The following is a 55,961-nucleotide window of genomic DNA, read 5'->3' on the forward strand; positions in this document are numbered from 1 at the left end:
GGGTGTCCAGATCGGCGTCCACGAGGACCTCCGGGTTCGGCGTTTGGTTTGATACCGCCGATTGTGGGCGCCCTTGCCCTTCAAAGCATCACACCACGCCGCACACCTTGGAATTACACATCTAGGGGCGACGTAGGCTGATCATCACCACGAACCCCGAGTTCTCCCGCTGGGGCACCGCGTGGGGCGACGACAACTTGGCCACCGCCCCATTCACCACGGCAGGCGCCTGCAATCCCGTGGCGAGTCCTACCGGGGCAACCACTCCCTCATGAATCGGACTCTGCCCACGACCGCAACAGCTCTCATTCTGTCCGCGCAGAAACCGGGCGCCCTACCCGCCCTGCACGACGGCGGCCGTCGCCTCGGCGATGGCGCGCTCCTCGTCCGTGGGCACCACGAGCACCGGAAATGCCGAGCCGGGGGCGCTGACCACCCGGGGCGAGCCGGAGCGCACCAGGTTCGCCTCGGCGTCGAGCACAAGTCCCAGGGCCCCGAGCCGGCCCACCACCTGCGCCCGGAACGCTGAGGAGTTTTCCCCGATCCCGGCCGTGAAGATGAGCGCCTGCGCGCCGCCCACCGCCACATGGTAGCCGCCAATGTACTTCGCCAGCCGGTGCGCCGTGACGTCCAGGGCGGTCTGCGCCCGCCTGTCCCCCGATTCTGCGGAGTCCACTATGGCGCGCATGTCATTGTTGCCGGCAAGCGCCTTGAGCCCGGATTCGCGGTTGAGCATGGTGTCGATCTCGTCGGCGGACAGGCCCTGGCGCTGAAGGTAGATGAGGATGGAGGGGTCCAGGTCGCCGCTGCGGGTGCCCATGACCAGGCCCTCCAGCGGGGTGAAGCCCATCGACGTGTCCACACTGGCACCGCCCTGGATGGCGGTCAGCGACACGCCGTTCCCCAGGTGGGCCACCACCGCGTTGAACTCCGCCAGCGGGATGCCCAGCAGCTCCGCCGCCCGTCCGGTGACGAATTCGTGCGAGGTCCCGTGGAAGCCGTAGCGGCGGATCCCGTACTGGCGGTACAGGGAATCCGGCACGGCGTAGCGCCAGGCGTGTTCGGGCAGCGTGCGGTGGAAGGCGGTGTCGAACACGGCCACCTGCGGCATCCCGGGCCACTTGGCGGTGATGGCCCGGATGCCCAGCACGTTCGCGGGGTTGTGCAGCGGTGCCAGCGGGTTCAGCCGTTCGATGGCCCGGGTGATCTCATTGTTGACCAGCACCGGTTCGCCAAAGCGTTCCCCGCCGTGGACCACACGGTGTCCGACGGCGTCCAGCGGCTTTTCCGCCAGCACGCCTTCCAGCTCGGCCGCCACCTGGTCCATGGCGACGCCGTGGTTGGCCGGGCCGCCGGCGCCCTCGCCGATGCGCTCAATCAGCCCGCCCGCCTGGACTTCGCCGGTGGTGGTGTCCCGCACCTGGTATTTCAGGGAGGAGGAGCCGGAGTTGATGACAAGAACGCGCATTAGGATTCCTTCGTTTCACTGCTCGGGGCCCGGCCGGCCGGGCTTGCCGGGGCCTTGGTTTCGCCAGGCTCAACCACCGGCGCCCCTTGGGCCTGGATGGCGGTGATGGCCACGGTGTTGACGATGTCCTCCACGGTGCAGCCGCGGGAGAGGTCGTTGATCGGCTTGTTCAGGCCCTGCAACACGGGCCCGACGGCCACGGCGCCGGAGGACTGCTGCACCGCCTTGTAGGTGTTGTTGCCGGTGTTCAGGTCCGGGAAGACGAACACCGTCGCCTGCCCGGCCACCTCGGAGGCGGGCAGTTTGGACGCGGCAATCGAGGCGTCCACGGCGGCGTCGTACTGAATGGGGCCCTCGATGGCCAGGTCCGGGCGGGCGGCCCGGGCCAGCGCCGTGGCCCGGCGCACCTGATCCACGGCCGAGCCGGAACCGGAGCCTCCCGTGGAGTAGGAGAGCATGGCGATGCGCGGCTCCACGCCAAACTGCAAGGCGGTCTCCGCGGACGCGACGGCGATGTCCGCCAGTTGTTCTTCGTTGGGTTCGGGGTTCACGGCGCAGTCGCCATAGACCAGGACCCGGTCCGCCAGCAGCATCAGGAACACGGAGGAGACGATGCTGACGCCGGGGCGGGTCTTGACGAATTCGAGGGCGGGGCGGATGGTGTTGGCGGTGGTGTGGGCGGCCCCGGAGACCATGCCGTCCACGTGGCCCAGCTGGACCATCATGGTGCCAAAGTAGGACCCGTCCGCCATGACCTCCCGCGCCCTCGCCAGGTCCACGCCCTTGTGGGCGCGCAGCCGCTGGTACTCCACCGCGAAGCTTTCGCGCAGTGGCGAGGACTCCGGGTCAATGATCTCCACTCCTTCCAGGTCCACCCCGTGGGCGGCGGCCAGCTCCCGGACGGCCTGCGGCCTGCCCAGCAGCACCAGCCCGCACACGTCGCGCCGTTGCAGGATCTCGGCCGCCTGCAGCAACCGGGGGTCGTTGCCTTCCGGCAGAACGATCCGCTTGCGGTCGCTGCGGGCCCGTTCGACGAGCTCATGCAGGAAGCGCAGCGGCGTCATGGTGGCCGGGCGGGGCAGGGACACCCGTTCGAGCAGTTCCGCCTCGTCCACGCTGCGCGACCAGGCCCCCATCGCCGCCGCCACTTTCCTCCGCTGGCCCGAATGGATCTCGCTGCGCACCTCGCTGACGGCGCGCGCGGAACTGTAGGTGTCGTCGTCGTACGTAAAGACCGGGAAGGGCGCGTGCGCCAAGATGGGGAGCACATTGGGGTCCGGGGCCAGCCCGCCGGTGAGGATCATGCCGCCGGGGACGGGGAATTCGGGCGAGAAAGCGGAGGCCAGGGAGGCAACCATGACGTCGGCGCGGTCGCCGGGGACGATCACCAGGTCGTTCGCTTCGAGCAGGTGGAGGAAGTTTCCCACGGTCATGGCGGCGACCTTGATGGCGCGGACGTCGCGGTCCATCTCGGGGCTGCCGGCGATTTGGCGCAGCTGCAGGGCCGCGGCCACCTCGCCGACCGTGGGCAGGGAGATTTCGGGGATTTCCGGGATGACGTAGACGGGACGGCTGCTGGCGCCGGGACGGACGGCCGCCTTGATGGCCGCCGCTTCGCCCGGTTCGGCACGGTTGACCATCATGGCCAGCAGGGAGCAGTTTGCCGCCACGAGTTCCTTGCGGGCCACGTCCACGGCGTCGGCCGTTTCCTCCACCGTCAGGCCGCGGGCGCCAACGACGGCGAGCACGGGCAGGCCCAGGTTGTTGGACAGGCGGGCGTTGAGGTCGAATTCAACGGCCGCGTCCTGGCCGGTGAGGTCCGTTCCCTCCACAATGACCACGTCGCACTTCTTGGCGATGTCGCTGTAGATTTCCACGCAGCGCGCATCGATTTCGGCGCGCTCGCCGGCCGCCAGGAGTGCCCGCGCCTCGGCGCCGCTCATGCCGCTGCGGCACACCCCGGCGTCGAGCCTGTAAATGCGCCTGAGCATGGCCACCGTGGGATCGGGTTCGGCACCGGCGGTGATGGGCCGGAAAAAGCCGATCCTGTCGGCATGCCGGTGCAGGGCGTCGGCAAGGCCCAGTGAGACAAGCGTCTTGCCGGAGCCGGGGGTCGTGGCGCTGATGTAAATACCGCGGGTCATGGTCAGGGCCGCCTTTCGTCCGTGTTCTCCCATCCAAGCACGGCGCGGCCCCGACGGGGGGACAAAGCAGTGCGGATCACCCCTGTTCTGGAAAATGATGTTGAAGCCGTCACAGACATGGCCCCGGGGACCGCGGCTGCGGCTCCCAATGCCGGGCCGCTGCACTTGGGCTCCGGGCGGGCCGTCCGCGCGTACACCCGGACGCATAGGGTTGGGGCATGGACATCTTGTTTGGCCAGGTCACGGACCCCTCGCAGGCCTTTTCCCTGGCGTTCCGGCTCCTGGGGACCCTGATCATGTGCACCGGCCTTGCCCTGCTGGTGCGGCGGGTTGAGGTCGGCTGGTGGCTGGCCGTGGGATCGTTTGCGCTGGAAATTCCGGCAGCGTTCTTCACGATTTCCCTGGGCCTGCCGCTTTCGTCCGGCAGCCTGCTGCCCTATGTGGCCGCTTCCTGGATCGCACCGCTGGTGGGCGTTGGCGCCGCGCTGTACGGGTTGGCCTGGTTTCGCAAGGCGCCCCTGTCCGGGCCGCTGGTGCGGGACCTCGCCCTGCGCCGGTTCCGCCCGGCCGACCTGGCGGCACCCGTGCTGGTGGCGGTGGTTTTTGCCGCCGCCTCCCTGCTGCCAGCGCTGGCCCTTTACGGGAGCCTGGCCGGCCCCGGCGGCCTCTCCCGCTTCCCCACTGCCACCGTCCTCGCCTCAGGCTTCCTCACCGGGCTGCTGCCCGCAGGACTCGTGGGGCTTGCCGCCCGCTCCCGCTGGTCGTGGCTCCCGATTGCCGCCTCCTCCGTGGCGTCCCTTGGCGGTACAGCCCTGTCCGCGCAGGGCTCGGTGCTGATCTTCCTGTTCATGGCACAGGCGGCAGTAGCGCTGTTCGGTTTCGTCGCGTGGGGCCGGCTGCGCAGCGAAGCCCTGGTGCCGCCGGGCTCCTGAGCGCCATGGCCGCCCCGCGCTTTCGGCAACCACCGCCCGGCAGCACAATTTTCGTTGACACCCCGCGCCGGCGCGTGGTCAACTGGCAGTGTTCCGCAAACTTGCCGGTATTCGACCCTAAGGAGGACCCCATGAATGTTCGTGCAGCCGTTCGCGCCCAAAACATCAGCTTGTCCTTCCACAGGAGTCGATTCACCCATGAAGTTTTCTGCTGACCAACAGCACCTCGAAACACCCTCTTTTTCACCCATCAAGCTCCGCCGCCGTACGCCCCCGCGCGACAGCTTTGACCCGGATCCCCGCCCAGCCGATTGGAACATGCTGGACGATTCCCTGGCCGAAAACCAGCGGTGGTCCACCTGGCCCGAGCTCGAAAGGCTCATGCGCGGGCCCGCACCCTATCCGGACTTTGTCATCGAGGACGCCGCGGCCGTTGACACCGACCTCGGCGTGCTGAAGACGGGCAAGGAGGCGGACGTTTTCCTCGTGGAACGCGCCACCGGGTCCCGCAGCGCACTGCTCGCCGCCAAGCGCTACCGGTCCGCGGACCAACGCCTGTTCCACCGCTCGGAGGCCTACACCGAGGGGCGTTCCGTGCGGCGATCCCGCGACGCCCGCGCCATCAAGGGCGGGAGCACGTACGGCCGGGCCGTGGAAGCCGCACGCTGGGCCGACGCCGAATGGACGTACCTGCGCCTGGCACACGAATCCGGCATTCGCGTTCCCTACCCGGTCCAGATCTTCGGGACAGAGATCATGATGGAGTTCATTGGGGATCCCGCCCACCCCGGGGCGGCCGCGCCGCGCCTGCAGTCCACCCACCCGGGGCCCGTGCAGCTGCGCGGGTACTGGGAACAGGTGGTGGAGGCCATGCTTGGCTTCGCGCGGATGGGCTTTGCCCACGGCGACCTCTCCCCCTACAACGTGCTGGCCGCCGGTGACCGCCTGGTGGTCATCGACCTGCCGCAGCTGGTGGACCTGGCCGGAAACCTGCAGGCCACGGAGCTGCTGGCCCGCGACTGCCGGAACATGTGCACCTGGTTCGCCTCCCGCGGACTGGAGGCCGACGACGGCGCCCTCCTGGGCGAGCTCCTCGCCGCCGCCTGGTGAGACGGGGCGGCCCTCGTTCCACTGCGGCCCCGTCCAGGCGCCGGGGCGGACACCCCTCAGCCGGGCGGATTCGATGAGTTCCGCCTCGTCCGCCGCGCCGGGCCCGGAGGCAAGCTGGCGCCCGGCCCACGGCGCCTCGGCGGCGATGATGTCGCCGAACGTCTCCGCGAGCGGGCGCCGCACCAGGCCCCACTCCAGCGCCCGGGCATCGGAGCGCTGCGCAAAACCAGCGTAGCCCCCGTCCAACGGCAACACGAGCGGCAGGGACCGCGGCCCGCTCCAGGGCCCTACGCCGTCGTCGTCCATGGCGGACAGCGGGTAGGGGGCAAGCTGAGGGTTGGTGGTGGCGGCCTCGCGGGCCGAAATGGGCGCGGCGGCCAGCGGCACGGCGGCCCCCACCGCATTGACGGCACCCGTGCGGCCGGCCAGCCCGGCCTGCGGGATAAAGGCGGCGAGGTCGCGGACGTCGATGAGTTGCACGTACTGCCGGTGGCCGCCGCCGTCCTGCCAGGGTGCCGGCACCGGTTCCCGCCGGTCCGCCACGCGCAGCGGCCAGTACGTGCTGCGGCCGGTGGGACCTCCGAGGCCGCCGATCAGCCCGGACCGGACCACCAGCGCCCCGTCCCCGCGGGTCGCCCTGGTCAGCCGTTCGCACCCCGACTTGGCCTCCCCGTACAGCTCCGGACCGTCGGCCTGCGTGGACTCCAGCGGCCGGAGCAGCACGGCGTCCTCGCGGGCGCCCGGGACGGAGTGGTCGGCGTAGACGGAGCACGAGGACACCAGGACCCACCGCCGGGCCCGGGGCGAGGGGGCCTCCACGGCGGTCCGGGCATGGGCGGGGTCATGGGCAGTCCCACCACCAGGTCCCAGTGCTCCGTGGCGGGCCGGGCGTAGGCGCCGGGCCCGCCACGGTCCACCACGACGGCGGCCGCGCCTGCCGGTGACCCGCCGGATTCCCCGCGGGCCAGGCAGGTGGCGCGGTGCCCGGCGGCCAGGGCCCGTTCCGCGATGGTCCGGCCCAGCCACGCGGCGCCGCCGAGGGTCAGGATGTTGGCCATGGGTTCCACCCAACCCTGCCTGGCGCCGGGCGGGCAAATGGTTTCACGCCCAGCGGATGGACACGGGCACCCAGCCTGGTGGCATAGGCTTCCACGGTGAACATTGACCAACCGCTCAACGCCGCCGCCGACTGGTGGCACGCCGTGCTGGCCGGATTTGTCCGCAGCTCCGCGCCCGCCGTGCCCGTTTCCGTGCTGGCGGCAATTGTGGCGGCCGCCGTCGTGCTGAGCATCCCGCGCGCGTCGTGGCGCTGGTTCGGGCTGTATGTGACGTTTGTGCACGAGCTCGGCCATGCGTTCGCCGCTCTCATGGCCGGCCGCTACATCCACGGGCTGACGATCGGGCTGGACCATTCCGGGCAGCTGGTCAGCAGCGGCCGGCGCGGCTTCAGCGCCACGTGGTCCGGCTTTTGGGGCTACCCGGCCCCGGCCGTGGTGGGCGCGGCGCTGGTCTGGTCTGTGACGGCGGGATGGGCCGGCGCCGCCATGTCCATCGGCGCCCTGGTGCTGCTCGTGGCCTTGGTGTTTCTGCGCAACGCCACCGGCATCCTGGTGGCCCTGGCCAGTGCGGCCGTGGCCCAGGCACTCGTGATGCTGGCCGGCCCCGCAACGGTCAGCTATGTGGTCCTTGCCCTCGGCATCGCCCTGGGTGTGGGGTCGGTGCGCGACTTCTTCAAGGTGGCGGCCGTGCACACCAGCCGCCGGAACCGGCTGGCCAGCTCCGACGCCTGGATCCTCTCCCGCTCCACGGGCGTCCCGTCCTTCGTGTGGCTGGCCGGGTTTGCCCTGGTCATCGCCGCCTGCGCCGCATCGTCCGCCTGGCTGCTGTGGGGGATGGTGGCCTAGCCGCCACGCACCGCATAGTGGAGATGGACGACGCCGTTGTCGAAGCTGCGCCGGTCCAGCAGTTCCAGCCGGGTCCGGACGGCGTCGGGCAGGGCGCGGGTCCCGGCGCCGACGATGATGGGGGCGATGAACAGGTGGACCTGGTCCACCAGCCCGGCGGCGAAGGCCTGCCCCGCCAGCCCGGCGCCGCCCACGGAGAGGTCCGCACCGGCGTCGGCCTTCAGGGCGCGCACGGCGTCCGGGTCAAAGGCGGTCTCGATGCGGGTCCTGGCGGTGTCCGCCTGCGTCAGGGTCCGCGAATACACGACCTTGTCCGCCAGGTGCCACAGGTTGGCAAAGTCGCGCGCCACGCGGGTCAGGTCCGTCTGCCCGTACATGGTTTCCCAGACCTTCATGGTCTCGTACAGGCGGCGTCCGTACAGGTAGGTGCCGATGGGGCGTTCCAGGCCGTTGATGAACGCATGCTCGTCGTCGTCCGGCACGCCCCAGTCAAAATTGCCGTCGGCGTCGTTGATGTAGCCGTCCAGCGACATGATGGCGGCGTAATGGAGTTGCGCCACGGCGGCCTCCCCTTCAAGACGGCGTTGCGGTGTACATGCCGGTGCCTCAAGTATTCGCCTTTTCGCCGCGTTGCGGCAGCCTATTTGCCCAGCTTTTTCAGCAGCCATTTCACCGCAGCGTCGCCCTGGCTCGCGAACGGGTTCTCATCCACCACGTAGGTCCACGTGGACGACGCCCGGCGCACGCCCGCCGCCGCCAAGTCCGCGGCACCGTCCACCACGGCCAGGCCCGCCAGGGTTTCCCGGGCGCTGTCCGCGGCCCTGTCCAAAAACCCCTCGAAGGCGAAGATGGTTTCGCGCCGGTATTCATCCAGCGGGTTTTGCCGGCCCAGGGCGCGCAGGTGGATGGCGGCGCGCTGCTCGGACAGCAGGGCCAGGTGGTCGCTCCAGTGCGCATCGAGTTCAAACAGCATGATCTGCCGGCAGGCGCGCACCAGTTCCCCCGCACCGAGTGAACGGCGCAGCTCCCCCAGTCGTTGCACCTCGCCAAACGGTTCCATGGCTGCCGCGTCGTCCGTGAGGATGCGGTCGCGTTCGGCCAGGACCACGCGCCGCTGGTAGGCGATGAGCTCGTTGTACTTCCAGGAATTTTCCTGCGTGGTGAAGCGCTCCTGCTCGGCGAGGCGCTGGGTGCGGTCCAGCAGCCGGGACACGCCCGCCCGGGTGACGAGGCCGGCGTCGTCCGCTTCCCCGGCGAGGGAACTGCTCAGTTCCAGGCCGTGGACCTCCTGCCCGTTGGCCGCCGGGTCCTCGATGCTGGAGTAGATGATGCTGGCGCCGGGATCGCCCTGCCGGCCGGCGCGGCCGCGGAGCTGCGCGTCCAGCCGGGGCGACCAGAACCGGCCCGCGATGACCACCAGCAGCCCGCCCAGCGCCGCCACCTCGCCGTGCGCCGCCGTGCCGGCCCCCTTGCCGCCGAGCAGGATGTCGGTGCCGCGCCCGGCCATCTGCGTGGAGACCGTGACGGCGTGCTTCCGCCCCGCCTCGGCAATGATGCCGGCCTCCAGCGCGTCGTTGCGGGCATTGAGGACCTGGCAGTCCACGTTCCGTACGCCCAGGGCGGCGGCGAAGCGTTCGGAGGCGGCGACGTCGTGCGTCCCCAGGAGGACCGGCCGCCCCGCGGCATGGGCGGCCACGACCGCCTCGACGACGGCGGCGTCGCGCTGTTCCGCTGTGGCATAGATGCGCTCGGGCAGGTCCTGGCGGATGCACGGCTTGTGCGGCGGGATCTGGCCGGCGTCGAGCAGGTAGTGGGTGCGCAGGTATTCGGCGACGGCCACGGCGGTGCCGCTCATGCCGGTGACGGTGGCGAAGGAACGAACCAGGTCGCGCACCAGCAGCTGGTCCAGGACCTCGCCCTGTTCGGTCTTCAGCAGCCCTTCCTTCGTCTCCACGGCCGCCTGCAGCCCGTCGGGCCAGCGCTGCCCCTGCGCCACCCGGCCGCGGGAATCGGAGACAATCTGGGCCTGGCCGTCACGCACGATGTAGTCGACGTCCCGCTGCAGGAGCACCTCGGCGTGCAGTGCCGTGTTGATGGAGGAAAACAGGGGCGTGCCCTCCGCCGAGTAAAGCTCGACACCGGGCCACCTCGCCTCGGCGCGCCCGATCCCGGCGTCGGTCAGCGAAACGTTCCGCCGGTCCGCTTCCACGGTGTAGTCGGTGCCGGGCTCCAGCCCCCGGACAAAATCCGCCACGTCCACGCCCTGCAGTTCGCTGCGCGCCCGGCCGGCCAGGACCAGCGGGACCACGGCCTCGTCCACCAGCACCGAATCGATCTCGTCCACGATGCACGCGTCAAAGGGCTGCAGCACGGCTTGGTCCGGTGCGGTGCGGCTGCGGTCGCGCAGGACGTCGAAGCCGAGTTCGTTGACGGAGACGTACACGACGCCGGCCCGGTACGCCTGCCGTTTCCCCTCCGGGGTGCCGGCGGAGGTCACCGACGCGGCCGTGATGCCCAGGGCCTCGTAATAGGGCCCCATCCAGGCTGCGTCCCGTTGCGCCAAGTAGTCATTGACCGTCAGGACATGGACGCGGCGGCCGCCCAGGGCCTGGGCGGCCGCCACGAGCGCGCCCACGAGGGTCTTGCCCTCGCCGGTGTCCATCTCCACCACGGTGCCCTGCAGCATGGTGGCGGCGGCGAGCAGCTGGGTGTCAAAGGGCACCATGCCCAGCGCCTGGCCGGCCAGGATGCGCGCGCTAAAGAGGTAGTCCTCCAGGCGCTGCCCGGTCCACGGCTTGTGGCCTTCCGTGGCGAGCTGCCGGACGATGTCCTGTGCCTGGGCCAGGCCCTCCCGGGGGCTGGCGGCCGCCGCGCGTTCGGCGGCACGGCCGGCGGCCCCGCTGAATGTGGCCGTCTCCGCGAGGCCGGGGGTGTTGAACAGCCAGTTCTTGAATTGCCGGGGGAAGCGCACGGTGCCTCGAGTCGTTGGGGCGGATCCAGCCTGTGGTCCTTCCAACGTACCCGCGGCTCCGGGCGGGCGGCAACACGGCCGCTCAGGGCCGCCGGCACCGGGCCACGACGGCGTCGATCTCCTGCTTGGTGACACCGTTCGCCAGCAGGAACGCACGCACGTCGAGGCCGCCGACAAAGCCTGCCAGCGCCTGCCTGCGGTCGGCAACGATCGGCGCCATCTCCTCCTCCGCCAGGTACCGTTCATAGGGGTGCTTGACGGGTGCCACCAAATGCCAGCTGTTGATCCCCCGGGACGCCAGCTCGTCCTGCCCTGCCGCCTGGTCCGCCTGCCCGGCGAGCGCCAGCAGCAGCGACGCCACCAGCCCCGTCCTGTCCCGCCCGGCCGAACAATGGATCACCACCTTGCCCCGCGCGGCCGCCAGCACCTTGAACACCGCGGCCACGCGCCCGGGAAACAGCCGCAGGATTTCCGCGTACAGCCGCGGGTGGTTCATATAGGGCTGGACCATCGCCTGGTATTCGGCGTTGTCCGGGTCCTCCGTAGGGGCATTGACGACGTCGAACCCGGCCAGTGCGCCGTCCCCCACCACCGGGTCGCTGGGCCGGCGCTTCCTCTCGCCGGGGTTCCGCAGGTCGATCACCGTGCGGACGCCGTCCTGGTATACCTGCTGCCATCCCCGCTCGGTGAGCCACTCGCTGCGGCCCATCCGGTAGATGTCGCCGATGAGCAGCCGGGCGTTGACGGCGCCCTCCCAGTGCGGCCCGGGCAGCATCAGCGGTTCTTGGCGATCCGCAGGTCCAGGCCGTTGCGGACCTGCGGCCATTCGTTGGCCAGGATCGAGAAGACCACGGTGTCGCGCAGGGAGCCGTCGGGCATGGCCCGGTGCGAGCGCAGCACGCCGTCCTGCTTGGCCCCGAGGCGGGCAATGGCCGCGCGGGACTGCATGTTCATCCAGTGCGTGTTGAATTCGACCGCAACACAGCCGAGCGTTTCAAAGGCGTGGCCCAGCAGCAGGCGCTTGCTGTCCGGGTTGGTGCCCGTGCCCTGGACGCTGGCCGCATTCCACGTATAGCCGATTTCCAGGCGCGGCAGCTCGGGGACAATGTTGCAATAGGTGGTCATGCCGATGACCTTGCCCGGTTCCCCCGTTGCGGGATCGTTCAGGCGCGTGGTGAACGGCACCATCATGCCGGATTCCTGCAGTGCCAGCCTGCGCCCGATCTCCGCCGCCATGGCCTCGGGGCGGGGGACGGAGGTGTACCAGAGGTTCCACAGCTCGCCGTCGGAGGCCGCAGCCACCAGCCCGTCGTGGTGGTCCGGGCTCAGCGGCTCGAGGGTCACGTACTTTCCGTGCAGGGTTACAGGGGCAATGGTCGTCATGGCAAAACACTATCGCGCCGGGGATGGGTTCAGCCCGGGTTGCGCCCCTGGTGCACCAGGGGCACAACCCGCCCCGGGTTCTACCCCGGCGGATGCTGGACGGCCCATCCGCGGCACGGCAGACTAATTGCATGGCCTATTCACTGCAGATCGTTGTCGACGCCCTCAGGCCCCACGACCTGGCCGATTGGTGGGCGGAAACCATGGGGTGGGACGTGGAGCCCTCCGATGAGGCCTTCATCCGCACCATGGTGCAACAGGGCTATGCCACTGCCGGGCAGACCATGGAGCACAACGGAGTCCTGGTCTGGAAGGACGGCCAGGCCATCACCGCCGGCCCGGCTGCCGGCAGCGGCCAGCCGCGGATCCTGTTCCAGTCCGGGGGCCGTGACAAGTCCGGCAAGAACCGCATCCACTGGGACGTGCGGCTCGGCGGCGGGGACAAGGCGGAGGTGCGGGCGCGCCTTGAGGCCCGCGGCGCCACTTTCCTGTGGGAGGCCAGCCAGGGCCCGCACTCCTGGATCACCATGGCCGACCCCGAAGGCAATGAATTCTGCATCAGCTGACCTCCGCCGGGCCGCTAAGATCGTGAGGGTGAGCGCAGACAATCTCCCCGAGCAGGTTTCCGACATCTTTGACCCCAGCCGCTGGCGCGTGGTGGAGGGCTTCAACTTCACCGACATGACCTACCACCGCCAGGTGGAACGGGACGCGGCAGGCGGCATCATCAGGGACCTGCCCACCGTCCGCATCGCCTTCAACCGCCCCGAGGTGCGCAACGCCTTCCGTCCCGGCACCGTGGACGAGCTCTACCGCGCCATGGACCACGCGCGCATGACGCCGGACGTGGCCACCGTGCTGCTCACCGGCAACGGCCCCTCCCCCAAGGACGGCGGGCACAGCTTCTGCTCCGGCGGCGACCAGCGCATCCGCGGCCGCGACGGCTACCGGTACGCCGACGGCGAGACGAAGGAAACCATCGACCCCGCCCGCGCCGGCCGCCTCCACATCCTGGAAGTCCAGCGGCTCATGCGCACCATGCCCAAGGTGGTCATCGCCGTCGTCAACGGCTGGGCCGCGGGCGGCGGGCACTCCCTGCATGTGGTCTCCGACCTCACCATCGCCTCCCGCCAGCACGGGAAATTCAAGCAGACCGACGCCACCGTGGGAAGTTTCGACGCCGGCTACGGCTCCGCGCTGCTGGCCCGCCAGGTCGGCCAAAAGGCGGCCCGGGAGATCTTCTTCCTGGCCCGTGAATACTCCGCCGAGGACATGGTCGGCATGGGCGCCGTCAACGAGGCCGTGGACCACGCAGACCTGGAAAACACCGCACTGGAGTACGCCGCGGACATTGCCCGCCAGTCCCCGCAGGCCATCCGCATGCTCAAGTTCGCCTTCAACCTGGCCGACGACGGCCTGGCCGGCCAGCAGGTCTTCGCCGGCGAGGCCACCCGGCTCGCCTACATGACCGACGAGGCCGTGGAGGGCAAGGAGGCCTTCCTGGAAAAGCGCGACCCCGACTGGTCCAACTTCCCCTACTACTTTTAGGCGGGGCCGCAACCATGGACATCGAGCCCCTGCTCAAGGCACTCGCCGCGGCCCTTTCCGGCGAGGGCCCCGCCGTGGAAATCGCCGCCGACGGCAGCTTCGCCCCCATCCCCCCGGGCGAGCTGGGACTGCCGGCCGGCAGCGAAACGGACATTGCCGCCGTCGTGCGCACCTCGGGAAGCACCGGCACGCCCAAGCGCACCATGCTCAGTGTGGACGCCCTCGCCGCGTCGTCGGTGGGCACGGCCATGGCGCTGCGCGGTGAAGGGCAGTGGCTGCTGGCCCTGCCCGTGCACTACGTGGCGGGCCTGCAGGTGCTGGTGCGCAGCCTCTTTGCCGGCACCCGCCCGTGGTCCATGGACCTCTCCGGCGGCTTCACGGCGGAGGCGTTCACGGCGGCGGCCCTGGAGCTGACCGACACGGTGCGCTACACCTCCCTGGTCCCCACCCAGCTCACGCGCCTGCTCAGCAACCCTTCCGCTGCGACGCTCACGGTGCTGCGCCGCTTCAACGCCATCCTGCTGGGCGGCGCCCCCGCCAGCCCCGTGCTGCTGGAAGCCGCGCGCGCCGCCGGCGTCAACGTGGTCACCACCTACGGCATGAGCGAAACCTGCGGCGGCTGCGTGTACGACGGCGTCCCGCTCGACGGCGTGGAGCTCGCCCTCCGCGACGGCCGGGTCCGGCTGGGCGGGCCGGTCCTGGCCACCGGGTACCTGGGCGACCCTGCGCTGACGGCGGCCGCCTTCACCGAGTCTGATGACGGCGTGCGCTGGTATGAAACCGGCGACCTCGGCGAGCTGGACGGCGCGGGACGCCTGCGCGTGCTGGGCCGCGTGGATGACGTCATCATCTCCGGCGGGCTGAAGATTTCGGCGGCGGCGGTGGCCGACGGGCTGCACCGGGTGCAGGGCGTCCGCGAGGCCTTTGTGGGGCCGGTGGACTCCGTGGAGTGGGGCCAGCAGGTGGCCGCCATGGTGGTTGGCACCTGCTCCCGTGAGGAGCTGTGGGCCGGTGCGGCGGCGGTTTTGGAGCCGCACCTGGTGCCCAAGACTGTGGTGTTCGTCTCCGAGCTGCCCGTGCTGGCCACGGGAAAACCGGACAGGACCGCCATTTTGGCGCTTTTGGCGGACGCGGCGGCGGCCGGGAGCTGACACCCACCCGGCACAATGGAAGCTGACACGTTTTTGCCGCCCCGTGCATAAGGAGTAGCTGTGGCCACTGTTGGTCAATGGATTGAAGGCGCGCGCCTGCGGACGCTGCCGATGGCTGTTGCCCCCGTGATCATCGGCACCGCCGCCGCGTATGACCTGGGCGGCCTGCACTGGGGCCGGGCTCTGCTCGCCGCGCTTGTGTCCCTGCTGCTGCAGGTGGGCGTCAACTATGCCAACGACTATTCCGACGGCATCCGAGGCACCGACGAGGTGCGGGTGGGCCCGCTGCGCCTGGTCGGCTCCGGCGCCGCCGCGCCCCGGCAGGTGAAGATGGCCGCCTTTGGCGCCCTTGGCCTGGCCATGGTGGCCGGACTGGTCCTGGTGATCCTGTCCCAGGCGTGGTGGCTGCTGCTGGTGGGTGCCGGGGCCGTCATTGCCGCATGGGGCTACACCGGCGGCAAGAACCCCTACGGCTACATGGGCCTGGGCGACGTGTTCGTGTTCTTCTTCTTCGGCCCGGTGGCCACCCTCGGCACCACCTTCACCCAGGCCGGGGCCGTGAGCACGGCGGCGGTTCTCGGGTCCGTCGCAACCGGGCTCATCGCCGTCGCACTTTTGATGGCCAACAATGTCCGCGACATCCCCACGGACCGTGAGGTGGGCAAGCGCACGCTGGCCGTGCGGCTCGGGGACCGGCATGCGCGGCTGAGCTACGTGGTGATGCTGGGGGTGTCGGTGGCCATCATGATGGTGCTGGTGCCGGCCAAGCCCTGGCTGCTGCTGGTGCTGCTGCTGGTGCCGTTCATGCTCATGCCCAGCTGGCTGATGCTCAAGGGCAAGAAGCGCAAGAGCCTGATCCCGGTGCTCAAACAGACCGGGCTGCTCAACCTGGGATTCAGTGTCCTGTTTGCCGTGGCGATGGTCCTGACGGGCCTGTAGCCCCAGGGCCGGGCGGCTACGTTTCCCGTGCCGACCATTCCAGGAACGCGTCCAGGGCCGCGCCGCTGCCCGTGACATCCACGTCCGCGGCGCGCTGGCGCCCGGAAATGTACAGCGCCACCTCCACCGGGTCACCGCTGACAAGGACCCTGCCGGAGCCTTTGTGCACGGGTACGGCGGGATGGTTCTTGGCGGCGATCGTGACGGCGGTGGGGCTGCGCCGGTAGGCCATCCTCGCCATCAGCGGCAGCCTGGCCCACAGCGCGTCGAGCTGTCCCGGTGGCAGGGACCGGGGCTGGTGGTTGCCGCCGCCGCGGCGGACGTCCTCGTGGTGGATCACGTATTCCACGAGCTGGACCGAATCGCCCAGCCAGGTCATGGGGTTGGCCGTCCCGGTGCCGGCCGCGAACCGTGCCAGGAGCCCGCCATAGCCGGCGGGGGTGAGGGCTGCCGCCGCGACGTCGCCGAGCCGCCTTTCACTGCCCGGCACCGGCCGGGACGCTGCGTCGAGCAGCTGCTTCAGTGGCGCATGCTCCCGCATCACCAGATGGGCCAGCAGGCGCCGGACGTTCCACCCCTCGCACAGCGTCGGGGCGTCAGGATCGGCACCACGGAACGTTTCGACCATGGCCAGCCGCTCAGTCTCCATCCAGCGCATGGGCCTGTCCTTTCCACCATCGGTGCTGTGGGGTGCCGCCTGTTGCTGCCTGGCGGGTCAGCCCTCGGGCTGGGTGCGCGGCTTCCTGCCGGGCCGGTCCGCGTCGACCCAGACGTCCGGGTTGGCGTCCACGAGTGCGTCCTCGGCGTCGGCATCGGCCACGGCGGCTGCAGACTGGGTGGTGTCCGCCGTCGGTGCGAAGCGGTCGGCAATGACAGCCGTGGCGCCGTCGCGCTGCTTGCGCAGGAGGAAGAAGCTCACCACGAACGCACACAGGGCCGCCGCCAGGGCCGACGTCAACGGGCTCAGCTGCAGGGCAAGGTGCGCCACCAGGAAGAACGCCAGAAACAGCAGGCCGCGGATCAGGGAGTATTTGAAGAATGCCACGGGTGCAAGTTTAGCCGGTGATTCTGGACGATGGCCCGGAGCCCAATTTGCCTCTCGACGATAGAATGAAGCATGCGCTATATCCCAGTGATCTTTGGTGTGGTCCTCTTCATTTACGGGCTCATCGACTGCATCCGCAGCGAGTCCACAGATGTCCGGAGCCTGCCCAAGCCCGTCTGGATCCTGGTGATCGTGCTGCTGCCGCTGGTCGGCGTCATCCTGTGGCTTTTTCTGGGCCGCCCGCACTACGCTGCCGCCGGCGAACCCGCCACCCGCCGCCCGTTGCGTTCCGGGACCGCACGGTTCACGGCGCCGGACGACGATCCGGCCTTCCTCCGCAACCTTGAGGTGGCCCGGGCCCACAAGGCGGAGGCGGACCGCCTCCGCAAGCTTCGGGCCGAACTCGACGCCCGCGAGGCAAAGCTTCGCGAGCAGCACCCGAAAGACGAAACCCAGCACTGACGCATCGGGGCGGGCGTTATCCACAGATTCCGCGATCCGGCAGTAGAACCCACCTTTGGCGCAGCAGTTTCAGCGCTAATGGAGCCATGACAAATCCGGCTCCGCTCCCCCCTGGCCTTGCTGGACGCCCGTTCACCGTGGAGCAGGCGCGCCAGCTGGGGGTCCCCCGTTCACGCACCCCTCCCGCGGACCTGTGGACGCCCAGCCGTGGCATTCGCGTCCACAAGGATGCACCGCTTGACTTGTTCGACGCGTGCCGGCCCTACACGGAAGGCACGGACGCCGGCGTGGCCAGCCATGTGACGGCCGCCAAAATCCACGGCTTGTACCTGCCCTGCCGGTGGATGGAAGACCAGCCCGTGCACCTGGCCCGGCCCACGGGTGCCGGCGTGCCCCGGCGGCGCCATGTGGCGGGGCCCCGGCTGGAACTTGCGGATGGCGACGTCGTCGTGATTGGCGGGGGTTCCCGTGACCTCGGCACAGCGCACCTTCCTGGACTTGGCGCCGCTGCTGTCGCTGGACGAACTGGTGGCCGTGGGGGACCAGGTGGTGTGCGAACACAGACGCCCCTTCGGGCCGCCCAAAACCGCCATGGTCATACTCGATCCCCTGAACGCCTACCTTGCCGGCCGCGGGGGCGCACGGCGCATTCTCCGTTTGCGCGAGGCCATGGAACTGGTCCGCGTTGGCGCGGACCCGCCCCCCGGAGACCAGGCTGCGGCTGCTTTTCGCACGCTCGGGACTGCCACGGCTCGAGCCCAACATCGACCTCCTCGATGCGGACGGAAACACACTGGTCTCCCCTGACCTTTGCTGTGAGGAATACCGGACCTGTGCGGAGTACGAGGGCGGCCACAACTTCACGCCCGAACAACAGGGCAAGGACCACGACCGGAACTTCATCACGAAATCACTCGGCTGGCACCAGGTGCTGATCAACAAGGATGACATGCTGGCCGGCGGGCGGGCCGCCATCACCAAGACCGCCCGGATGTTGGTCCAGGGAGGCCGGAACGACCCCGGGAACCTGGCCGGACAATCCCTGCGCGGCTTTTTGGCGACCAGCAAGGACATTGCCTGGGCAAAGTCCCATCGCGCGCTCCGCCGGAGTGTCCGGCTGTACAGAAATGGCGACCTGGCCGGTGTTCCCCTCCGTCGAAAGTACAGCTGTGGCGGGTCCCAACGGAGCAGACCCGCCACAGCTGTACACCCGGCCCGCGGGCGGGCCGGAAGCTGCCTAGCTGCTTCCCACGCCGGCGTAGGAGTGCAGGCCGGCGAAGTACACATTCACGATCGTGAAGTTGAAGACCACGCACAGGTAGCCCACGATGGACAGCCAGGCGGCGCGTGTGCCGGTCCAGCCGCGGGTGGCGCGGGCGTGCAGGTAGCCGGCGTAGGCCACCCAGATGACGAACGTCCACACTTCCTTCGGGTCCCAGCCCCAGAAGCGGCCCCATGCCTTCTCGGCCCAGATGGAACCGAACATCAGCGTCAGGGTCCAGCCCACAAAGGCGATGCCGTTGATGCGGTAGGACATGTTTTCCAGGCTCAGCGCGTTCGGTACCAGCCGCATGGCCGGGAACTTGTCCGGCTTCCCGGAAGAAATGGAGGCCTCGCGGCGGGACTGCAGCAGCTGCAGCACCGACATCGCGAAGGTCAAGGTGAACAGCGAGGAGGACATGACCGCGATGGAGACGTGGATGATCAGCCAGTAGCTCTGCAGCGCCGGCACCAGGTGCCCGGCGGGCGTCCAGAAGGCGACCGAGGCGGCCGTGATCATCACCAGCACCAGGCCGATGACGAAGGTGCCCAGGAAGCGCAGGTCGCGGCGGGTTAGCACGAGCAGGAAGATCAGCGCCACGGTGAACCCGCCGGTGGTGCAGAATTCGTACATGTTGCCCCACGGCACCCGCCCGGCAGCCAGGCCGCGGAACAGCACCGCCAGGCCCTGGACGACGGCGGCCACGATGGTGATGGCCACGGCGACCCTCGCTGCGCGCCGCTTTTCCTTGCCGTAGCGCATGGAATCGCCGGCGGTGATGCCGTCCGAACCGGCGTGCGTCTTGCTGCTGGGGCGCACGCCGCGGTCCAGGGGCCCCGCGCCGAGGTCCTGGCCGATGCTTCCTGCGGCGCCAACGCCCACGAGCCGGTCGGCCTGGGCGGGCACGGAGCGGGCATTCCCGGCCTCGTCCGCCACGGCCAGGCCGCGGCGGACAGCCTTGCTGTAGGTCACCAGATCCCAGGCGTAGGCACAAAACGCAACGGCGTAGGCCAGCCCGGCCATGAGCATGAACTGCTCACTGAGCAGGGCGAGGCCATCATTGATTGTTGGCATTAGTGGTCCTTACTTGACACGGTACTTGACACGGCGGCATCGGTTCCGGTGTCGCCTTGATGGCTGGACGGCTGTTTTCCATCTTCCCCCTGCGGGGCTTGTGGCACCACCCACTTCACGTGGAGTGCCTTGTGGATGGCCGCTGCTTCCCCGGCCAAACGGTGGTCCTCGCCGCGGGCCAGCAGGCCGAATTCCACCATGGTGCGTCCGTCCGGGTGGTTGCCGGTGCGGATCCACACGCGGCGGCGGTTGAGGAAGAGTGAGGCCATGAGCCCGGCCAGGGCCAGGACGGCAAACACCAGCACGTAGACCTGTCCCGGGTCGTGGCGGATGTCCAGCGCGGCGAAGCGCTTGATGCCGTCGAAACTGATGGTGCCGTTGCCCTCCGGCAGTTTGTAGCTCTGCCCGGGCGCCAGCACGATGCCGCCGGCCCTCAGGTCGCGGCCGTTGATCTGTTTCATCTTGGACGTGTCCAGGGTGTAGACGTTGCGGGGCACGCCGTTGTCCAGGCCCAGGTCGCCGGTGTAGGCATTGAGGTTCAGCTGCGGGTTGAACGGGTCGGGGTCGGAGCCGTACGCCACACCCTTGCTGTCGATAAGGGCCGTGGGCAGGAAAAAGCCGACGAAGCCCAGTTCCTTGGGCTTGGCGTCAGGAACTTTAATGACCATCAATGAGGTGTAGGCGCCGTCCGTGGGGATGGTGACCACCGGCCCCTGGAAGGCGATGTTGCCCTTGCCGTCCTTGACGGTCACCACCGGGGCGTAGCCGTTGCCGACCAGGTAGATGTTGGTGCCGCCGATGGAGACGGGATCGTTGACCTTCAGGATCTGTTGCTTGGCGGGGGCGCCGGCGCCGTCCTTGGTGGTCAGCGAGGCCGTGAAGTCGATGGGCTGGCCGTAGTGGCCCGGCGATTCCCTGTCGTACTTGACCACGAGCTTGTCCAGTTTGACGGAGTAGGGGCTCAGGCGGTCGCTGTTGAAGTAGGCGCCGGGAGTGAAGGTGTCATAGCCCACCAGGGTGTTGACGAAGGTATCGCCTTCCACCACCACGCGCTGGCCGCTGTACCCTGCCAGCCCGCTGAAGCCCACGGATGCGAGGACGCCCAGGATGGAGATGTGGAAGACCAGGTTTCCCACTTCCTTCAGGAAGCCCACTTCCGCGCCCACGGACGGCCGGTCCGAGCCAAGGTCGCGCACGTCCACCCGGTAGCGCCGGGATTTCAGGACGGCTGCGGCATCCTTGATGGCCTGGTCTGCGTCAACGCCGCTGCCGGCCGGAATTTCCACGGTGCCGTATTCGGCCAGCCTGGACAGCCGCTTGGGCGTGCGCGGGGGCACCGAGCGCATGGCCTTCCAGTGGATCTTGGCCCGGGGCAGCACGCATCCCACGAGGGAGGTGAAGAGGAGCAGGTAGATGGCGGCAAACCACGGCGACGAGTACACGTCGAAAAGCTTGAACCAGTCCATGATGGGCCCGGAGGTGGGGTGGTCCGACAAATATTGCGTGACCGTGGACGGGTTGGAGGCGCGCTGGGGGAAAATGGACCCCGGAACAGCCGCCACGGCGAGCAGAAGCAGCAGGAACAACGCGGTCCGCATGCTCGTCAGCTGCCGCCAGGCCCAGCGGAGCATGCCGAAGAAGCCCAGCCGGGGCAGCTCGACATCGTTCTTGGCCGGCTTCTTGCTTTGCACGTCTTGCACCGAATTTTCCCTCATCAGATTGGCAGTCTCACTTCTCCGGCAAACCAGAATTGCAGCTCGTTGATCCACGTGCCCCACAGGCCCGTCACCATCAGTCCGCCCAGCGCCACCAGCATCCCGCCGCCAAACCACTGCAGGCCGCGGCGGTGCTTGCGGAAGAACGCCAGGGCGCCCAGGCCGCGCCGGACACCCAGGGCGATCAGCAGGAACGGCACCCCGAGCCCCAGGCAGTACACAAACGTCAAGAACGCGCCCTTGGCCGCCGTGCTGCCGTCAAAGTAGGTCAGGGCCAGGACCGCGCTCAGCGTGGGGCCGATGCACGGCGCCCAGCCCAGCCCGAAGGTGATGCCAAGCACGGGTGCGCCCCACAGGCCCGCCGGCGGCTTGGCATGGATCTTCACGTCCCGCTGGAACCACCCCAGTCCCCCGAGAAACACTACGCCCAACACGATGACCACGGCGCCCAGGACCTGTGTCACCCAGGCGGCGTCGGGCGTGCGCAGCCACGCACCCAGCTGGCCGAACATGGCGCCGATCAGCACGAAGACGGCGGAAAACCCCAGGACAAACAGCCCAATGCCCAGCAGCATGCGCCCCCTGCGCTGCTTTTGCAGGTCGGCCCCGGTCAGTCCGCTGACGTAGCCGAGGTAGCCGGGAACCAGCGGCAGAACGCAGGGCGACAGAAATGACACAATCCCGGCCAGCAAGGCAACCGGGATGGCCAGCAGCATGGAGCCGCTGCTAATGATTTCGGCAAATGGGTTGGTGGACACCGGCCCTACTTCTCGGCCAGTGCAGAGATGATCAGCGCCTTGAGCGTGCCCTTGTCCGCGGTGCCCAGGAGCCGGGCGGAGACACGCCCCTGCTTGTCCAGCACCAAGGTGGTGGGCACGGCGGAGGGTTTGACCAGGTCGCGCTGGGAGAGCGCCAGCAGCACGCCGCCGTCCTTGTCCATGATGCTCGGGTACGTCAGCTTGAAGGTGCGCTCGAACGCCTCGGCGGTGGGCGCCTCGTCGCGGATGTTCACGCCGAGGAACCCCACGCCCTTGGGTTCGAACTCAACGTGCAGGGCCTGCAGGTCAGGCGCCTCCAGCCGGCACGGGGAACACGCCGCGTACCAAAAGTTCAGGACCGTGACCTTGCCGCGCAGCTGGGCGGCGCTGACGGTGCCGCCCTTGAAGAGCGTCCCGGAAAAGTCCACGGGTGCGCTGCGCTTGTTCGCGGCGTATTCGGTGACCGAACCGTCGCCGGCCACGAAGCCCTTGTTGTCCCCGGCCACGGCTTGTTTAGCCAGGGGGTCGTTGGCCGTGCACGCGGCGAGGCCAACGGCCAGCACGGCGCCGGTGGCGGCGAACAGTGAACGGCGGCTCATCGAGGAAGTCACTCTAGTTGTCTTTCATCTTGCGCTTTTCCAGTGCCGTGGCACGGCGGATTTTTCCATCGGAATTTCTACATTACGTCGAAAAGGTGGCTTTCGCCTAGCCCGGACGGCACATTCAGGCTCCGGGCGTGGTCGCTGCGCCGGGCAAAAGCACCGCTGCGGGTTCGCTGTACTGCACGCCAACGACGTCGTCGCCCTCAAAGATGAGGGAAGTCAGCGAGGCCAGCGTGCATTCGCGATGGCGCGGGTCGTGCCACAGCCGCTTGCCCTCGGCGCTGCGCCGGGTGGCCCAGATGGGCAGCTGGTGGCTGACCATGATGGCCTGCGCGCCTTCCCCGCCCAACTCGAAGGCACGACGCCGGGCGTCCCGTGCCGCTTCGAGCATGCGTTTCGCCTGGGCTGCGTAGGGCTCACCCCAGGACGGGCGCAGCGGGTTGGCAAAGTAGCGCCAGTGCCGCGGCTTCAGGAGCTCGGCCTTGTTGACCTTCATGCCTTCAAAGTGGTTTTCCGCCTCGATGATGCGCGGGTCCGTGACGATGTCCAGGCCCAGGGCGGCTGCCGTGGGCTGCGCTGTTTCCTGCGCACGGTCCAGCGGCGAGGCCACCAGGTGGACGGGGGCGGCGCCCCGCTCTGCCAGGTCCTTGAAGTGCCCGGCCACCATGTCCGCCATGGCACGGCCACGGTCGGAGAGGTGGAATTCGGGAAGCCTGCCGTACAGGACGCCGTCGGGGTTAAATACCTCGCCATGGCGCAGAAGGTGAACAGTGACTCGGGGCATGTGTCCAAGTTTCTCAAAGTTACGGGGATGGGGGTTAATCAGGGAATTCCCAGACTCGGGCGCCACAGTGGCCACGGGCCGGTTGAAAACTTTTTAAAAAAATGTCCCGCCTGGGGAATATTAGATGCAAACGCATGCTTATACCCGGTGAAGGATTCGGCCCCCGGGTCCTGAACGCCGTATCCAACGTATTTCCCAAGTACATTCCCCAAGGAGAAACCATGACTGCAACAGCTGTTGAAACCGTAGGCCTGAGCCAGGGCACGTGGAACTTTGACGCCGCCCACAGCGCGGTGGGCTTCACCGTCCGCCACGCCGGCATCTCCAAGGTCCGCGGGAAGTTCACCGACGTGGCCGCCACCCTGACGCTGGGTGAAACCGTGGCCGACGCCAACGTCACCGCCACGATCCAGGCCGCCAGCTTCAACTCCGGCGACGAGAACCGCGACGGCCACGTCCGCAGCGCGGACTTCTTCGACGTCGAGCAGTTCCCCACCCTTTCATTCACCTCCACGAGCGTCTCCGGCGACGAAGGCGACTTTGAACTCACCGGTGAGCTGACCATCCGCGGCATCTCCAAGACCGTCACCTTCAAGGGCGAGTTCAACGGCGTGGCCGTGGACCCGTTCGGCGCCACCCGCGCAGGCTTTGAAGCCAAGACCGTCATCAGCCGCAAGGAATTCGGCCTGACCTGGAACGCTGCACTCGAGGCCGGCGGCGTCCTGGTCTCCGACAAGGTCACCATCACCTTGGACGTTGCCTTCGTGAAGGCTGCCTAGCCACACCCCTGCACCACGCGACGTGCCGGCCTGCCACCCATGGCGGGCCGGCACGTCGCTTTTTTACATCCCGGGGCCCGTGCAGGGACCTGCCGGGTAGTTCCCCGGCACGCGGTCGCGTAGGGTTAAATACACACCCGGCGCGGCCGTTTTGCCTGCCGCCGGCCGCCACTGAAAGGGACCACTCCCATGACCACTCCTGACGAAACTCCTCAAGAGCGGCCCGCCTCCGGTCCCCGACCCGGGCACTACGGGGAGGTCTCCCCCGGTGTGCCGCGCTACGGCCAGTACGCCCCGGAAGGCTGGCAGCCGCCGTCGTCCACCGAAGCCAACCACGACGCCGGACCCTCCCGGGGCCTGCCGCCCGCCTCCGCCTATCCCGGCTACGGGGGGCCGGATTACCGGGGCTCCGCAAGCCAGGCCAACGGCGGCAAGCTGCCGCCCCGCGGCGCCGGCCCCGTCCCGCCGGGCCAGCACCTGGCCGCCCCGCGTCCGGTGGCGCTCGCCAGCCGGCTGATCATGGCCGCCGGTGCCCTGCAGGCGCTTTCCGCCGTGCTGCTGCTGTTTGTGCTGTTCCTGCCGGCGGCTCGGAGCACCCTCATTGACGCGCTGACGTCGGCGCTGCCCAGCGATCCGGCCTACAGCTCCCTGCTGGCGGACCAGTCCGCGATCACCGGCCTCCTGGTGGCCGCCACGGTCCTGAGCCTGATTGCCGCAGTGGCCTATTTTTGGCTCGCGGTAAAAATCCGCCGCGGCGCCGGCTGGGCACGGACCACGGGGCTGGTGCTGGCCATCGTGTCCCTGGCGGCGCTGACACAGCCGAATATTTTCACGATCGTCCAGGTGGGGCTGGGGGTCGTGGGCATCATCATCCTCTTCCGCTCCCCCGCCAAGGAATACTTCGCCAAGCGCGTCCCTGGCAACGGCCCGCACGGGTACTGAACGGACAGGTACTGGGCGGACAGGTACTTGCCCGGGTGCACTCAGGCGCCGGGCCGGTCCTGCTCCAGCCGCGGGTCGGCCAGCCGCTGGGCGTGGTAGGCGAGGATCTGCAGTTCCGTGGCCATGTCCACCTTGCGCAGGTTGACGAAGGCGGGCACCGTAAGGGCGACGGGCGCAAAGCTGAGGATGCTGTGGATGCCGGCGGCCACCACACGGTCGCACACCGCCTGGGCCACGGCGGCAGGGAGCGCCAGGACCACCATGTTGGCCCGGGTCTTCTCCAGCGTGTGTTCCAGCTCGGCCACGTCCGTGACGCGCAGCCAGCCGATTTCCGTGCCCACCAGCATTTGGTCGGCGTCGAACAAGGCCACCACGTCAAAGCCGCGTGATTCAAAGCCGGCGTACCTAGCCAGTGCCCGGCCCAGGTTGCCGGCCCCGACGATGGCCACCCGCCATTCGTGGGTCAGGCCCAGCGCCTGGGCGATCTTGCGGCTCAGGTGCCCCACCTCGTAGCCGACCCCGCGGGTGCCGTAGGAGCCCAGGTAGGAAAGGTCCTTGCGGACATTGGCGGAGCCGACGCCGGCCGACTCGGCCAGGGCTTCCGAGGACACCCGTTCCGTGCCTTCGGCAAGGAGCGCATTGAGCATGCGCAGGTACAGTGTCAGCCGTGACACCGTGGCAGGGGGCAGTTGCCGGGCCGATTCTGCAGCCGGTTCCTCCGGGGTCTGCGCTGGGGACAAGGTGACACTCCAAATTCTTTTGCAAGGCCACACCCGGGCGGGAAACAAATGTCCCCACGGTCCGCCGTCGGCCATTATCAACTGTAGGACCGGGGCCCGGGTTAGCCAAAGCGGGGTTGCCCCGCGGCCTCCGGCGGCCCGTCCGCCCCCATCAGGCCCACGAGCACGGTGCGCAGGCGCACCGGGTCGATGTGCCAGAAGTCGCGCGGCACCCCGTCCACCAGGACCACCGGGACTTCCTCGCCGTACCGCCCGGCGAGCGCCGGATCGCCGTCGATCCGGCGCTCGCTCCATGCCAGGCCCAGGGGTGCGGCCACCGCGGCCACCACCGCCCGGGCGTCCTCACACAGGTGGCATTCGGCCTTGGTGATCAATTCAAGGGTCGGCGTTGCGCCGGAAACTGGCTCCATCTGTTAACCGTACGCACACTTCGCCCCCGGCCACTATTAACCGCGCCGTATCCGGTGCAGCGGGCAAGGCGGGTCTGGAATGGCTAGACTCGTTGCATGCCCGATGTGACCACCGATAGCGCCGAGGCTGCCTCGACCGCTGCGAAACTCCAGGGCGAAGCCGCATTCTTTGACGTGGACAACACGCTCATGAAGGGCGCCAGCCTGTTCCACGTGGCGCGCAAAATGTACCAGAAGAAGACCTTCACGCTGCGTGACGCCGCCGGATTCGCGTGGAAGCAGGCGAAGTTCATCCTGCGCGGGGAAAACATGTCCGACGTCCATTCCATCCAGGACTCGGCGCAAAAACTGGCCGCCGGCATCAGCGCCGACCTTGTCCGCCACCTGGGCGAGGAAGTCTATGACGAGATGATCGTCTCGAAAATCTGGCCCGGCACGCTGGCCCTGACCCAGGAACACCTCAAATCCGGCCGGCAGGTGTGGCTCGTGACGGCGACACCCGTGGAGGTGGCCGGCGTCATTGCCCAGCGGCTCAAGCTGACCGGCGCCCTGGGCACGGTGGCCGAGGTCGACGGCGGCTTCTACACCGGACGCATTGTGGGCGAGATCCTCCATGGCGCCGCCAAGGGCCGGGCCGTGCGCGAGCTGGCGGAAATGCAGGGGCTGGACCTGGCCCGGTGCTGGGCCTACAGCGACTCGTACAACGACATTCCGCTCCTGACCACGGTGGGCAACCCCGTGGCAATCAACCCCGATGCCAGGCTGCGCCGCCACGCCCGTGAACACAACTGGCCCATTTACGACTACCGTTCGGGCCGCCGGGCCGCCACCCTGGGCCTGCAGGCCGCCACGGGCGCCGGCGTGGTGTACGGGCTGTGGCGGGGCATTTCCTCCATGCGCCGCAAGTAAGGCGCCGCAAGTAAGGCGCCGCACCGTGCCGTGCCGGCCGGTGACGGGCGTCCTTAAGCGAAAACACCCGCCCACGGATGTGGACGGGTGCCTTGTGCAGAAGCGTACTTACTTCTTGTTGCGGCGCTGGTGGCGGGTCTTGCGAAGCAACTTGCGGTGCTTCTTCTTGGCCATCCGCTTGCGGCGCTTCTTGATAACTGAACCCATGGATTCCTCACAAACTACATAGTTGGCCCCAAAAGAAGCCGTGAACGATTAGGTCGACCGATCGCAGGAATCGGTCAAAGCCGAAAATGGATCTTTCCTAGGGTACCGCCTCTAGCCGGTATGCGCCGAACCGGCGGCCCCGTCCCGCCGCCTGCCCTGGCCCCGTTCTTCCACCACCGGCGATTTCAGGATGGCCTCCACGGCGTTCTGCGGCACCCGGTAGGACCGGCCGAAGCGGACGGCGGGCAGCTCTCCGGCATGCACCATGCGGTAAACGGTCATCTTCGACACGCGCATGAGCTCCGCAACTTCCTGGACCGTCAGGAAGTTCACATCGGAGAAGTTTTGCTCCTGCACCTTGGCCCCATGCTTCGCTATTGTCGAGTGGAATGACCCCGGGAGAACTGCAGCCCGGACTACTATACGCCTTACTCTAGATGCTGGCGGGTCCAAAGTGAAAGCTGTTACCGGAAACTTGGGCCGGCCGGGACCGGGCGCTGTTCCTGTGCCCGGGTGCGCCGTGCGTGCGAGGCCCCGGCCAGCTTCGCCAGCACATCCGCCGTCACGTCCCACTCCATGCAGGCGTCCGTGACGCTCTGGCCGTAGCTCAGCCGGGCCGTGCCCGCAGCAACCTCCCCGGTGTCCAGCTTCTGTGCCCCTCCCACCAGGAAGCTTTCGAGCATGACGCCGGCAATGGCCTGCGAGGAGGGGCCGCCGCCTTCGAGCTGGGCGCCGATCTCCAGGGCCACCTCGGCCTGCCGATGGTGGCTTTTGCCTGAGTTGGCGTGGCTGGCATCCACCACCAGGCGGGGGTTGATCCCGGCGCCTGCCGCCTGGGCCGCGGCGGCCTCGACGTCGGACGCGGCGTAGTTGGGGCCCTTGCGGCCGCCGCGCAGGATCACGTGCGTGTCCGGGTTGCCGGAGGTGCCCACGAGGGCGGCGCGGCCGTCGCCGTCGACCCCCAGGAAGGACTGCGCGGCACTCGCGGCCTGGCAGGCGTCAAGGGCCACCTGGAGGTCGCCGTCGGTGCCGTTCTTGAAGCCCACCGGCATGGACAGCCCGGATGAGAGCTGGCGGTGGATCTGGCTTTCGGCGGTGCGCGCCCCGATGGCGCCCCAGGCGATGAGGTCGGCCGTGTACTGGGGGCTGATGGGTTCGAGGAATTCGGTGCCGGCGGGCAGGCCGAGGCGGGCCACGCCGAGAAGGAATTCCCGGGCCATCCGCAGGCCCGTGGCGACGTCATGGCTGCCGTCCAGGAGCGGATCGTTGATCAGGCCCTTCCAGCCCACCGTGGTGCGCGGCTTTTCGAAGTAGGCGCGCATCACCACGAGCAGGTCCTCCTCGTGCTCCCTGGCTGCCGCTGCCAGCCGGTGCGCGTACTCGAGGCCGGCGGCGGGATCGTGGATGGAGCACGGGCCCACAATCACCAACAGGCGGTCGTCGACCCCGTCCAGGACCGCCCGGACCTGGTCGCGGCCGCGTTCGACGACGTTGGCCGCCTGGGCGTCCAGCGGCAGTTCGGCCTGGAGTTCGGCCGGCGACGGGAGTGCGGTGAACTGGCTGACACGCAGGTTTGCGGTGCTGGTGGTTTCTGCTGCTGTGGTGGTCACGGGGCGGTTCCTTATGTCAGGTGGCAGCGGGCCCCTGTTCAGAAACCCGCCTGGAAATGGCGAAGGACAGGGAATGTTCCCTGTCCTGTTGGCTCTGAAGGTGTGTTGGATGCGTGTCAGTTCGACGCGGGCCCCTCCAGAGCCAACGAAAAATACGCATACCAACGGTTTGTCATGGCTTTACTGTAGGCCGCCCTGTGACGCCGCGCCAAATTGTGACCGTTTGTGTTGCGGGCTCAGCGCAGCGGGTTGAAGTGGCGCATGATGGCCGGCGGAGTGGTGCCGGTGAGCCCGGCGGCCACCATCTTGCCGGTCAGCGGGCCCAGCGCGATGCCCCACATGCCGTGGCCTCCGGCCACGTGCACGCGCGGCGACCGTGAGGCGCCGACCAGCGGGAAGCCGTCCGTGGTGCAGGGCCGTGCGCCCACCCATTCCTCGGCACGGTCCTCCCAGTCGATACCCGTGAACATGGGCGCCGCGGCGGCCACGATGGCCTGGATCCGCCGCGGGTCCAGGGGTGCACCGGCGTCGCGGAACTCCATCATGCCGGCCACACGGACCCTGTCGCCCAGCGGGGTGCAAGCCACCCGCTGGGCAGGGAAATAAATGGGACGGCCGGGCATGGACCCGGGCACCACGGTGAAGCTGTAGCCGCGGCCGGCCTGGACCACCCGCCTGACGCCGAACCTGCGGGCCAGGGCCCCCAGCCACGCGCCCGTGGCGAGGACAACGGCGTCGGCCGCAAGGGCACGCCCCTCGGAGCCAATGATTTCCACGCCGGTGCCGGTGTCACGGACGTCCAGGACGTTGAAGGCACCCGTGATGGTGCCGCCGCGGGCGGTGACGGACCGGGCCAGTGAATCCATGAACCTCGGCGGGTTGAGGTAGCGCTGGCCGCGGATCCCGATGCCTGCCACCACGCCGGCGCCCAAGGCGGGCTCGAGGCCGCGGATTTCCCCGCCGGACATGAGCGAGTAGTCGACGCTGCCGCCGGTCTCGCGGATCACGCGGAATTCCTTCACCAGCGCATCGCGGTCCGCCACGGAAGCAAAGGCCGCCAGGAAGGGATCGGCCGGGCGGGTGGGCTCGGCGCCGGGTCCGGCGGCCTGTGCAATCTCGTCAAAGGCGTCCAGGCCGGTGTGGCCCACCTCGGCAAAGACGCCCATGGCGGCCCGCCACCTGCCGGGCGTGCAGTTCCGGGCAAAGCCGGCCAGGAATTTCAGCAACTGCGGGTCCGCGGAGAACGGGACATACAGCGGCGAGGCAGGATCCAGCATCGCCTTCAGGCCGTAGGTCAGGACGGAGGGTTCGCTGAGCGGAAGCGTGAGGGCCGGGGTCAGCCAGCCGGCATTGCCCCACGAGGAACCGCTGGCAACCCCGCCGCGGTCCACCACGGTGACGCCGATGCCGCGCTCCTGCAGATACCAGGCGGTGGAGAGCCCGATGATCCCCGCACCAACAACCACCACATGCCCAGGCGCCTTTGCACCGACCACGGTTCACCCTCCCCAAGGACGTGGCCGGCGTCCGTGGCGCCGGTCCCGCTTCCAGCGTAGCCGCAGCTGCGCCGGTCCCGCACCGTACCTGCGGCCAGGACACTTTTGGCGCGTCCCCCGGATGGGGAACGCGCCGAAGGTGCGTGGTAGTGCTGTCCGGAAGACCGGCCCCTAGATCAGGCCCTGGGCCAGCATGGCGTCGGCCACCTTGACGAAGCCGGCAATGTTGGCGCCAACCACGTAGTTGCCCGGGGATCCGTAGGTCTCGGCGGTCTCGGCGCAACGGTCATGGATGCCGACCATGATCTGCGTGAGGCGCTGCTCGGTGTGTTCGAAGGACCAGGCGTCACGGCTGGCGTTCTGCTGCATTTCCAGTGCGGAGGTTGCAACGCCGCCGGCGTTGGCCGCCTTGCCGGGCCCGAAGAGGACGCCCGCTTCCTGGAAGACGGCAACGGCGCCGGACGTGGAAGGCATGTTGGCGCCTTCGGCGACGGCGATGAGGCCGTTCTTCACCAGGCGTGTTGCCGCCTCGGTGCTGAGTTCGTTTTGTGTGGCACAGGGAAGGGCCACAGCGGTGTCCACGTCCCAGACGGAGCCGCCCTCGACGTAGCTGACCGAGGCGCCGCGGCGGACCGCGTATTCCTTGAGGCGGCCACGTTCCTTTTCCTTGATCTGGCGCAGCAGGGGAACGTCGATGCCGTTCTCATCCACAACGTAGCCGGAGGAGTCCGAGCAGGCCACGACCTTGGCACCAAACTGCTGGGCCTTGGCGATGGCGAAGGTTGCCACGTTGCCGGATCCGGAGACCACCACACGCTGGCCGTCGAAGGAGGTCCCGCGCGTCTTGAGCATTTCCTGGGCAAACAGCACCGTGCCGTAGCCGGTGGCCTCGGGGCGCACCAGGGAACCGCCCCAGCCGATGCCCTTGCCTGTCAGCACGCCGGACTCGTAGCGGTTGGTGATGCGCTTGTACTGGCCGAACAGGTAGCCGATCTCGCGCCCGCCCACGCCGATGTCGCCGGCGGGGACGTCGGTGTACTCGCCGATGTGGCGGTAGAGCTCGGTCATGAACGACTGGCAGAAACGCATGACTTCGCCGTCGGACTTGCCGCGGGGGTCAAAGTCGGAGCCGCCCTTGCCGCCGCCGATCGGCATCCCGGTCAGGGCGTTCTTGAAGATCTGCTCGAAGCCGAGGAACTTCACAATGCCCAGGTACACCGAGGGGTGGAAGCGCAGCCCGCCCTTGTACGGGCCGAGGGCCGAGTTGAATTCAACGCGGAAGCCGCGGTTGATCTGCACGCGGCCCGCATCGTCGACCCACGGCACCCGGAAGATGATCTGGCGCTCGGGCTCGCACAACCGCTGCAGCACGGCCGCATCAACGAATTCTGGATGTTTATCCAGTACCGGGCCCAGGCTCTCGAACACTTCGATGACTGCCTGGTGGAATTCCTTTTCCCCGGGGTTGCGGGCCAATACCTGGTCCCGGACGGCTTCGAGCCTGGTGTCCATGAGTCTCCCTACAATGACGGGCCCCGCGACGGGGCGAATAAATATGCTTGATTGCAATGTTCCAATCACCCGGCCGCTAACGCCAATTTTTCTTGCCATTTGAGACCACATGCATGATCTTGCAAGTATCGAACGGTTACGGGGGCGTGGCGGCAGCTGCCCGTCCGGTTTTTGGCGTGTTCAGTCCTTGCGGCGGCGAAAGGACGGCAGGTTGGCCAGCAGGTCCGCGGCCTTGTTGGCCGCACGCCCCACACTGCGGGTGATCTGCTGCTGCACAGAGGGATCGTGCGCCCCGTCCTGGACGACGCCGGACGGCACCGGCAGGCCTGCCGGCTCGAGTTGGGCTGCAGAGGCGGCCGGAACGACGACGGCCGGTGTGGCCGGAACTGTCCAGGGCGCTGGGGCTGCTGAGGCGGCCGGGGTGGGAGCAGCCGGGGCTGCCGGGGTGGGAGCGGCCGGGGCTGCGGGAGCGGGCGCGGCCACCCGTGCGGGCGCCACAGGCCGCGGCGTTGCGGCCACCCCGGCGCCCAGCCCGTCCAGCCATTCGGACACGAGCGTGAGCGGTTCGGTGTTGATGCTGTAGAAGCGCTTCTGGCCCTGGGCGCGCATGGTCACCACGCCGGCCTCACGCAGCACGCGCAGGTGCTTGGACACGGTGGGCTGGGACACCCCCAGTTCCTCCACGAGCTGGCCCACAGCCTTGTGCCCGGTGGCCAGTGCCTCCAGGATGTCCCTGCGCGTGACCTCGGCAATGACTGCGAATACTGCTTCAACGACCATCACACCACCCTAGCGACATATGCCAGCCACGGCATCTTCAATCGAACCACGGGTCCAGCCCGTAGAGCGGAAACACCGCCTTGCGCGTGGCCATGATGGTGCGGTCCACGGCGTCGGAGGGGTTGTAGCCCACTTCCCAGGACCTCCACCAGGTGTCCGCATCCTCCCCCATGAGCAGCGGCGCCACCCGGCCGTAGCGTTCCAGGACATGCTTGCGCCACGCTTCAGGGACGGGGGTGCGCAGCGGGACGGGGCAGCCGGCGGCTATCGCCATCAGGTGCGCCCACACCCGCGGGACCACGCTGATGATGTTATACCCGCCGCCGCCGGTCGCCAGCCAGCGGCCGCCGCACACCTTGCCGGCCAGGGCTGCAATGGACAGGGCAGCCTCCCGCTGGGCGTCGACGCTGGTGTTCAAATGGGTCAGATCGTCGTCCCGGTGCGAGTCGCAGCCATGCTGGCTGACGATGACGTCCGGGCCGAAGGCCTCCACCAACTGCGGCACCACGGCGTGGAAGGCACGCAGCCAGCCGCCGTCGGACGTGCCGGCCGGCAGGGCGACATTCACGGCCGAGCCCTGCGCCTGCGGCCCGCCGATCTCGTTCGCGAAGCCCGTGCCGGGAAAAAGGGTCAGCCCGGATTCATGCAGGGAAATGGTCAGGACCCGGGGGTCGTCCCAAAAGATGCCCTGGGTGCCGTCCCCGTGGTGGGCGTCGATGTCCACGTAGGCAATCCTGGACGCGCCGGCGTCCAGGAGGCGCTGCACGGCCATGGCGGCGTCGTTGTAAATGCAGAATCCGCTGGCCTTCTCCCGGCTGGCGTGGTGCATGCCGCCGCCAAAGTTGACGGCGTGCACGGCGGCCCCGGAGATGAGGGCGTCGGCGGCGTTCAAGGAGGCGCCGGCCAGGCGGGCACTGGCCTCGTGCATGCCGGCGAAGGCCGGGTCGTCCTCGGTGCCCAGCCCGTGGTCCGGATCGGGGCGGCCGGGGTCCTCCCCCACGCGCTTGACGGCGGCGATGTAGGCGGGGCTGTGCACGGTGGCAAGCTCATCGTCGGAGGCCACGCGGGCCGCTGCAACAGCCACCTGCGGCAGGTCCAGGATGCCCAGCTCGCGGGCCAGCCGGGAGGTCAGCTCCAGCCGCTTTGGCGACATGGGGTGGCAGGGGCCAAAATTGTACGCAGCCATGGCCGCATCGCAGACTATGCTTGTCGGGACGGCCGATGGCCCGGTGCTGGCAATGGATGACATCCATCACAGGCTACCGAACTCCCCGCCGCTTTGCCGTATCGGCGGCAGCGGGGAGGGAACAGGAAGGCTTACAACGGGCAGGAAGGGTCGGCATACACCTTGGCCACTAAATCCACCCAGGCCCCGACGGCCAACCGCTGGCCCCTCGCGGTTGTGGTCACCGTCCGCGACTTTGTGGACCGCGTCGCCAACAGCTCCCCGGCACGGCTGGCGCTGATCGTCTTTGCCCTCGTCATCCTGGCCTTCACGCTGGTGCTGTCCCTGCCCGCGGCGGCCCGCGACGGCCACGCCACAGCCTTCCACGACGCGTTGTTCACGGCCGTCTCCGCCGTCTGCGTGACCGGGCTGACCACCGTCTCCACCGCCCTGCACTGGTCGTTTTTTGGCCAGCTGGTGATCCTGATCGGCATCTTTGTCGGCGGCCTGGGCATCCTGACCCTGGCCTCGCTGATGTCGCTGATGGTCAGCAAGCGCCTGGGCGTGCGCGGCAAGCTCATCGCCCAGGAAGCCATGAACGCCGGGCGGCTGGGCGAAGTGGGCACGCTGCTGCGGATCGTCATCAGCACCTCCGTGGCCATTGAGGCGGCGCTGGCACTCATCTTGGCCCCGCGGTTCCTGGTCCTGGGCGAAACCCTGCCCCAGGCCATCTGGCATGCCGCGTTTTACTCGATCTCGGCCTTCAACAATGCCGGGTTCACCCCCCATTCCGACGGCGTGGTCCCCTACGAGGCGGACCTGTGGATCCTGGTGCCGCTGATGGTGGGCGGCTTCATCGGCAGCCTGGGCTTCCCCGTCCTGATGGTGCTGCTGGCCAGCGGCTTCCGCTTCAGGAAGTGGACGCTGCACGCCAAGCTCACCATCCAGGTCTCGCTGATACTGCTGGTGGCCGGCGCCGTGCTGTGGGGCGCGATGGAATGGACCAACCCGGCCACCATCGGCAACATGAGCCTGGGCGACAAGATCACGCACTCGATCTTTGCCTCCATCATGACCAGGTCCCTGGGCTTCAACCTGGTGGACATGAACTCCATGCATTCCTCCACCATGCTGCTCACCGACGCCCTCATGTTTGTGGGCGGCGGTTCGGCGTCGACGGCCGGCGGCATCAAGGTCACCACCCTGGCCGTGATGTTCCTGGCCATCGTGGCCGAGGCGCGCGGCGACAACGACGTGAAAATCTACGGCCGCACCATCCCGCAGGGGACCATGCGCGTGGCCATCTCCGTGATCATGATGGGCGCCACGTTCGTCATGATCGCCTGCGGGCTGCTGCTCGCCATCTCGGGACAGGGCCTGGACCGGGTCCTGTTTGAAACGATCTCTGCCTTCGCCACCGTGGGCCTGAGCACGGGGCTCAGCGCCCAGCTGCCGCCGTCGGGCGTGTATGTCCTCTGCGCCCTGATGTTCTTTGGCCGTGTCGGCTCCATCACGCTCGCTGCCGCCCTGGCCCTGCGCCAGCGCCGCCAGCTGTACCACTACCCGGAAGAGAGGCCCATCATTGGCTGACAAGGTAAATTCCAGCAACCGCCCGCCGCACAATGCGCCGGTCCTGGTCATTGGGCTGGGGCGCTTTGGTGCGTCCACGGCCCACCAGCTGGTCAAGCAGGGCCGGGAGGTGCTCGCGATCGAGCGCGACCCCGCCCTGGTCCAGAAGTGGGCCGGCGTCCTCACGCACGTGGTCGAGGCCGACGCCACCAACATCGACGCGCTCCGCCAGCTCGGCGCTCAGGACTTCAGCTCCGCCGTCGTCGGGGTGGGCACCTCCATCGAATCCAGCGTCCTCATCACCGTGAACCTGGTGGACCTGGGCATCGCGCACCTGTGGGTCAAGGCCATCACGCAGTCGCACGGGAAGATCCTCACGCGCATCGGCGCCAACCACGTCATCTACCCCGAGGCCGACGCCGGCGTCCGGGCCGCGCACCTGGTGGGCGGGCGCATGCTGGACTTCATCGAGTTCGACGACGACTTCGCGATCGTGAAAATGTACCCGCCGAAGGAGACCCAGGGCTTCACCCTCGAGGAGTCCAAGGTCCGTTCCAAGTACGGGGTGACCATTGTCGGGGTGAAGTCGCCCGGCGAGGACTTCACCTATGCCCAGCCCCACACGCGCGTGTCCGGGCGCGACATGCTCATTGTCTCTGGCTACGTCGACCTGCTCGAACGCTTCGCCGCCCGGCCCTGAAACCCGCAGCTGCCGCTCCTCACGTTTTCGGGGCGGCGGGCGTCTACAGGGCATGGAGGAAAAACATGAACACCTACACCGTTTTTGACTCGCCCATCGGCCCGCTGACCGCCGTGGCGAACGACGCCGGGCTGGCGGCCGTGTACATGGCCGAACACCGGCGCCGGCCGGGTTGGGAGGCGCTCGGGGAGCGGGTCGACACCTCGGCCTCTCCCGTCCTTGCGGCGACGGCACGGCAGCTGGGCGAATACTTCGCCGGCAGCCGCCGGGAGTTTTCCCTGCGGCTGGCACCCGCCGGGAACCCGTTCCAGCACCGCGTCTGGGACGCCCTGGGCCAGATCCCGTACGGCGAACTGCGCACCTATGGCGACATTGCCGAACTGCTGGGCGACCGTTCCCTGGCGCAGGCCGTGGGCTCGGCCAACGGCCGCAACCCCATCAGCATCATCGTCCCGTGCCACCGCGTGGTGGGCGCCGACGGCTCCCTGGTGGGCTACGCCGGCGGGCTCGGGCGGAAACAGTTCCTGCTGGAGCTGGAAAACCCGTCACGGACCCACACCGAAGCGTTGTTTTGAGCCGTGCCGCAGCCCCGCGGGCGCCGTTCGAGGCCCTCGTGGAAGCCCACGGCACCGCCGTCCTGCGGGTGTGCCGGGCGCTGGTCGGGGTCCAGGACGCCGACGACGTCTGGCAGGAAACGTTCCTGGCGGCCCTGCGCGCCTACCCGTCCACCGAACCCCTCAACGCCGAGGCGTGGCTGGTGACGATTGCCCGGAACAAGGCAGCCGACCACCACCGGAAGGCCGGCCGGCTGCCGGTGCCGGCCAGCCGCCCGGGCGGGACGGAGGCGGCCACCCTCCCTGGCGGGACGGACGCGGGCGGAGGGGACGCCGTCGTCCATGCCGTGGAGGCCGGCGAGGACGCGGCCGCCGTGTGGGCGGCGATTGGCGCTCTGCCGAAAAGGCAGCGCGAGGCGGTGGTCTACCACCATCTGGCCGGGCTCAGGCATGCCGAGGTGGCGGCCCTGTTGGGGAATTCGGAGGCGGCGGCGCGGCGGGCCTCGGCCGACGGGATGAAGGCACTGCGGGCGCGCCTGGCCGGGCCGGCCGGGTTGTCCGGGACGGAAGGGAGAGGGCTATGAGCATGAACCATGGATTGCCGGTGGACCTTGCCGCAGTGGCGGCGGGCGAGGCCCCGGCGGTGGCACGGCTGCGGGCGTCGCTGCTGGCTGCGGCGTCGGCGGACGGCCTGATCGATGTGGCGTACAGGGTGGTGGAGTCCCCCGTGGGGCCGCTCCTGCTGGCCGGCACCGAGGCGGGGCTGGTGCGGGTGGCGTTTGCGCGGGAGGGGCACGACGCCGTGCTGGCCGCGCTGGCGTCGACGGTCAGCCCGCGCATCCTCAGGGCACCGGCACGGCTGGACGAGGCTGCCCGCGAACTGGACGAGTACTTTGCGGGGCGGCGGCGGCGGTTCGAGCTGCCGCTGGACTTCCGCCTGGCCGGCGGCTTCCGGCGCGAGGTGCTGGCGCACCTGCCCGAGATCGGCTACGGGCACACGGCCAGCTACGCCGCCGTGGCTGCGCTGACGTCCAGCCCGCGCGCCGTGCGGGCCGTGGGGACTGCCTGCGCCCGCAACCCGCTGCCGCTGGTGGTGCCGTGCCACCGTGTGGTCCGCTCCGACGGCAGCCGGGGCGCGTACGTGGGCGGGGCGGAAGCCAAGGCCCTGCTGCTGGACCTTGAGGCCGCCCCGCCCCGGTGAAGCCTCGAGGCCGCCGGGCCGGCTGCGGCTGGGCTACTTTCCGGCGAGCTCTTCGGTGATCTGGGCTGCGCGTGCCGCGGCGGCCTTCGCCCCGGCGCTGACGATGCCCGGCAGGCCCAGCTTGTCGAAGGTGGCGATGGCCTGCTCGGTGGTGCCGTTCGGGCTGGTCACGGCACGGCGCAGCACGGCCGCGTCGGCACCGGGCTCGGCGAGCATGAGCCCGGCCCCCGCCACCGTCTCCCGGGCCAAAACCTGGGCGATCGACTCCGGGAGCCCGAACTCCCGGCCGGCGGCCGCCATGGCCTCGGCCAGGTAAAAGGCGTAGGCGGGGCCGGAACCGCTGATGGCGGACACGGCGTCCTGCTGGTCCTCCGGAACGTCCAGCACCACCCCGGCGCCGTCAAAGACTTCGTGCGCTGCGGCCAGGTGGTGTTCGTCGGCGGCGGTTCCGGCGGAAAGGGCCACGACGCCGCGGCCCACCTTCAGCGGGGTGTTCGGCATGGAACGCACCACGGGCTGGCCGGGCCGCAGCGCCGCTTCCAGCTGTTCCAGGGAAACGGCGGCCGCTACGCTGATGACCACGGCGCCGGGTTCCAGGGCCCCTGCGACCTCCCGGCACAACGCCGCAATGCCCACGGGCTTGACGCCGAGGATCACGACGTCGGCCCCGGCCACGGCCTCGACGTTGGCGTTCCCTTCCTCGTTCGAGGCCAGCGCGGTGACCCCGTGGGCCTGTGCCAGTTCTTCAGCCCGTTCGGGCCGGCGGACGGTCACGGTGACGGACTGTGGCGTGGTCCCGGCGGCCAGCAGTCCGGTCAAAATTGCCTCGCCCATGGATCCGCAGCCTAGAAATACGATCTTTTTACTCATCCCCCCATCTTTCTGCCCCGGCGCCCCGCATGCAACAAAGCGCCGTTTCGCGCCGTCACGGGACGGGCGGACGTGACACTGCCAGCCTTTTCCCAGCCCCGTGGCGGTCTTTGCCCAGAAAGGCCCATTACTGTCATAACCACCTCATAAAGGTGCGAGTGATGACGGACCGGCAGTTGTTTTCAGCAGCCGGTCCGGAGCGCCGGAAGCGGCTAGGTTTCCCCCAAGGCCTGGCATTGCTTCCGGCGTTTCTCGTTAACCGGGTTATTTGGGTTAACAGGTCGGTTTTTGGTGACTCTTGGTGACGTGTAGCCACCGGCCCGACTTAACGGCAAATGCACAGTCTCTGCCCGGACTATTCACAAGCACGCTCCCTATTGTTTTAAGTACCTCATAAGGGTGCGAGTGATGATCGGGCTGGTCCTGTCCTGAAGACCAGTCAAATCGCCGGAGAACTCGCCAGTGTTTCCCCCCATCCACTGGCCACATGTTCTCCGGCGATTTCGCGTTAAGCCCCAGGCCCTGGTCCACCAAGCCCCGGTCCCATGCCCCAGGCCCCGGCCCAGGCAGCAACCAACAAACGCTCCCGCGCAACCGGGGGTGTTTTTCCCCACGCTCCCGCGCCGGGTGCGGAAGCGTTGCCCCAAACACCCCCGATTGCAACCGAGCGTTGTTAAGGCGTGGGGTCCGGTTGGCCGGCTCCGGGCTGTCAGGCGATGGTCTGGCCCAGGTGCACGCGGGCGAATTCGAGGGTTTCGGCCAGCCATTCCTCGCGCTGGCCGGCGCCCTTGGCCTTCCGGGTGGAAATCTCGGCCACCACGGCGCCGTCAAAGCCGTTGCCGGCAATGTGCTGGAGCACCTCCATGCACTCCTGCGTGCCGTGGCCGGGGATCAGGTGCTGGTCCTTGGTCGAGGGCGAGATGCCGTCCGTCAGGTGGATGTGCCGCAGCCGGGATCCCAGTGCCTTCGCGGCGTCCAGGCTGGAGGCCCCGGCGGAGGCGGCGTGGGAGAAGTCCCAGGTGACGTCCCGGTAGTCCAGCGGCACCGGGTCCCAGTGCGGCAGGTAGGCCAGGGCCTCCCGGCCGCGGACCCGCCACGGGTACATGTTTTCCACGGCGATGCGCACCCCGAACGCATCGGCAATGTCCCGCACGCCGTGCGCGAACGTCTCCGCGTAGTCGTTCTGCCAGCGGAACGGCGGGTGCACCACCACGACGTCGGCGCCAACGTCCACGGCCATCTGGGCGGAGCGCTGGACCTTGTTCCAGGCGCTGCCCCACACCTGCTGGGTCAGCAGCAGCGTGGGTGCGTGGATGGCCAGGATTGGCTGGTCATAGCGTTCGGCCAGGGTGGACAGGGCGCGGGCGTCCTGGCTGTCGCCGTTGTGGGTCACGAGCACCTCGACGCCGTCGTAGCCCAGGTCCGCGGCCACGGCGAAACCGTCGTGCACGCTCAGCGGGTACACCGACGCCGTGGACAGCGCCACCGGGATGGGGCGCCGGGGCACCTGGCCGCCTGCCGCCGCCGTGCCGGCCGGCGGCGCCGTGCCGTCCGAGGGGGTGGAATCCGTCCGTGGTGTGTTCATGACCGCCTAAAGGGTTGCCGAATTGGTCAGCCTACCCACATGCGCGGGCGGATCCAACGGGCCGTCAAAGACCAGCTGGTCCAGGCGCCGCAGGATCAACCCCTCGCGCAACGCCCACGGGCTGATCTGCAGGGACTGGGTCTTGAACAGTTCCAGGGCCGTTTGCGCCACGAGCGCCCCGGCCAGCACCTGCCTGGCCCGCGCCACGGACACGCCGGGCAGGTGCAGCCGGTCCGCCGAGGACATCGCGGACAGCCGCTGGCTCCACAGCCCCAGGTCGGTCAGGTGCAGCTCGCGCTTCACGTAGGGCCCCATGGCCGACGGAGCCGCCCCGGTAATGCGGGCCAGCGCCCGGAACGTCTTGGAGGAGCCCGTGACGATGTTGGGCGCGCCAAGTGCCTGCGTGGCGGCGACGGGCCCCTTCAGGGTCGCCTTGATGTGCTTGCGCAGCTCCTTGACGCTCTTGGCCGTGGGCGGGTCCTCGGTAAGCCAGTCGCGCGTAAGCCGGCCGGCGCCCAGCGGCACCGAATGGGCCAGTTCGGGCAGCTCGTTGGACCCCTGGGCGATTTCAAGGGAGCCTCCGCCAATGTCCAGGTTCAGGATGGTCCCGGCGCCCCAGCCGTGCCAGCGGCGCACGGCAAAGAACGTCATGGCGGATTCCTCGTCGCCGGTGAGCTCCGTCAGCGCGATCGTGGTTTCATGCTGCACGCGGGCCAGCACGGCCGCGCCGTTGGTCGACTCGCGGATCGCGGAGGTGCAAAAGGCCAGCAGGTCCTTGGCCCGGTGCTTGGCCGCGAACTCCCACGCCTCCAGGATGAATTCGATTAGCTCGGTCTGGCCCTCATCGTTGATGTTGCCGTCGCCGTCCAGGTACTGCACCAGGCTCAGGGCACGCTTGTGCGAAGCATACGGCACGGGGTTGGCCCCCGGGCGGGCGTCAACAAGCAGCAGGTGGACCGTGTTGGAACCGATGTCGAGCACGCCTAATCTCATGTGCCCATTATTGCGCGTTCCAGTCCCGAACACGGTCCGGCCCGGCTACTTTCGCGCCGGGGCTTTCCGCTTGGCCGGCGCCTTGGCGGTCCGCTTGACCGGGCCGCGCTCGCGCTTGTCCGCCAGCAGCCCGACGGCGGCCTCGTGCGTGAGTTCCGCCACATCCGTCCCGCGCGGCACGGTGATGTTCGTGACGCCGTCGGTGATGTACGGGCCAAAGCGGCCTTCCTTCACCACGATCTTCTTCCCGGAGACCGGGTCGTCGCCAAACTCCGCCAGCGGGGGAACCGCGGCACGGGCGCCGCGCTGCTTCGGCTGGGAGTAGATCTCCAGGGCCGCCTCGAGCGTGATGGTGAAGATTTCCTCCTCCGAGCCGATGGAGCGGGAGTCGGAGCCCTTTTTCAGGTACGGGCCGAACCGGCCGTTCTGCACCGTGATCTCGGCGCCTTCGGCGTCGGTGCCCAGCACGCGGGGCAGGCTCATGATGGCCAGCGCCTCCTCCAGCGTGACGGTGTCCACGGTCATCGACTTGAACAGCGACCCGGTGCGCGGCTTGGCCTTGACGGGCTTCTTCGGCGGCTTCGGCTTGCCGTTCTTGTAGTACTCGACCGGCTGGTTGGCGATTTCCTCCTCGGTCAGTTCCGGAATGACCTCGGTGACGTACGGGCCGTAGCGGCCGTTCTTGGCCACGATGGTCCGGCCGGTGGCCTCCTCGACGCCGAGCACCCGCTCCTCGGGGGCGGCCGTCTCCATGAGTTCCTGCGCCTTGGCCGGGGTGAGCTCGTCCGGGGCCAGGTCCTCGGGGACGTTGGCGCGTGCGGCCTCGATGATTTCCCCGGTCTTGGGGTCCAGGGTGGGCACGGTGCTTTCCAGGTACGGGCCGAACTTGCCGACCCGCAGGACCAGGTTGTCGCCGATCTTGATCGAGTTGATGTCCCGGGCGTCAATCTCGCCCAGGTTGTTCACGATCGCGAGCAGGCCGGCGTCGGAGTCGTCGCCAAAGTAAAAGTGGCTGAGCCAGTCCGAGCCCTTGTCCTCGCCGTTGGCGATCCTGTCCAGGCCGGTCTCCATGCCGGCGGTGAACTTGTAGTCGACGTAGGAGGTGAAGTGCTGCTCCAGCAGGCGGATCACAGAGAAGGCGATCCAGGTGGGGATCAGCGCCGAACCCTGCTTGCGCACGTAGCCGCGGTCCATGATGGTGGACAGCGTGGAGGCGTAGGTGGACGGGCGGCCAATGTCCCGCTCTTCCATTTCCTTCGTCAGCGACGCTTCCGTGAAGCGCGGCGGCGGGGAGGTTTCGTGGCCGCTGGCCGTGACGTCGGCGGCCTTGAGCACGTCCCCTTCCTTGACGTTGGGCAGGCGGCGGTCCGACTCGTCGGCGGCGTTGCGGGATTCGTCGCGGCCTTCCTCGTAGGCGGCCAGGAAGCCGCGGAAGGTGATCACGGTGCCGGAGGCGGAGAACTCGGCGTCCTGCCCGGCGGCTGCCCCGGCCACCGTTGCGGCACCCAGCTTGATGGTCGCCGTCGAGCCCTTGGCGTCGGCCATCTGGGAGGCGACGGTGCGCTTCCAGATCAGCTCGTAGAGCCTGAATTCGTCGCCGCGCAGGGCGCCGGCCACCTGGGCCGGGGTGCGGAAGGAGTCGCCGGCGGGGCGGATGGCCTCGTGGGCCTCCTGCGCGTTGGAGCTCTTGTTCGCATAGACGCGCTTGGCGGCGGGCACAAATTCGGGGCCGTACAGTTCCGAGGCCTGGCGGCGGGCGGCGTTGACGGCCTCGTCGCTCAGCGCGGAGGAGTCCGTACGCATGTAGGTGATGTAGCCGTTTTCATACAGCCGCTGGGCGGTCTGCATGGTCGACTTGGAGGAGAAGCGCAGCTTCCGCCCGGCCTCCTGCTGGAGGGTCGAGGTCGTAAACGGCGCGGCGGGCCGGCGGGTGTAGGGCTTGTGCTCCATGGAGCGGACGGCGAAGTCCGCGTCCTGCAGGCCGGCGGCAAGCGCCGTGGCGGCTGCCTCGTCCAAATGGGCGACGTTCTTGCCGGTCAGCTCGCCCTTGTCGTTGAAGTCGCGGCCGGAGGCGACACGTTTGCCGTCCACGGCGGTCAGCTTGGCGCTGAACGGCTCGCCGGCGGAGGCGTCCGGGGCGAAAGTGCCCAGCAGGTCCCAGTAGCCGGCGGACCGGAACGCCATGCGCTCGCGTTCGCGCTCCACCACCATGCGGGTCACCACGGACTGCACACGCCCGGCTGACAGGCCGCGGGAGACCTTGCGCCAGAGCACGGGGGAAATTTCATAGCCGTACAGCCGGTCCAGGACGCGGCGGGTTTCCTGCGCATCCACTAGGTCGGTGTCCAGCTCGCGCAGGTTGCCCAAGGCGCGCTGCAGCGACTCCTTGGTGATTTCCGCAAACGTCATGCGGTGCACCGGGACCTTGGGCTTGAGCACCTCGAGCAGGTGCCACGCGATGGCTTCGCCTTCGCGGTCCCCATCGGTGGCGAGGTACAGTTCGTCGGCGTCCTTGAGCTGCGCCTTGAGCTCCGCCACCTTCTTTTTCTTGTCCGGGGAGATGACGTAGTACGGCTTGAAGCCGTTTTCCAGGTCCACGGCAAACTTGCCGATGGGGGACTTTTTCAACTCTGCGGGCAGGTCCGAAGGCTGCGGCAAGTCGCGGATGTGGCCAATGGAAGCTTCGACGACGAACCCCTCGCCCAGGTACTTGGCGATGGTCTTGCTTTTGGCAGGGGACTCGACGATGACGAGCTTCTTGCCGGTCTTTGGCTTGTTGGCTGCCTTGCTTGGCACGGTACTCCTACAGGGAATGAAAGGGTGGGCGGGAGGCGCCCCCCATGAGCCTAGTTCACCATATTTTTACCGCGAACACGTATTGGAGGCGAATCCGGGCCGCTTTGGGCAGGCGCGCGCCTACTCGATTTCGTCGTCGAACGTCACGGCGGCAATCGTGGGCAGGCGGGCCAGTTCCGAGAGCAGGCCGCCCTTCTCCCCGAGCCCCTCAATTTCCAGCTCGACCTCCACCAGGCGGACCGATTCCGGCAGCGCTTCGGTGTTCAGCAGCCGCCCCACGGTGCTCTCCCCGCCCTCGGGAACGGAGCGGGTGTTGAAGCCGAGGATCTGGAAGCCCTGTTGCGTGCAGGCCTGCAGGATCTCCCGCAGCGCACCCGTGCCGTCGACATACTGCACCTGCAGCACGTGGTACCTGCGGCCAAACAGCCGCCCGCGTTCGAGGACCTTCGAGTAGGCCAGCACAATCAGGAAGTACGCGGCCGTGGTGAATGCCGCATACAGCACCAGCCCGGCACCGGCTGCCGCGCCCACCGCCGCCGTGAGCCAGATGGACGACGCCGTGGTCAGTCCACGGACCTTGTTGCGGCGCACGAACACCAGCCCGGCGCCGATGAAGCCGATCCCGGTCACGATCTGGGCGGCCACCCGGGACGGGTCCAGCCGGACCAGGTTGGTTTCCAGGACGTCGGAAAAGCCGTACTTGCTGACCACCACGAACAACGCCGCACCCAGGCCCACCAAGGCGTGCGTGCGCATCCCGGCCGACTTGTTGTTGACCTGGCGTTCCAGGCCGATCAACGTGGGCAGGACGACGGCGGCCACCAGGCACAGCAGGATGGCCCACCACGGCGCGTTGGCGGCAAGGATCATGGCGCCGTCCCGGCGGTTCCGTCGGGGGCGCTGTCGGCAGGGACGTCGGCGGGCGGTTCGGCAGTGAGGTCTGCCGGCACCAGGAAGCCGTCGCGGACCAGGTTGCGCACCTCGCCGTACAGGCTGTCGGCGAAGCCCGCATCGGGCCGCTCCAGCAGCCCTGCGAGCGCGCCGATCAGCTGGCCCACGGTGAGGTCGCCGTCGCTGGCGGAGACAAAGCCGGCCAGTTCGGTGCTGAGCAGGTTGGTGCGGCGCAGCCCCGCCCCCTGGCGCAGCAGGATGACGCCGGGGTGTTCGGCGCCGGGTTTTTGGTGCCGTTCCTCCGTGACGTCCCCGGCCACCACCAGGTACTCGCCCAGGATGGACTTCCGGGCGTCCAGCCAGGCCTCCCGGTCCAGGACCGCCGCCAGGTGAGGGCCCACGGGCTGCTCCACGGGGTACAGGATTTCCTCAAAGCGTGCGGAGGTGTGGAACGGTGCATCGCCGCCGGGTGAGGCCGGTCCCGGTGCGGCCCCGTCTTGGACGGCATCCGGTTTGCGCAGCAGGATGTAGCCAAAGCCGATTCCGGCCACGTTGCGGGTGGCGAAGTCGTGGAGGTAGTCCGCGTAGGCGTCGGCGTAGGCCTGCCTGTCCCGCCCCTGGGAGGCGTCCTGCAGCCAGGTTTCGGCATAGGCACCGGGGCTGAGCTGCTCTCGCTGGATGAACCAGGCCTGCACCCCGTCCGGAACCCACTGCCCGGGACGGGCGGCCCACCCGGGCCCGGCACCGGCGTCGTCCGCCCCCACTTCCCAGTTGCCGAGCATCTGCGCGATGCCGCCGGGTGCCAGGATGCCGGGCAGTTCCCGCACCAGGGTTTCGACGATGGCGTCGCCGGCCAGGCCGCCGTCGCGGTAGGTGAATTGTTCGCCGGTGTCCTCGCCGCGGTGCCGGGGCGTGATGACGAACGGCGGGTTGGAGACGACCAGGTCGAAGGATTCGCCGGCCACCGGATCCAGGAGGCTGCCCAGCCGCAGCGACACGCGCGCGTCCCGGTTGGCGGGGTCAAGGTCGGCTGCGGACAGGCGCAGCGAGGGTGCGTTGAGCAGCAGGTTGAAGCGGGTGAAGGCCAGCGCGCGGACCGAGATGTCGGTGGCGACCACCGTGCCGGCGTGGTGGAGCAGGTGGAACAGCTGGATGCCGCAGCCCGTGCCCAGGTCGAGGGCGCGGCCCACCACGCGCCGGATGGTGCCCTGCGCCAGGGTCAGCGACGCCTGGCCGATGCCAAGCACGTGGTCGTGGCGCAGCACGCCGGGCCGCTGGTGGGCACCGAGGTCGCTGGCCACCCAGAGGTCGGTGCCGGCACCGTCCGGCGTTTCGGCCGGCCAGCCGTAGGGGCGCAGGTCGACGGCGGCGCGCAGCTGGTGTGTCCCGGCGGCCTCCACCAGGCCCAGGGCTTCGAGCACCCGTGGACCGGTGCCGGGCAGGGCGTTGGCGAGCGCGGCACGGTCGACGGGCTCGGCCAGCAGCCACAGCCGGACCACCGTGGCCAGCGGTTCGGTCCGTCCGCGCAGCGCGAGCAGCGCCGGGACCACCTGGTCCCGGCCCAGCGCCTGGTGGGCTTCGGCACCAAGGAGCGCTGCCACGCCGTCGACCGTGTAGTCCAGGGCGGCCAGGCCTGCCGCGAGGGACGCCAGCAGGGCGGGGTCGTCGCTGCGCGGGGCATCCGGGACGGTGGCGAAATCGGTCATTCTCCCAGCCTAACGAGTTTGGTGGATTCAGGGGCCCCTCGGGTGGATCGGGAGGGCCCCGCAGCAAGCTCGCCCCGCGAGCGAGCAGTGGGAGGGCCTGGGGAGTACGATGGCAGCATGCACCTTGTCCAGCGATTTACCTGCCCTCGGCCGCCTCTGGCCGCATGGGCTGCTTCGCTGACGCGCTGAGTCCATCCGGCAGCGGCTGAGGGGTTCGTGCCCACCGCCTCCCGGACTTCAAAGGATTCACCCATGCATGCCTGTCTTTCCCCCGCTGAGCTCAGCGCCGCCCTGGCCATCCCCGACCTGAGCGACCCCGCCTCCGGCCATGCCCTCGCGCAGCTCTCGGCTGTCGTTTCCGGCGCCCTTGCCGCGCACTGGGAGGTGCCGCTTGAGGTGCACAGGCCCGGCCCGCTGGTCTCCACCCGCGACAACTACGACCGCCTGGGCTTCAGCAGCGGCGACGTCACCTGCGATGCACGCTATTCCCGCCACGTCAGCCCCACCGTCATGCTGCGCAGCCACACCTCCGCGGGCATGCCCGCCGTCCTCGATTCACTGCGCCCCGAACTGGGCCGCCACGACACCCTGCACGTGCTGCCGGGCCTCGTGTACCGGCCCGACGCCGTGGACCGCACCCATGTGGGCACCCCGCACCAGCTTGAGCTGTGGCGCCTGCGCTCGCGCGGGCTGCTTGGCGTGCCGGACCTCACGGACATGCTGGGCAGCGTGGTCGACGCCGTCCTGCCCGGCACGCGCTGGCGTGCCGTCCCGAGCGTGCACCCGTACACCACCGCCGGCGTCCAGCTGGACGTCCAGGTGGACGGCGGGTGGCTGGAGCTGGCCGAGGCCGGGCTGGTGGCCGCCACCGTTTTGCGCGCGGCCGGGCTGGATTCGCGGCGCTGGTGCGGGCTGGCGCTGGGCATGGGCCTGGACAGGGCGCTCATGCTGCGAAAGGGCATCGACGACATCCGCCTGCTCCGCTCCAGCGATCCCCGCGTCGCCGCCCAAATGGCGGACCTGCTGCCGTACCGCCCCGTGTCCGCCATGCCGCCGGTGCGCCGCGACCTGTCCCTGCTCTGCGCCGACGACGTCGACGCCGAGGTTTTGGGGGATGCCGCCCGTACCGCGCTGGGGCCGGATGCCGATGTGCTGGCAGGGCTGGACGTGCTGGCGGTAACCCCGGTGTCCGTGCTGCCCGCGGCGGCGCTGTCGAGGTTGGGCGTGGCACGAGAGGCCGGCCCGGCCGGCCCTGGATCCGGGCAGGCAAACGTGCTGGTGCGCCTGACGCTGCAATCGCTGGAGCGGACCCTCACCGCCCGGGAGGCAAACCGGCTGCGCAACCGCGTCTACCTGGCCCTGCACGAGGGACCGGTGCAGGAGCTGATTGCCGGGTAGGGCGGCTGCCGCAGCGCAGGGTGCCGCGGGGCACCCGGGCGGGTGTCCGGCGTCGTGCGTGGTTGCGGGAAGGCGTCAGGTGGTGCAGCCCTGGGGGCACTGCAGCGTTTCCGGGGCGGAGGAGCAGTCCGCGCAGTACAGGTTCAGGTTGCGGCAGGCGGGGTTGGAGCAGTTTTCAAACTTGTTGGTGGGGCGCTCGCAGCGGATGCAGCGGCCGATGGTCTTCGCCTCGTCGCTGAATTCGAGGTGCATGCGCTTGTCAAAGACGTAGAGCGAGCCTTCCCACAGGCCCTTGTCCTTGAACGTTTCGCCGTAGCGGACGATCCCGCCGTCGAGCTGGTAGACCTCCGTGAAGCCGCGATTCACCATGAGCGAGCTGAGCACTTCACAGCGGATCCCGCCCGTGCAGTAGGTGACGACGGGCTTGTCCTTGAGGCTGTCGTACTTGCCGGAGTCCAGTTCGGCGATGAAGTCGTGCGTCGTGGCGACGTCGGGAACGACCGCGTTTTTGAACTTGCCTATCTGGGCCTCGAAGGCGTTGCGCCCGTCGAAGAACACCACCTCGCCGCCGCCGGCTTCCTTGGCGGCAACGAGTTCGTGGAGTTCCTCCGGCTTGAGGTGTTTGCCGCCGCCCACCACACCGTTTTCATCCACCTTGAGTTCGCCCGGCGCCCCGAAGCTGACGATCTCCTCGCGGGCCTTGACGCTCAGCCGGGGGAAGTCGTCGCCGGTGCCGTCGGACCACTTGACGTCGATGTCCCTGAAGGCGGCATACCCGCGCGTGGTTTTCAGGTACTGCTTCAGGTCCCTGATGTCCCCGCCGACGGTGGCGTTGATGCCGTCCTTGGAGACGATGATGCGCCCCTTGAGGTTCAGTTTTTCGCACAAGGCCCGCTGCCACAGCCGCACCGCCTCCGGGTCGAGGACCGGGGCAAAGCCATAAAAGAGCACAATTTTGTTAAAAGCCACGTATTTAAGCGTACGGTGCGCAGACAAACCGGGCATGGCGTGGCTTGTTGGGCGGGCCTCGACATAGTCTGGTGGAATGACATCTGGTTCCACGGAACTTGGGGAACTGCTGGACGCCTGGTTTGCCGGGTGGACGGCGCTCCGCAGCTACCGGACCTCCTTCGAGACCGGCTATCACGCCGCCCTGCGCCTGGACCGCAGCGGCGACTGGGAATACTTCATCAGCGACCCGGAGCCTGCGGATTTTGCCGTGCTGGCCGCCAAGGTGGCCCAGGCCGAAAACCGGGCGGTGAGCGTCCTGGGACCGGACATCCACCGCTACGTGGCGCAGGGCCATGCCGCCGGGCTGGGCATGCTGTCCGCGTCGGAGCAGATGATGGTGGCCCGGATGGAAATCCAGGACAACCAGGACCCCTTCCTGGGCGACCCCGAGCTGACACTGAAGGTGGACCGGATGGGCGGGCGCCGTGCGGCGTCAACCTGCCAGGCCCGGTTTTCCGGCACCATCTCCCGTGGCGGGCTGGTCCTGGCCAGCGGCAAGGTGGCCGTTTATGGCGACTATGCCGTTTTTGACCAAATCGAAACCCATGCGGACCACCGCCGCCGGGGCTACGGGCGGCTGCTGATGCAGTCGCTGGCGGCCAGTGCCAAGGAATACCCCGTCACCACCGGCCTGTTGCTGGCCAGCACCGACGGGCAGCGGCTGTACGCGAAGATGGGCTGGCGCAACGTCAGCGCCGTGACCGTGCTGGTGCCGCGGGCCCGGCTCGAACGGGACATGGCAGCGGGCTGATTGGGGGCCAGCTGGGGACGGTGGCAGGCGCCGCGCTGCGGCGGCACAACGGCGGGGTGGCACAATGATGGGGTGCCCTCCAACGACCCCCTGATCCCGCTCCTTGGAGGGGGTGAAAGCCCCGCCCAGCTCCAGCACGTCCGCCACATTCCGGCGCGCCAGGCAGTGACTGTCCCCTGGCCGCAGTGGGTGCACCCGGACATCGTCCGGGCGTACGGGCTCCTGGGCGTCGATTGCCCGTGGCTGCACCAGGCTGCCGGGGCCGGCGCCGCCCACAACGGCGAACACGTGGTCGTGGCCACCGGCACCGCCTCGGGCAAGTCACTGGTGTACCAGCTCCCGGCGGTGGATGCCGTGCACCGGGCCGAACTGAAGGTGCTCGAGCACCCCGGCAAGCTGGAGCACGACGGGGCCGTGGCCCTTTACCTCTCCCCCACCAAGGCGTTGGCCGCGGACCAGCTGGCGGCCCTGGCATCCCTCCACCTGCCCACCTTGCGCCCCGCAACCTACGACGGCGACACAGCCCCGGCCGACCGCCGCTGGATCCGCGACCACGCCAACTTTGTCCTGGCCAACCCCGACATGCTGCACTTTGGTGTGCTGCCCAACCACACCTGGTGGGCCCGGTTCTTCCGTCGCCTGAAGTACGTGGTCATCGACGAGGCCCACAGTTACCGCGGCGTTTTCGGCTCGCACGTGGCGGTGCTCATGCGCCGCTTGCGCCGCATCTGCGCCCACTACGGGGCCGCCCCGGTGTTCATCGGCGCCTCCGCAACCTCCTCGGACCCGGGGCTGTCCTTTTCCCGGCTGATCGGGGCACCCGTCACCACCGTCGCCGAGGACTCCTCGCCGCACGGCGCCACGACGGTGGCCTTCTGGGAACCCGAGCTCACCGAATTCAAGGGTGAGAACGGTGCCCAGACGCGCCGCACCGCCATCGCCGAAACCTCGGGCCTGCTGGCCAACCTGGTTGCCGCCCGTGTGCGCACCATCGCCTTCATCAAGTCCCGCCGCGGCGCCGAAACCATCGCCAGCGTGGCCCGGCGCCTGTTGGATGAGGTGGATCCAAGCCTGCCCGGGCGGGTGGCCGCCTACCGGTCCGGCTACCTCCCGGAGGAGCGGCGCGCCCTGGAACGGGCCCTGCGATCCGGGGAACTGCTGGGCGTCTCCAGCACGTCCGCCCTGGAGCTGGGCATCGACATTTCAGGCCTGGACGCCGTCCTGGTGGCTGGCTGGCCCGGAACCCGGGCGTCCCTGTTCCAGCAAATCGGCCGCGCCGGCCGGGCGGGCCAGGACGCGCTGGCCGCGTTTGTGGCCAGCGACGACCCCCTGGACACGTATCTGGTGCACCACCCCGAGGCCATCTTCGACGTGCCGGTGGAAGCCACGGTGTTCGACCCCTCCAACCCCTATGTCCTGGGCCCCCACCTGTGCGCAGCCGCCGCCGAACTGCCCCTGACCCATGCGGACCTGCCCCTGTTTCCCGACAATGCGGCCAAGCTGCTAGAGCAGCTCGTGGCTGACGGCTACCTGCGCCGGCGCCCCGCCGGCTGGTTCTGGACCCATCCGCAGAGCGCCGCGGGCATGGTCAACCTGCGCGCCGATGGCGGCGGGCCCATCAACATCATCGACGCCGACACCGGCGCGCTCCTTGGCACCATGGACTCCCCGCAATCGCATTACCAGGCGCACCAGGGGGCCGTATACGTGCATCAGGGCGAACCCTATGTGGTGCTCGAGCTCAATGAACAGGACCATTGCGCCCTGGTCCGCCGCGGCAACCCCGACTACTACACGACGGCCCGCGACGTCACCCAGATTGCCGTGCTGGAATCGGAGCGGCATGAGACGTGGGGGCCGGTTGAAATGCATTTTGGCGAGGTGCAGGTGACCACCCAGGTGGTGTCCTTCCAGCGCAAGGCATTCATCTCCAACGAGGTCCTGGGCGAGGAACCGCTCGAACTCGGTGCGAGGGACTTGTTCACCAAGGCGGTGTGGTTCACGATGGACAACCGAACGCTCCTGGACGGCGGCCTGGTGGAACCACAGTTTCCGGGCGCGCTCCACGCCGCCGAACACGCCGCGATCGGCCTCCTTCCCTTGGTGGCATCCAGCGACCGGTGGGACGTGGGCGGCGTCTCGACCGCGATCCACGCCGACACCGGCCAGCCGACCATCTTTGTCTACGACGGCCACCCGGGCGGTGCCGGCTTCGCTGAACGAGGCTTTGGCATGGCCCGGGTGTGGCTCGCGGCCACCCGCGATGCGATCAGCGCCTGCGAATGCGGTTCCGGCTGCCCGTCCTGCGTGCAGTCCCCCAAATGCGGCAATAAGAACAACCCGCTTGACAAGGCGGGGGCCGTCTCGCTCCTGAACGTCCTGCTCAAGCACGCCGGCTGACCGTCACGGTCCCGGCGGGGGTCCCGCCCTTGCCAGACCGTGGGCGGGCCACGGCAGCGAGGTACGGACCGACACTTCCAACTGCACCGTGTCCGCCCACGGGCCGAGAACCTGGCACGCGGTCAGCGTGGCGCCGTGGCGGGCTGCGAGGCGGGCCGCAACCTGGCAGGGATCGCCGTCCGCCAGGCCGCGCGCTGCGTCTGCGGCGGCGAGCGCAGCAAGGTCGGCTGCCGTGGCGGCCCGCGACGCGGCGGCAGCCGCCTGAACCAGCCCCAGCAGGCCCGCCAACAAAATCAGCAGGGCCATGGCCAGCCCGGCAGCCACCACCGTTCCGGAGCCACGCTCAGGCTCAGCTGCCCGCCAGTGCTTCCGCACGTGCTCACACATGGTTTGCCCCGCCCGCGCACGCGGCCGGCAGGGGCCCGCAGCCCCAACCCCGTGGAACGGGCCGACAGGCCGCCGGCCCATCTCCCACTCGCACCATGCCCGGCAGGCCCGCCACGGCGTTGGGGGCATGGACCCACCGCCACAGGGCTGTTTTCCGCGGCGGCACGGCCCAGGCGCGAGCCGGCACCGTCCGGGCACGGGACGGCACCGCAGCGACGGCTACCGCCTGGGTGACCGCCTGAGTGTCCGCCTGCGTGACCGTTCCGGTCCTTGCCGGCGCAGCCGCGCCCGAAGCTGCCGTGCAGGGCAGCCACGTGCCTGCGCGGCGTGCTGCGGACCCGTCACTTTCCATCCGTGCCGAGGCCGTCGCGCTTTGCTGCCACGGCATCATCGAGGCCAGCGGTCCGGACATCCTGCCGGTAAGGGTCACGGTGGCGTAGCCGCCGTTCCGGCCCACCGAGACGGTGCCCGCACCCCCGGTCGCCCGGCTGGCAATGTCCACCGCCTGGGCGGAGGATTCGCCCCTGGCGAGTGCGCGGGCTCCGGCCCGGGCTCCTTCCTCAAGCCTCAGTTGCAGGATGCCGGCGCCGGCCCCGAGCAGCAGCAACGCCAACAGCAGCGTCACTGCCGGCAGGACGACGGCGAATTCGGCTGTCACGGAACCGCGCCGGGCAGCGTCCTGTTTCCTCGGCCCGCCCTTTCGCATCCGCCGCCGCTTCATCGCCGCCACCACCTCCCGACTTCCGGCCGTCCTTGCCCCACGACTTGCCCCGCCAGCTCAGAAACTCAGGGCCGTGCGGATGATGTTCAACAAAAACCCGCGCACTTCGTCGCTTTTGAGGATGACCACCAGCAACCCGGCAAACCCCACGGCGGCCAACGTCGCTATCGCGTATTCGGCGGTCGCCATGCCTGCCTGCGAACCCAGCCGGTGCAGCCGGCCCACGGGACCCATCCAGGCAACCGGCCCCCGGCCTTGGACCGGCGGCCTGCTGCTGGCCCCCGGGAAGATCTCGCTGACGTTGCTGTGTCCGTCTGCGGGTGCACTTGACGGTGCCGCCGCCGCGTGAAAATCGGTGCTGTACATCTTGACTCCTCGTTGTGTTTTGAGTGGGCTGATCCGGCAGTCGCCGGCATCCGCCGGGCCGCCGGGGCGGCACCTGTTTCCCACTTTTCCCCGCCCGCTGGCGGGAGGAAAGCCCCCTTGTGCCGATCGTGGACCCGGGGCACCGCAGCCTCCCCTGTGGAGGGACGAACCGGAGCAATTCGTGGTGCATGGTGTGGTCCGGCCGCTACATTGCCGGGACCATGGCGACCACCACCGGCACGATGCCCAGGCAGATGAACGCGGGCAGCGAGCACAGTCCGAGCGGCACCACAAGCTTCACGCCCAGTGCTGCGGCCCGCTTCTCGGCATCCCGTTGGGCCTGCCGCCGCCGCTGGGCGGCCTCGGCGTAGAGCAGCGGCGCCGCCGGCGCGCCCGTCAAGGCGGCAAAGCTCAGGGCGGCATGCAGTTGACCCACCGCGCCCCTGTCCCGCACACCCTCCCAGGAATGCTCCCACGAGGCCCCGATCTGAAGCCCGGCCACCACTTGGGACAGGCCCGTCCGGATCTGTGCGGTGGAGACCCCGGCGACCAGTTCCAGCGCCCAGGGAATGGCCAGCCCTGCGTCCAGGGCCGCACCCAACAATTCGAGGAGAAGCGGCACGTCACCGATTCCGCCGCCCGCCGCACCGCGCCCGTTCCCTGCATGCCCCATTCCTGCACCGGCTGCCACGGGGTCCCCTGCATGCCCACCCCCTGCACCGGAATGGCCGGGCCCGGCAGGATTTGCCGTCCGGACGTCCCACCGGCGCCCGGCATCGGTCCCCAGCAGGCAGCCTGCCGCCAGGGCAAGCAGCGCAAAAAATCCCAGGGCCGCCACTACCGTCGCCCGTCAGCGAGGCCACCGGCGGCTTGTCCAGCCGCCCGGCGGAGACGTGATGGGACCGTGGCAGGACCGGCCCGGCTGCCCCGCCGCGACGGCGTGCGCGCGGCCGCGGAAATCAGGCGATGTGACCACCACCTCCCGGCCACCACAAGCACCAGGCCCGCGGCAAGGCAGGCCCAACCGACGGGGCCTCCCAGCAGGACGCCAAGCGGGTCCACTCCCATGGCCGTGCCAAGACCCAGCCCGATGAACGGCAGCCAGGTGAGCAGGCGGACAGTCGCCCGGGGGCCGGCCAGTGCGGTTTCCCTCAGCTCCGCCGTGTCCTGCTCAGTTTCCAGGCGGTCCGCCAGCCGAGACAACACGGCAGCCACCGGCGCACCGCTGGCTTCGCACACCTCAAAACACGCGGCAAGTTCAAGCCAAACGGCCGCCCGCCCGGCCGTACCGGCGGCCGTGGAGAGTCGCCGACCCGGGCCGTGCGCAGCACTGCCGCCGTGGCGCACGGCGGACCGTATGGCGTCGGCCGTGGGCAGGCCCAGGGCACTCGCACGCTCCACGGCCCGGATGACGGCCAGGGCCGGCGGCTCGCCCGGCGGCGCCGCCCCCTGGGGAGCCGGGCGGCGCGGCAGCTGACCGGCGGCACCACTGCTTGGCCCCGGGCTCCGGCCCGGGGCATCGCTGAAACGGTTGGCGCGGGGCCGCTGGCGGGAGGCCGACTGCTCGGTGGCCAGGACTCCGGCGAGCGCCGCCCACAAGACCGGACCGTTCCGTCCCGAGGCCAGCAGTGCGGCCAGCTGCCTCACCAACCGCGGCATCGAAATGCCACCGTCCCGGCCAGGCGGCCGCCATGGCACCCAAGCACCTGCGAACGGACCACGGGCCCGCCGGGCACCGGCGCCCACGGCGGGACCGGGCCAGCGCCGGCGTCGTGCCGAACAAAGCAGGCAGGCGGCGGCCGCCAGCACGAACACCGTCACCGCGGCCATGGTGCTCTCCCCTCGGGGAACCCGGGGTCGAGACCCAGCCGGTCCGCCAGCTCCGGCCAGGCCGGTCCCATGGACACCTGCCCTCCTGCCGGCGACGGACCGTCCGGTGCGGAGGGCGGGGCCGGGCCCACGGCCAGGGCCGTCACCACGGCCAGCCGGCCGTCGCGCAGTCCCACCACCCCGATCCCGGACACCCGCCGCCCGCCGGCGTCGCGGTCGACATGGATCACCACGTCAAGTGCACTGGACGCCTGAAGGGCAACCGCCTCGATGCTCATCCCCGCCAGCACGCCCAACGCGGCCAACCGGGCGGGCACGTCCGCGGCACTGTTGGCGTGAATCGTCCCACCGCCACCGCTGTGCCCCGTGTTCAGGGCCATGAGCAGCTCCCGGACTTCCAGTCCGCGGCATTCGCCGACGATCAGCCGCCC

The 55,961-nt window shown here is 69.2% G+C and carries 54 protein-coding genes (1 of these 54 running past the window's edge); 19 read left to right on the top strand and 35 right to left on the bottom strand.

Annotation, left to right across the window (positions count from 1 at the left end; all coding sequences use genetic code 11):
* Window positions 1–334: 334 nt before the first annotated feature.
* Entirely contained in the window at window positions 335–1,468 is a 1,134-nt protein-coding gene (locus tag MMF96_RS13775) for an acetate kinase (protein WP_256883868.1), read from the bottom strand.
* Entirely contained in the window at window positions 1,468–3,612 is a 2,145-nt protein-coding gene (gene pta, locus MMF96_RS13780; RefSeq protein ID WP_256883869.1) for a phosphate acetyltransferase, read from the bottom strand. The genes MMF96_RS13775 and pta overlap by 1 nt, the downstream gene beginning before the upstream one ends.
* A 218-nt stretch (window positions 3,613–3,830) precedes the next feature.
* Between pta and MMF96_RS13785 the strand changes: the two genes are divergently transcribed.
* The 3 genes from MMF96_RS13785 to MMF96_RS13795 all read left to right on the top strand — a co-directional run bounded on the left by MMF96_RS13785 (window position 3,831) and on the right by MMF96_RS13795 (window position 7,558).
* Entirely contained in the window at window positions 3,831–4,544 is a 714-nt protein-coding gene (locus MMF96_RS13785; protein ID WP_256883870.1) for a hypothetical protein, read from the top strand.
* Window positions 4,545–4,742: 198 nt separating this feature from the next.
* Window positions 4,743–5,654 carry a serine protein kinase RIO gene (locus MMF96_RS13790; protein WP_256883871.1) on the top strand — a complete coding sequence of 304 codons (912 nt, stop codon included), beginning with the start codon at window positions 4,743–4,745 and terminating at the stop codon, window positions 5,652–5,654.
* Between the two features lie 1,154 nt (window positions 5,655–6,808).
* Window positions 6,809–7,558 carry a M50 family metallopeptidase gene (locus MMF96_RS13795; RefSeq protein WP_256883872.1) on the top strand — a complete coding sequence of 250 codons (750 nt, stop codon included), beginning with the start codon at window positions 6,809–6,811 and terminating at the stop codon, window positions 7,556–7,558.
* Here MMF96_RS13795 and MMF96_RS13800 read toward each other — a convergent pair.
* The 4 genes from MMF96_RS13800 to MMF96_RS13815 all read right to left on the bottom strand — a co-directional run bounded on the left by MMF96_RS13800 (window position 7,555) and on the right by MMF96_RS13815 (window position 11,912).
* The gene (locus MMF96_RS13800; protein ID WP_176618092.1) at window positions 7,555–8,118 is read right to left on the bottom strand and encodes a dihydrofolate reductase family protein; all 564 of its coding nucleotides are present in this window, start codon (window positions 8,116–8,118) and stop codon (window positions 7,555–7,557) included. The genes MMF96_RS13795 and MMF96_RS13800 overlap by 4 nt on opposite strands.
* A gap of 80 nt (window positions 8,119–8,198) precedes the next feature.
* Window positions 8,199–10,529 (bottom strand): accessory Sec system translocase SecA2, encoded by a 2,331-nt coding sequence (gene secA2, locus MMF96_RS13805; RefSeq protein ID WP_256883873.1) that lies wholly within the window; start codon window positions 10,527–10,529, stop codon window positions 8,199–8,201.
* 82 nt (window positions 10,530–10,611) lie between these two features.
* On the bottom strand, window positions 10,612–11,304 hold the full coding sequence (locus MMF96_RS13810; protein WP_256883874.1) for a tyrosine-protein phosphatase: 693 nt from the start codon (window positions 11,302–11,304) through the stop codon (window positions 10,612–10,614).
* Complete coding sequence (locus MMF96_RS13815; RefSeq protein ID WP_176617742.1) at window positions 11,304–11,912, bottom strand: GNAT family N-acetyltransferase; 609 nt, start codon at window positions 11,910–11,912, stop codon at window positions 11,304–11,306. The genes MMF96_RS13810 and MMF96_RS13815 overlap by 1 nt, the downstream gene beginning before the upstream one ends.
* Before the next feature lie 131 nt (window positions 11,913–12,043).
* Here MMF96_RS13815 and MMF96_RS13820 point away from each other — a divergent pair, with 131 nt between their 5' ends.
* Genes MMF96_RS13820 through MMF96_RS13835 form a run of 4 tightly spaced genes read left to right on the top strand, consistent with a single transcriptional unit; the run spans window position 12,044 to window position 15,550 of the window.
* The gene (locus MMF96_RS13820) at window positions 12,044–12,478 is read left to right on the top strand and encodes a VOC family protein (RefSeq protein ID WP_176617741.1); all 435 of its coding nucleotides are present in this window, start codon (window positions 12,044–12,046) and stop codon (window positions 12,476–12,478) included.
* Window positions 12,459–13,460 carry a 1,4-dihydroxy-2-naphthoyl-CoA synthase gene (locus tag MMF96_RS13825; RefSeq protein WP_176617740.1) on the top strand — a complete coding sequence of 334 codons (1,002 nt, stop codon included), beginning with the start codon at window positions 12,459–12,461 and terminating at the stop codon, window positions 13,458–13,460. Before MMF96_RS13820 ends, MMF96_RS13825 begins: the two co-directional genes overlap by 20 nt.
* A gap of 14 nt (window positions 13,461–13,474) precedes the next feature.
* Window positions 13,475–14,611, top strand: coding sequence for an AMP-binding protein (locus tag MMF96_RS13830; protein WP_256883876.1), 1,137 nt, complete (start codon window positions 13,475–13,477; stop codon window positions 14,609–14,611).
* A 60-nt stretch (window positions 14,612–14,671) separates the two neighbouring features.
* Window positions 14,672–15,550: a 1,4-dihydroxy-2-naphthoate polyprenyltransferase gene (locus MMF96_RS13835; protein ID WP_256883877.1), complete on the top strand. Its 879-nt coding sequence runs from the start codon at window positions 14,672–14,674 to the stop codon at window positions 15,548–15,550.
* Between the two features lie 16 nt (window positions 15,551–15,566).
* On the opposite strand, the gene MMF96_RS13840 is transcribed toward MMF96_RS13835, so the two are convergent.
* Together MMF96_RS13840 and MMF96_RS13845 are read right to left on the bottom strand one after the other, a co-directional pair.
* Window positions 15,567–16,208: a TIGR03085 family metal-binding protein gene (locus MMF96_RS13840; protein WP_256883878.1), complete on the bottom strand. Its 642-nt coding sequence runs from the start codon at window positions 16,206–16,208 to the stop codon at window positions 15,567–15,569.
* Window positions 16,209–16,265: 57 nt separating this feature from the next.
* Complete coding sequence (locus MMF96_RS13845) at window positions 16,266–16,595, bottom strand: DUF4229 domain-containing protein (protein WP_256883879.1); 330 nt, start codon at window positions 16,593–16,595, stop codon at window positions 16,266–16,268.
* Window positions 16,596–16,667: 72 nt separating this feature from the next.
* Between MMF96_RS13845 and MMF96_RS13850 the strand changes: the two genes are divergently transcribed.
* Entirely contained in the window at window positions 16,668–17,057 is a 390-nt protein-coding gene (locus MMF96_RS13850) for a PLD nuclease N-terminal domain-containing protein (protein WP_176617735.1), read from the top strand.
* Between the two features lie 1,237 nt (window positions 17,058–18,294).
* On the opposite strand, the gene ccsB is transcribed toward MMF96_RS13850, so the two are convergent.
* The 5 genes from ccsB to MMF96_RS13875 form a co-directional block, all read right to left on the bottom strand.
* Window positions 18,295–19,392: a c-type cytochrome biogenesis protein CcsB gene (gene ccsB / locus MMF96_RS13855; protein WP_176617733.1), complete on the bottom strand. Its 1,098-nt coding sequence runs from the start codon at window positions 19,390–19,392 to the stop codon at window positions 18,295–18,297.
* Window positions 19,392–21,107 (bottom strand): cytochrome c biogenesis protein ResB, encoded by a 1,716-nt coding sequence (locus MMF96_RS13860; RefSeq protein WP_256883880.1) that lies wholly within the window; start codon window positions 21,105–21,107, stop codon window positions 19,392–19,394. The genes ccsB and MMF96_RS13860 overlap by 1 nt, the downstream gene beginning before the upstream one ends.
* Window positions 21,107–21,823 carry a cytochrome c biogenesis CcdA family protein gene (locus MMF96_RS13865; RefSeq protein WP_256883895.1) on the bottom strand — a complete coding sequence of 239 codons (717 nt, stop codon included), beginning with the start codon at window positions 21,821–21,823 and terminating at the stop codon, window positions 21,107–21,109. The genes MMF96_RS13860 and MMF96_RS13865 overlap by 1 nt, the downstream gene beginning before the upstream one ends.
* Before the next feature lie 47 nt (window positions 21,824–21,870).
* Entirely contained in the window at window positions 21,871–22,464 is a 594-nt protein-coding gene (locus MMF96_RS13870) for a TlpA disulfide reductase family protein (RefSeq protein WP_256883881.1), read from the bottom strand.
* A gap of 124 nt (window positions 22,465–22,588) precedes the next feature.
* Complete coding sequence (locus MMF96_RS13875) at window positions 22,589–23,251, bottom strand: histidine phosphatase family protein (RefSeq protein WP_176617730.1); 663 nt, start codon at window positions 23,249–23,251, stop codon at window positions 22,589–22,591.
* Window positions 23,252–23,472: 221 nt separating this feature from the next.
* Between MMF96_RS13875 and MMF96_RS13880 the strand changes: the two genes are divergently transcribed.
* Together MMF96_RS13880 and MMF96_RS13885 are read left to right on the top strand one after the other, a co-directional pair.
* The gene (locus MMF96_RS13880; RefSeq protein ID WP_176617729.1) at window positions 23,473–24,030 is read left to right on the top strand and encodes a YceI family protein; all 558 of its coding nucleotides are present in this window, start codon (window positions 23,473–23,475) and stop codon (window positions 24,028–24,030) included.
* Window positions 24,031–24,219: 189 nt separating this feature from the next.
* Window positions 24,220–24,972 (top strand): hypothetical protein, encoded by a 753-nt coding sequence (locus MMF96_RS13885; protein ID WP_256883882.1) that lies wholly within the window; start codon window positions 24,220–24,222, stop codon window positions 24,970–24,972.
* Window positions 24,973–25,013: 41 nt separating this feature from the next.
* Here MMF96_RS13885 and MMF96_RS13890 read toward each other — a convergent pair whose 3' ends face one another.
* A complete protein-coding gene (locus MMF96_RS13890; protein ID WP_256127994.1) occupies window positions 25,014–25,712 on the bottom strand; it encodes a redox-sensing transcriptional repressor Rex in 699 nt (232 codons plus the stop codon).
* A 101-nt stretch (window positions 25,713–25,813) separates the two neighbouring features.
* Window positions 25,814–26,122: a glutaredoxin family protein gene (locus MMF96_RS13895; RefSeq protein WP_256883883.1), complete on the bottom strand. Its 309-nt coding sequence runs from the start codon at window positions 26,120–26,122 to the stop codon at window positions 25,814–25,816.
* Between the two features lie 96 nt (window positions 26,123–26,218).
* On the opposite strand from MMF96_RS13895, the gene MMF96_RS13900 reads away from it, so the two are divergent.
* Window positions 26,219–27,031 (top strand): HAD family phosphatase, encoded by an 813-nt coding sequence (locus tag MMF96_RS13900; RefSeq protein WP_176617725.1) that lies wholly within the window; start codon window positions 26,219–26,221, stop codon window positions 27,029–27,031.
* 108 nt (window positions 27,032–27,139) lie between these two features.
* Here MMF96_RS13900 and MMF96_RS13905 read toward each other — a convergent pair whose 3' ends face one another.
* The 7 genes from MMF96_RS13905 to MMF96_RS13935 all read right to left on the bottom strand — a co-directional run bounded on the left by MMF96_RS13905 (window position 27,140) and on the right by MMF96_RS13935 (window position 33,822).
* Window positions 27,140–27,238, bottom strand: a complete 99-nt coding sequence (locus tag MMF96_RS13905) for a 30S ribosomal protein bS22 (protein ID WP_003792170.1) — start codon at window positions 27,236–27,238, stop codon at window positions 27,140–27,142.
* Between the two features lie 111 nt (window positions 27,239–27,349).
* On the bottom strand, window positions 27,350–27,595 hold the full coding sequence (locus MMF96_RS13910) for a helix-turn-helix domain-containing protein (RefSeq protein ID WP_176617724.1): 246 nt from the start codon (window positions 27,593–27,595) through the stop codon (window positions 27,350–27,352).
* Between the two features lie 107 nt (window positions 27,596–27,702).
* Window positions 27,703–28,848: a 3-deoxy-7-phosphoheptulonate synthase gene (locus tag MMF96_RS13915; RefSeq protein WP_256883884.1), complete on the bottom strand. Its 1,146-nt coding sequence runs from the start codon at window positions 28,846–28,848 to the stop codon at window positions 27,703–27,705.
* Window positions 28,849–29,084: 236 nt separating this feature from the next.
* Window positions 29,085–30,344, bottom strand: coding sequence for an FAD-dependent oxidoreductase (locus MMF96_RS13920; RefSeq protein WP_256883885.1), 1,260 nt, complete (start codon window positions 30,342–30,344; stop codon window positions 29,085–29,087).
* 171 nt (window positions 30,345–30,515) lie between these two features.
* On the bottom strand, window positions 30,516–31,856 hold the full coding sequence (gdhA, locus tag MMF96_RS13925; protein ID WP_176617721.1) for an NADP-specific glutamate dehydrogenase: 1,341 nt from the start codon (window positions 31,854–31,856) through the stop codon (window positions 30,516–30,518).
* A 180-nt stretch (window positions 31,857–32,036) separates the two neighbouring features.
* Window positions 32,037–32,636 (bottom strand): helix-turn-helix transcriptional regulator, encoded by a 600-nt coding sequence (locus MMF96_RS13930; protein ID WP_256883886.1) that lies wholly within the window; start codon window positions 32,634–32,636, stop codon window positions 32,037–32,039.
* Between the two features lie 37 nt (window positions 32,637–32,673).
* Window positions 32,674–33,822: an acetoin utilization protein AcuC gene (locus MMF96_RS13935; protein WP_256883887.1), complete on the bottom strand. Its 1,149-nt coding sequence runs from the start codon at window positions 33,820–33,822 to the stop codon at window positions 32,674–32,676.
* Between the two features lie 216 nt (window positions 33,823–34,038).
* Between MMF96_RS13935 and MMF96_RS13940 the strand changes: the two genes are divergently transcribed.
* The 5 genes from MMF96_RS13940 to MMF96_RS13960 all read left to right on the top strand — a co-directional run bounded on the left by MMF96_RS13940 (window position 34,039) and on the right by MMF96_RS13960 (window position 37,825).
* Window positions 34,039–35,391: a potassium transporter TrkG gene (locus MMF96_RS13940; RefSeq protein ID WP_256883896.1), complete on the top strand. Its 1,353-nt coding sequence runs from the start codon at window positions 34,039–34,041 to the stop codon at window positions 35,389–35,391.
* The gene (locus tag MMF96_RS13945; RefSeq protein ID WP_176617717.1) at window positions 35,384–36,070 is read left to right on the top strand and encodes a TrkA family potassium uptake protein; all 687 of its coding nucleotides are present in this window, start codon (window positions 35,384–35,386) and stop codon (window positions 36,068–36,070) included. Before MMF96_RS13940 ends, MMF96_RS13945 begins: the two co-directional genes overlap by 8 nt.
* A gap of 65 nt (window positions 36,071–36,135) precedes the next feature.
* The gene (locus MMF96_RS13950) at window positions 36,136–36,645 is read left to right on the top strand and encodes a methylated-DNA--[protein]-cysteine S-methyltransferase (protein ID WP_256883888.1); all 510 of its coding nucleotides are present in this window, start codon (window positions 36,136–36,138) and stop codon (window positions 36,643–36,645) included.
* Window positions 36,642–37,208 carry an RNA polymerase sigma factor gene (locus tag MMF96_RS13955; RefSeq protein WP_176617715.1) on the top strand — a complete coding sequence of 189 codons (567 nt, stop codon included), beginning with the start codon at window positions 36,642–36,644 and terminating at the stop codon, window positions 37,206–37,208. Before MMF96_RS13950 ends, MMF96_RS13955 begins: the two co-directional genes overlap by 4 nt.
* A gap of 2 nt (window positions 37,209–37,210) precedes the next feature.
* A complete protein-coding gene (locus MMF96_RS13960; RefSeq protein ID WP_256883897.1) occupies window positions 37,211–37,825 on the top strand; it encodes a methylated-DNA--[protein]-cysteine S-methyltransferase in 615 nt (204 codons plus the stop codon).
* Window positions 37,826–37,858: 33 nt separating this feature from the next.
* Here the strand turns inward: MMF96_RS13960 and proC are convergent, their stop codons facing one another.
* From proC to MMF96_RS13990, 6 genes are all read right to left on the bottom strand, one after another.
* Entirely contained in the window at window positions 37,859–38,695 is an 837-nt protein-coding gene (proC, locus tag MMF96_RS13965) for a pyrroline-5-carboxylate reductase (protein ID WP_176617714.1), read from the bottom strand.
* A 709-nt stretch (window positions 38,696–39,404) separates the two neighbouring features.
* Window positions 39,405–40,280: a sugar phosphate isomerase/epimerase gene (locus MMF96_RS13970; protein WP_176617713.1), complete on the bottom strand. Its 876-nt coding sequence runs from the start codon at window positions 40,278–40,280 to the stop codon at window positions 39,405–39,407.
* Window positions 40,281–40,286: 6 nt separating this feature from the next.
* Window positions 40,287–41,273 (bottom strand): Ppx/GppA family phosphatase, encoded by a 987-nt coding sequence (locus tag MMF96_RS13975; RefSeq protein WP_256883889.1) that lies wholly within the window; start codon window positions 41,271–41,273, stop codon window positions 40,287–40,289.
* 45 nt (window positions 41,274–41,318) lie between these two features.
* Window positions 41,319–44,069, bottom strand: a complete 2,751-nt coding sequence (gene topA / locus MMF96_RS13980; RefSeq protein ID WP_176617711.1) for a type I DNA topoisomerase — start codon at window positions 44,067–44,069, stop codon at window positions 41,319–41,321.
* Between the two features lie 120 nt (window positions 44,070–44,189).
* A complete protein-coding gene (locus tag MMF96_RS13985; protein WP_176617710.1) occupies window positions 44,190–44,939 on the bottom strand; it encodes an MgtC/SapB family protein in 750 nt (249 codons plus the stop codon).
* On the bottom strand, window positions 44,936–46,666 hold the full coding sequence (locus MMF96_RS13990; RefSeq protein ID WP_176617709.1) for a methyltransferase: 1,731 nt from the start codon (window positions 46,664–46,666) through the stop codon (window positions 44,936–44,938). Before MMF96_RS13990 ends, MMF96_RS13985 begins: the two co-directional genes overlap by 4 nt.
* 252 nt (window positions 46,667–46,918) lie before the next feature.
* On the opposite strand from MMF96_RS13990, the gene MMF96_RS13995 reads away from it, so the two are divergent.
* Window positions 46,919–48,064, top strand: coding sequence for a hypothetical protein (locus MMF96_RS13995; RefSeq protein ID WP_176617708.1), 1,146 nt, complete (start codon window positions 46,919–46,921; stop codon window positions 48,062–48,064).
* A 75-nt stretch (window positions 48,065–48,139) separates the two neighbouring features.
* Here MMF96_RS13995 and MMF96_RS14000 read toward each other — a convergent pair whose 3' ends face one another.
* Window positions 48,140–49,033, bottom strand: a complete 894-nt coding sequence (locus MMF96_RS14000; protein WP_176617707.1) for a rhodanese-related sulfurtransferase — start codon at window positions 49,031–49,033, stop codon at window positions 48,140–48,142.
* Window positions 49,034–49,109: 76 nt separating this feature from the next.
* Here MMF96_RS14000 and MMF96_RS14005 point away from each other — a divergent pair, with 76 nt between their 5' ends.
* Entirely contained in the window at window positions 49,110–49,826 is a 717-nt protein-coding gene (locus MMF96_RS14005) for a GNAT family N-acetyltransferase (RefSeq protein WP_176617706.1), read from the top strand.
* 72 nt (window positions 49,827–49,898) lie between these two features.
* The gene (locus MMF96_RS14010) at window positions 49,899–52,226 is read left to right on the top strand and encodes a DEAD/DEAH box helicase (RefSeq protein ID WP_176617705.1); all 2,328 of its coding nucleotides are present in this window, start codon (window positions 49,899–49,901) and stop codon (window positions 52,224–52,226) included.
* Window positions 52,227–52,229: 3 nt separating this feature from the next.
* Here the strand turns inward: MMF96_RS14010 and MMF96_RS14015 are convergent, their stop codons facing one another.
* The 6 genes from MMF96_RS14015 to MMF96_RS14040 all read right to left on the bottom strand — a co-directional run.
* Entirely contained in the window at window positions 52,230–52,613 is a 384-nt protein-coding gene (locus MMF96_RS14015) for an Rv3654c family TadE-like protein (RefSeq protein ID WP_256883890.1), read from the bottom strand.
* Window positions 52,606–53,271, bottom strand: coding sequence for a TadE family type IV pilus minor pilin (locus MMF96_RS19675; RefSeq protein WP_309145232.1), 666 nt, complete (start codon window positions 53,269–53,271; stop codon window positions 52,606–52,608). Before MMF96_RS19675 ends, MMF96_RS14015 begins: the two co-directional genes overlap by 8 nt.
* Window positions 53,272–53,391: 120 nt before the next feature.
* Entirely contained in the window at window positions 53,392–53,700 is a 309-nt protein-coding gene (locus MMF96_RS14025) for a DUF4244 domain-containing protein (protein ID WP_176617703.1), read from the bottom strand.
* Between the two features lie 205 nt (window positions 53,701–53,905).
* A complete protein-coding gene (locus tag MMF96_RS14030) occupies window positions 53,906–54,322 on the bottom strand; it encodes a type II secretion system F family protein (RefSeq protein WP_256883891.1) in 417 nt (138 codons plus the stop codon).
* A 215-nt stretch (window positions 54,323–54,537) separates the two neighbouring features.
* A complete protein-coding gene (locus MMF96_RS14035; RefSeq protein WP_176617702.1) occupies window positions 54,538–55,359 on the bottom strand; it encodes a type II secretion system F family protein in 822 nt (273 codons plus the stop codon).
* Between the two features lie 158 nt (window positions 55,360–55,517).
* Window positions 55,518–55,961, bottom strand: partial view of a TadA family conjugal transfer-associated ATPase gene (locus MMF96_RS14040; protein WP_176617701.1) — the 3' portion only. It continues 861 nt past the right edge of the window; the window shows 444 of its 1,305 coding nt (coding positions 862–1,305); the start codon falls outside the window, past its right edge; its stop codon occupies window positions 55,518–55,520.

The sequence above is a fragment of the Arthrobacter sp. STN4 genome, assembly GCF_024539665.1.
Taxonomy (GTDB): domain Bacteria; phylum Actinomycetota; class Actinomycetes; order Actinomycetales; family Micrococcaceae; genus Specibacter.

What these genes read in the sequence shown, in the direction of transcription:
- MMF96_RS13830 (WP_256883876.1), top strand. Translation starts at nt 13,475, where the DNA reads ATGGACATCGAGCCCCTGCTCAAGGCACTCGCCGCGGCCCTTTCCGGC.
- MMF96_RS13905 (WP_003792170.1), bottom strand. Translation starts at nt 27,238, where the DNA reads ATGGGTTCAGTTATCAAGAAGCGCCGCAAGCGGATGGCCAAGAAGAAG.
- MMF96_RS13885 (WP_256883882.1), top strand. Translation starts at nt 24,220, where the DNA reads ATGACCACTCCTGACGAAACTCCTCAAGAGCGGCCCGCCTCCGGTCCC.
- MMF96_RS13850 (WP_176617735.1), top strand. Translation starts at nt 16,668, where the DNA reads ATGCGCTATATCCCAGTGATCTTTGGTGTGGTCCTCTTCATTTACGGG.
- MMF96_RS13875 (WP_176617730.1), bottom strand. Translation starts at nt 23,251, where the DNA reads ATGCCCCGAGTCACTGTTCACCTTCTGCGCCATGGCGAGGTATTTAAC.
- MMF96_RS13985 (WP_176617710.1), bottom strand. Translation starts at nt 44,939, where the DNA reads ATGATCCTTGCCGCCAACGCGCCGTGGTGGGCCATCCTGCTGTGCCTG.
- MMF96_RS13840 (WP_256883878.1), bottom strand. Translation starts at nt 16,208, where the DNA reads ATGCGCTGGATGGAGACTGAGCGGCTGGCCATGGTCGAAACGTTCCGT.
- MMF96_RS13895 (WP_256883883.1), bottom strand. Translation starts at nt 26,122, where the DNA reads ATGGAGCCAGTTTCCGGCGCAACGCCGACCCTTGAATTGATCACCAAG.
- MMF96_RS13810 (WP_256883874.1), bottom strand. Translation starts at nt 11,304, where the DNA reads ATGCTGCCCGGGCCGCACTGGGAGGGCGCCGTCAACGCCCGGCTGCTC.
- MMF96_RS13815 (WP_176617742.1), bottom strand. Translation starts at nt 11,912, where the DNA reads ATGACGACCATTGCCCCTGTAACCCTGCACGGAAAGTACGTGACCCTC.
- MMF96_RS13970 (WP_176617713.1), bottom strand. Translation starts at nt 40,280, where the DNA reads ATGAACACACCACGGACGGATTCCACCCCCTCGGACGGCACGGCGCCG.
- gdhA (WP_176617721.1), bottom strand. Translation starts at nt 31,856, where the DNA reads ATGGACACCAGGCTCGAAGCCGTCCGGGACCAGGTATTGGCCCGCAAC.
- MMF96_RS13865 (WP_256883895.1), bottom strand. Translation starts at nt 21,823, where the DNA reads ATGCTGCTGGCCATCCCGGTTGCCTTGCTGGCCGGGATTGTGTCATTT.
- MMF96_RS13900 (WP_176617725.1), top strand. Translation starts at nt 26,219, where the DNA reads ATGCCCGATGTGACCACCGATAGCGCCGAGGCTGCCTCGACCGCTGCG.
- MMF96_RS13785 (WP_256883870.1), top strand. Translation starts at nt 3,831, where the DNA reads ATGGACATCTTGTTTGGCCAGGTCACGGACCCCTCGCAGGCCTTTTCC.
- MMF96_RS13960 (WP_256883897.1), top strand. Translation starts at nt 37,211, where the DNA reads ATGAACCATGGATTGCCGGTGGACCTTGCCGCAGTGGCGGCGGGCGAG.
- MMF96_RS13880 (WP_176617729.1), top strand. Translation starts at nt 23,473, where the DNA reads ATGACTGCAACAGCTGTTGAAACCGTAGGCCTGAGCCAGGGCACGTGG.
- MMF96_RS13930 (WP_256883886.1), bottom strand. Translation starts at nt 32,636, where the DNA reads ATGGTCGTTGAAGCAGTATTCGCAGTCATTGCCGAGGTCACGCGCAGG.
- MMF96_RS13950 (WP_256883888.1), top strand. Translation starts at nt 36,136, where the DNA reads ATGAACACCTACACCGTTTTTGACTCGCCCATCGGCCCGCTGACCGCC.
- MMF96_RS13820 (WP_176617741.1), top strand. Translation starts at nt 12,044, where the DNA reads ATGGCCTATTCACTGCAGATCGTTGTCGACGCCCTCAGGCCCCACGAC.
- MMF96_RS13995 (WP_176617708.1), top strand. Translation starts at nt 46,919, where the DNA reads ATGCATGCCTGTCTTTCCCCCGCTGAGCTCAGCGCCGCCCTGGCCATC.
- MMF96_RS14035 (WP_176617702.1), bottom strand. Translation starts at nt 55,359, where the DNA reads ATGCCGCGGTTGGTGAGGCAGCTGGCCGCACTGCTGGCCTCGGGACGG.
- MMF96_RS14025 (WP_176617703.1), bottom strand. Translation starts at nt 53,700, where the DNA reads ATGTACAGCACCGATTTTCACGCGGCGGCGGCACCGTCAAGTGCACCC.
- pta (WP_256883869.1), bottom strand. Translation starts at nt 3,612, where the DNA reads ATGACCCGCGGTATTTACATCAGCGCCACGACCCCCGGCTCCGGCAAG.
- MMF96_RS13975 (WP_256883889.1), bottom strand. Translation starts at nt 41,273, where the DNA reads ATGAGATTAGGCGTGCTCGACATCGGTTCCAACACGGTCCACCTGCTG.
- MMF96_RS13790 (WP_256883871.1), top strand. Translation starts at nt 4,743, where the DNA reads ATGAAGTTTTCTGCTGACCAACAGCACCTCGAAACACCCTCTTTTTCA.
- ccsB (WP_176617733.1), bottom strand. Translation starts at nt 19,392, where the DNA reads ATGCCAACAATCAATGATGGCCTCGCCCTGCTCAGTGAGCAGTTCATG.
- MMF96_RS14005 (WP_176617706.1), top strand. Translation starts at nt 49,110, where the DNA reads ATGACATCTGGTTCCACGGAACTTGGGGAACTGCTGGACGCCTGGTTT.
- MMF96_RS13990 (WP_176617709.1), bottom strand. Translation starts at nt 46,666, where the DNA reads ATGACCGATTTCGCCACCGTCCCGGATGCCCCGCGCAGCGACGACCCC.
- MMF96_RS13935 (WP_256883887.1), bottom strand. Translation starts at nt 33,822, where the DNA reads ATGGCTGCGTACAATTTTGGCCCCTGCCACCCCATGTCGCCAAAGCGG.
- proC (WP_176617714.1), bottom strand. Translation starts at nt 38,695, where the DNA reads ATGAGTAAAAAGATCGTATTTCTAGGCTGCGGATCCATGGGCGAGGCA.
- MMF96_RS14015 (WP_256883890.1), bottom strand. Translation starts at nt 52,613, where the DNA reads ATGTGTGAGCACGTGCGGAAGCACTGGCGGGCAGCTGAGCCTGAGCGT.
- MMF96_RS13870 (WP_256883881.1), bottom strand. Translation starts at nt 22,464, where the DNA reads ATGAGCCGCCGTTCACTGTTCGCCGCCACCGGCGCCGTGCTGGCCGTT.
- MMF96_RS13775 (WP_256883868.1), bottom strand. Translation starts at nt 1,468, where the DNA reads ATGCGCGTTCTTGTCATCAACTCCGGCTCCTCCTCCCTGAAATACCAG.
- MMF96_RS13860 (WP_256883880.1), bottom strand. Translation starts at nt 21,107, where the DNA reads ATGAGGGAAAATTCGGTGCAAGACGTGCAAAGCAAGAAGCCGGCCAAG.
- MMF96_RS13825 (WP_176617740.1), top strand. Translation starts at nt 12,459, where the DNA reads ATGAATTCTGCATCAGCTGACCTCCGCCGGGCCGCTAAGATCGTGAGG.